We start from the raw sequence: 57671 nt of genomic DNA, 5'->3' as shown, positions 1-57671 counted from the left end.
TCAAATATAATAAAAGAATCCCTAAAAAATATTAATTTCAATGAACAATTGGCTGAAAACAGCCTATCTGTGCCATTAAAAGAGGCTAGAGAAAAATTTGAAAAGGAGTATTTAACTATTCAATTGAAAAAATTTAATGGGAATATTTCAAAAACAGCTAATTTTGTTGGAATGGAAAGAAGTGCCTTGCATAGAAAATTAAAGGGCTTAGGAATTAAAGAATTTAATTAAATGAACATAATCATCTGTGGTGCAGGAAGAGTTGGCTTTACTATTGCCAAACAGCTTAGTGAACAAGGGCATTCTATTACAGTTATAGATCCATCGAGCGAAGATATTCAAAAAATTGATGATGCACTTGATGTTAAAGCTATTGTTGGGAAAGGTAGCTATCCATCAATTCTTGAAAAGGCTAATGCACAAGAGGCCGATATGATTATAGCAGTAACTCGAAATGACGAAATAAATATGGTTATATGCCAAATTGCATTTTCTATTTTTAAAATTCCAAAAAAAATTGCCAGAATAAGATCTCAGGATTATTTAAATCCAAAGTTTACAACGGTTTATAACAAAGAAAACTTACCAATAGATGTTATTATTTCTCCAGAAATTGAAATTGCTAAATCAATCCAAAGAAAGCTCGAAGCTCCTGGCGCCTTAGATAGTGTTCCTTTTGCAGAAAATAAAATTAGGTTACTTGAAATATTGATTAATGAAAATTGTAGTTTGATTAATATTAAATTAAGCGATCTTACAAAAAAATACCCTAATCTTAAAGCAAATGTAATAGGTGTAATAAGAGAGGATAGGTTTTTTATTCCCAAAAAAACTGATGAAATAAAAACCAATGATAAGATTTATGTGATTATAAATTCAACTCAAATGTCCGAAACATTGGAAGCATTTGGACACACTGAAAAAGTTTCTAAAAAAATTCTTATAGTTGGTGGAGGAAATATTGGTTTTAATTTAGCTAAAAATATTGAGGAAAATTTAGATGCTGCAAGAGTAAAAATTATTGAGAAAAACAAAGACAGAGCTGAATTTCTTGCAAGCGAACTGAATAATACAATAGTTATCAATGGAGATGCGTTAGATGAGGAAGTTTTAGCTGAGGCAAATTTAGAAGAAGCTGAGACTGTTCTAGCTCTTACAAACGATGATGAAGATAACTTAATGGTAAGTGTTTTAGTCGAAAAATTTGCAAAAGATGAAAAAGAAATTGATGACAAAAGAACAATGGCCTTAATTAATAAACCAAACTATTCATTATTACAGAATTCACTTAAAATTGATGATTTAATTGATCCCAGAATGAATACTGTATCGAGTATTTTAAAACATATCCATAAAGGAACAATTGAAACAGCTTATACAATTATGAACGGTGAATATGAGGTAATAGAGGCCGAGATAATTGAGACATCTGAATTAATTAACAAAGAATTAAAAAATTCAAATCTTCCTGAGGAAATTCGAATTGGTGCTATTCTTAGAGACGATAAAGTAATTATACCTAGGGCAGACTTTGTATTTCAAAAAGATGATAAAGTTGTTTTTTTAGCCAAAAAAGACTCAATATCAGTTGTTGAAAATATTTTTAGAATTAGCTCAATTTAATTAAATGCCAACACTTCGGGTAAAATATTTAAGTTTTTTCTTTCTATTAATTTCAGTTTTTTCTTTTTTAAATATTATCTACTCTTATTATTTCAACTTATACTTAAACTTAAATACATATTACTTTAGCTTAATAATCTCTGGTTTAATTAGTTTCTTGTTTTACAAAATTGATAACTCGGATAAAAAACCTACAATATTTGAAAAAATACTAACAGTTCTTTTGGGGTATTTTTTTATGCCATTAGTATTATCCATTCCATTTTATTTTAGTATTTACAACTTAACTTTTTTAAATGCTTTATTTGAAGCAGTTTCTGGTTTTACTTCTACTGGTTATACAATCTTTGAAAATATAAAACATATCGATCAAGGATTAATAATATGGAGATCATCAATCCAATGGATAGGTGGGTTATACTTTTTATTCTCTATAATTTTTTTGATTGATATTTATGATGAAAATTTAAAAAAATCTCTTACAAATTTTTTATCATTTAATACAACTGAAATTTTAAAACAAACAATTAAAATATTTATTTTATATTCAAGCTTAACTTTAGCTATTTTTATAATTTTTAATTTATTTGGAATTAGATCATTCAATTCATTAAATCTAGCAATGACAGTTATTTCATCAGGTGGTTTTTTACCTGTAAATGATCTTTCAACAATACTTGTCCAAAATTCACAGATAATAATTTTTTCATTAATTATGCTAGTTTCTTTCTTTAGTATTTTCTTTGTATACAATTTAATATTTTTAAGAAAAAATATTAATTTTTTTCACGAGGATATTCACCTATTTTTATACTTTGTAATAACTGTTGGAATATTTTTTATATTTTTTAGTTACGATAATACTTTTTCTTACAGCTTTTTATCTTTAGTAAGTAGTATTTCTAACATAGGAATTTCATTGAATGTTGAGCAAACTAATCTTCAATTCTTGTATTTACTTTTGGTTATAATTGGAGGTTCATTTATTTCAACAAGTTCTGGTCTAAGATTTTTAAAGATATATTCATTAACAAAATATTCTTTAAATCAGATACTTTCTTTTAGCAGACCAAAAAATGTTTTTATGAACAAACTAGCATTTTCCAAGATTAATTTTGCAACCCAAGATATAAATAAATATTTTCTTACAATTATTATTTTTATAATCTCACTTTTTTCATTAACAATTTTTTTATCTTTGAGTGCAATCAATTTTGAATATTCATTTAAACTTGCGATATTAACATTAATGAATACTGTTAATTCTTCAGCTTATGGAATAGGGGATTTTGATTTCCAAAATTTACATTTTATTACTAAATATATTCTTATTTTCTTTATGATAATCGGTAGAATTGAATTATTATCTTTATTATTGATAGCTAAAAAATTTCTGTTTAAATATTAAATTTGTAATATATATGTATCTCAAATATTGCGCCCTTAGCTCAGCTGGATAGAGCATCGGTTTTCTAAACCGAGGGTCGTAGGTTCGAATCCTTCAGGGCGCGCCATTCCTTACTCTTTTGACCATAATTTCCTCTTGAAGTAGTTTTTCTAAAATGGTTTAATCCTGCGAATTCAAAACTAAGTTTTGAATTATTTGTTAACAAATAAAAATAACTAAAAAGGAAGAATAATGTTTAAATACTTAAAACAATTAACTTCTTTAGTAGCAATGGTTGCGGTGTTGTTTACTTTTACAACAGAAACTATGGCTGCTAAAAAATCTAAAACACTTAAAAACACTCAAAAGAAGGGTTTTGTAAGATGTGGAGTATCTCAAGGTCTTCCAGGATTTTCTAATGCAGATGCAGCTGGAAATTGGACTGGTATCGATGTTGATGTATGTAGAGCGGTAGCTGCTGCAGTACTAGGTGATGCAAACAAAGTTAAGTTTACACCATTAAGTGCTAAAGAAAGATTTACAGCTCTAACTTCTGGTGAGATTGATATCTTATCAAGAAACACAACTTGGACTCTTTCTAGAGATGCTGATATCGGACTAACTTTCGTTGGAGTAAACTTCTACGATGGTCAAGGTTTCATGGTTAGAAAAAGTTCTGGTATTACCTCAACAAGCCAATTCAAAAATGGTATCTCAGCTTGTACAAACATTGGTACAACAACTGAGTTAAACATGAGAGACTTTTTTAACTCTAAAGGAATTTCTTATGAGCCAGTTGCTTTCGAAAAAGCTGACGAAGTCGTAGCTGCTTATGATGCTGGGAGATGTGATACTTACACTACAGACAAATCAGGTCTTGCTGCACAAAGAACTAAAATGACTAACCCAGATGATCACATTGTATTACCTGAAACTGTTTCTAAAGAGCCTTTAGGACCAGTTGTTAGACAAGGTGACTCAGTATGGGAAGATATCGTTAGATGGTCTTTAAATGCTATGATCGAAGCTGAGGAGTATGGAATTACTTCAGCTAATGCAGATATGATGAAATCTTCAGATAATCCAGCTGTAAAAAGATTAGTTGGTGCTGAAGGTGAATTAGGTGCTGCTTTTGGTCTAGACAATGAGTGGAGCTTAAGAATTATCAAGCAAGTTGGTAACTATGGTGAAAGCTACAAAAGAAATATAGCTGACACTGGAATTTTACCAGACAGAGGTCCAAATGAATTATGGACTAAAGGTGGAATTCTTTACGTACCACCTGCAAGATAATTGCATATTTAACTAATTAAAAAGGGCTAGATTTTTCTAGCCCTTTTTTTTATAAGCTCTTAAATGAACTTCAAATTACAAAAAATAGTTCCTCAATTAATTACAGTTTTAGCAGTAGTTTTAGTTTTTGGTTTCTTTAGTTATAACGCACAAGTCAATATGGAAAACAGAGGTATTGATTTTGGATATGGTTTTTTATCTCAAGAATCTTCATTTGATGTTCAATTTTCTTTAATAGAATACGACGGATCACATTCTTATTTTAGAGCTTATCTCGTTGGTTTGTTAAACACTATTTTAGTTTCTGTAATTGGAATTATCATTGCAACTATACTTGGAATAATTGTTGGTGTAGCAAGACTTTCTCCAAATTATTTAATTAATAAATTTGCAGCTTTCTATGTAGAATTTTTCAGAAATATTCCATTACTTTTACAAATATTTTTTTGGTATTTTGCAGCTTTAAGAGCTTTACCTTTACCTCAAGATGCTGATGCAATGTTTGGTGTTTTCTTTTTAACTATAAAAGGTCTGTATGTTCCAGCTTTTGTTTGGGAAAATTTTAATGTTTTCTTTTATTCAATAGTTGCGGCAATAATTGCAATAGTTGTTATCAGAGTTCATGCGAGAAAAGTTCAAGAAACTCAAGGAAAGCAAATGCCAGTTTTATGGATATCTTTAGGATTAATTTTTATATTGCCTTTGTTAAGTTTTTTAATTGGAGGTGTTAATCTTTCTTTTGAAATACCTAAATTAAAACAATTAGCAGCAACTTCTTATAGATATGAAGGTGGATTAAATTTACCACCTGAATTAATTGCATTAACTTTATCTTTAGCATTATATACAGCAACTTTTATTGCTGAGTGTGTAAGAGCTGGAATTCAAGGTGTTGGAAAAGGACAAAAAGAAGCTGCTGCATCTATCGGTTTAAATCCAAATCAAGTCTTAAAATTAGTGGTAATGCCTCAAGCTTTAAGAATTATTATACCACCAACTACTAACCAATATTTAAATTTAACTAAAAATTCATCATTAGCTGCTGCAATTGCTTACCCTGATTTAGTTTTAGTATTTGCAGGTACTGCATTAATGCAAACAGGAAAGGCAATTGAGATCGTTTCTATTACAATGCTTACTTACTTAAGTTTGAGTATATCAATTTCTATATTGATGAATTGGTATAATAAAAAAATTGCTATTAAGGAAAAATAAATGTCAAAAATTAATTTTTTAAGACCTGATAAAGAAAATTTGAATACCTTTTTATATTTAGGTTCTTTATTATTTTTTGTTAGTGTTTTAGATGTATTTTTGAATTCATTTTTTAATGTTAACATTACAGGTTTCCTACCAACGTTGTTAAGTTTTGTGATCCCTTTAGTGATTGGATTTATAGGTCTTCACTTTATTAGAATAGAGCATAGTGGGTATAAATTTTTAGACAGTTTAAACAAAAATATTAATACCAACGGTTTTAATGCTGTACTTTCTTTATTAATTATTTTTGTAATCATTAAAGCAACACCGCCAATTCTAAGTTGGTTTTTTGTTGATGCTAGTTTTGCAGGAGATAGTAAAGATGTTTGTTCTGGAACAGGTGCTTGTTGGACATATATCAAAGTTTGGTTCAACAGATTTATGTATGGAATGTATCCAAATGCTGAACAATGGAGAATAAACTTATCTTTTATTTCTTTGGCGTTACTTGGTTCTGTTGGTTATTTTGCAACTGAAAAATTTAAAAAGTATTCAACTTTATACTATGTAGTTATTTATCCCTTTATTGCGTTTTTGTTTATATTCTTTTTTATATCAGGCGGACCAGTATTTTTTGACTTCTCCTATGGTATAATTGCTGCAGTTATTTCAATTATTCTTGGATTTTTTATTCCAAGTAGATTTAAATTTTATTATTTTTTAATTGTTCCGTTAACCCTTTATATAGTTCTTAAATACTTTGTTTTTTATGAAGAGTTAATTGAACTTGGTAAACTTGATGGGTTAAACTGGGTTGAAACGGGAGCTTGGGGTGGATTGTCTCTAACATTCATTATCTCGTTCTTTTGTTTAATTTTCTGTTTTCCTATAGGTATGGCTTTTGCTTTGGGAAGAAGATCTGAGTTACCTTTAATTAGATATATATCTGTAGGATTTATTGAGTTTTGGAGAGGAGTGCCGCTAATTACAGTCTTATTTATGTCTGCTGTAATGTTTCCAATGTTTTTACCGGAAGATTTTTTCATAGATAAATTAGTTAGAGCAATTATTGCAATTTCATTATTTGAAGCTGCATATGTTGCAGAAGTAATAAGAGGGGGCTTACAAGCTCTACCAAGAGGCCAATACGAGGCAGCAAAATCTCTAGGTATGGGATATTGGAAGATGCATATATTTGTAATCTTACCTCAAGCACTTAAATTAGTAATTCCAGGTATTGCTAATACCTTCTTAGCTTTAGTAAAAGATACACCTTTAATATTTGTCGTTGGATTATTAGAGATAGTTGGAATGTTAAATTTAGCAAAAACTAATCCAGAATGGTTAGGATTTGCAATGGAAGGCTACGTATTTGCAGCAATAATTTTCTGGATTATTTGTTATGCAATGAGTAAGTATAGCTATAATCTAGAACAAAAATATAAAACAGAGCGATAAAATTATGTCTGATAGTATTATTCAAATTAAAAATGTGAATAAATGGTTTGGTGATTTTCAAGTATTAAAAGACATAAATTTAGAAGTTAAACCAAAAGAAAAAATTGTAGTTTGTGGACCGTCTGGTTCTGGTAAATCAACGTTAATTAGATGTATAAACAGATTAGAAGAACATCAACAAGGAGATATCATTGTTGATGGAAATACTCTAACAGAAGATACAAAAAATATTGAACAAATTAGAGCTGAAGTTGGAATGGTGTTTCAACAGTTTAATCTATTTCCTCACTTATCTATTGTAGATAATTGCACACTTGCTCCTATTTGGGTGAAGAAAATGCCTAAAAAAGAAGCTGAAGAATTAGCACTAAAGCATTTAGAAAGAGTTCAAATTCTTGACCAAGCTCAGAAATTTCCAGGTCAATTATCTGGTGGTCAGCAACAAAGGGTCGCAATCGCTAGAGCTCTATGCATGGAACCGAAGATTATGTTGTTTGATGAACCAACATCTGCACTTGACCCTGAAATGATTAAGGAAGTTCTTGATGTAATGGTTGATTTAGCTAATCAAGGTATGACGATGATCGTTGTTACACACGAAATGGGTTTTGCTAAAGAAGTTGCAGATAAAATGATCTTTATGGATGAGGGTATGATAGTAGAAAAAGCTGATACAAAAGAGTTTTTTGCTAATCCAAAGAGTGATCGTACTAAGCTTTTCTTAAGCCAAATCTTGTAAAATATATATACATTTTGATCTTAACAATTGCTTGACAGGTTTTTAGTTTTTAAGGTTTTTTTAAAAAAATAAATAAATTTTTCTATTGCAGTAGTTGAAATAAATTTGTTCAATAGACTTTTAAAATTTAATTAAGAGGGGTCTTAATGGAAGATAATTTCAACAAACACTTAGGGAACAAACTTAAGTTAAGAAGATTGGCTTTAGGTTTAACCCAAACAAAAGTAGCAAAAGCGATAAACGTAACATTTCAACAAATTCAAAAATATGAAAAAGGGACTAATGGAGTAAGTTCAATAAGATTACTTCAGCTTTCAAATTATTTAAAAGTACCAATAAATTATTTCTTTGAAGATTTTTCAGAATATTTAGTTAACTTAGAAAAATCGCAAGAAGGACATATGAATGTTAATTATAATTTTTTAGCGAAAGTTTATTCAGAACTTAATGCTGATCAAAAATTAAAATTTAACAAAACACTACAAATTTCAGGATCTAACATTTCTAAAGCAGTTTAATCATAACCAAAATGGGACCCCTTTGGTTGTTTGTTTATTCTTAAATATTTAAGATTAATTTTTTTTGGCTCCTCGGGCAGGACTCGAACCTGCGACCAATTGATTAACAGTCAACTGCTCTACCAACTGAGCTACCGAGGAATGTAAAAATCACAACTTACTTTTTTTTAAAACTAAAACAAGATTTTTTTTGGAGGCAACGCCCGGAATCGAACCGGGATACAAGGATTTGCAATCCTCTGCGTAACCATTCCGCCACGTTGCCTTCTTGTTTTAGACGAATAGCTTCAGGCCTTTTTATATTAAATTTTTTATATTAGTCTATTAAATAACGATCCAAATTGATTATTGTTAAATAAGATTATTAAATTATAAACTTTAAAATCAATGAGTAACGATAAATATATCCATTCTGAAGTTGAAAATAAGATTTATTCATATTGGGAAAAAAACGAATTATTTAAACCAAAAGAAAATTCTAAAAAATTTTCAATAGTAATTCCCCCACCAAATGTAACTGGTAGTCTTCATATGGGGCACGCATTAAATAATTCTATTCAAGATTTATTAGTTCGTTATCATCGGATGAACAATTATGAAACTTTATGGCAACCAGGAACTGATCACGCTGGTATTGCAACGCAAGCCTTAGTAGAGAAAAAACTCACTTCTGAAAAGATAGATAAGAATGAGATTGGTAGAGATAAGTTTATTGAAAAGGTTTGGGAATGGAAAGAGCAATATGGCGACATAATAATTAATCAATTAAAAAAACTTGGTTGTTCTTGTGACTGGTCAAGAAATGCTTTCACAATGGATGAAAACTTATCTAAATCAGTTATTAAAGTTTTTGTAGAACTTTACAATAAAGGTTTAATTTACAAAGATAAGAAATTAGTAAACTGGGACACGGTACTTAAAACAGCTATTTCAGATTTAGAAGTAGATCAAAGAGAGGTAAATTCAAAAATTTACTATATTAAGTATCCTATAGATGGAACTAGTGAATTTATAACTATAGCAACCACAAGACCTGAAACAATGTTGGGTGATACTGCTATAGCTGTTAATCCAAAAGATGAAAGGTTTAAATCATTCGTTGGTAAAACAGTAACTATTCCAATTGTTGGTAGAAAAATTAAAATTATAGAAGATGATTATGCTGATCCTGAACAGGGCACAGGCGCATTGAAAATAACTCCTGCGCATGATTTTAATGATTATGATGTCTGTCAAAGAAATAATCTTGAAATTATAAATATTTTTACTGAAGAAGGTAAGATAAATGAAAATGCTCCTGAGAGTTATATAGGTCTTGATAGATTTGAAGCTAGAAAAAGAATTTTAAAAGAACTTAAAGAAAAAGAATTTTTTGTAAAAGAAGAAAATATTAAAAATAAAGTTCCATATGGTGATAGATCTAATTCTATAATTGAACCTTTTCTTACAGAACAATGGTTTGCTGATGCTGGTAAATTGTCTGTTAAAGCAAAAGAAGTTGTTAATTCTAAAAAAACAAATTTTTTTCCTGAAAATTGGTCAAAGACATATTTTCAATGGATGAACAATATTGAACCTTGGTGTATTTCAAGGCAATTGTGGTGGGGACATCAAATACCAGCGTGGTACGGACCTGAAAATAAAATTTTTGTAGCTATAAATGAAGAAGAAGCGAAATCACAAGCAAAAGAATTTTATAAAAAAGAAGTAGAACTAACTAGAGATCCTGATGTTTTAGATACTTGGTTTTCATCTGGTTTATGGCCTTTTGCTACTTTAGGGTGGCCAGAAGATGATGATTATTTAAAGAAATTTTATCCAACTTCAGTATTAGTAACTGGTTTTGATATTATCTTTTTCTGGGTTGCTAGAATGATTATGTTTGGAACAGAATTTTTAAATAAAGAACCGTTTAAAGATATATATGTTCATGCACTTGTAAGAGACGAAAAAGGGCAGAAAATGTCTAAATCAAAAGGAAACGTAATTGACCCTTTAGATTTAATAGAAAAATACAGTGCTGATGCATTGAGATTTACTTTACTTTCAATGGCTTCACCTGGAACAGATGTAAAATTATCGGAAGATAGAGTTAAAGGTTATAGAAATTTTTTAAATAAATTGTGGAATGCTAATAACTTTTTAATAACAAATGAATGTGATTTTAAAGACATTGATCAGCTACCAAATTTAAATGTAAATATTAATAAGTGGATATATTCTGAACTAATAGAGGCAAAGAATAAAATCCAAAAAAATCTTGAAGATTATAGATTTGATGAAGCTGCAAAAAACGCTTATCAGTTTGCTTGGCACTCATATTGTGATTGGTATCTGGAGTTATCTAAAACTATTCTGTTTTCAGATGATAATGATGCAAAAGCAGAGGTTAAAAAAGTATCATCTTATGTATTCAAACAAATATTAATCTTACTTCATCCATTTATTCCGTTTGTAACAGAGGAAATATGGCTCAAAGACCAATTTGATAAGAATGGTAGTGATTTTTTAATGCATAAAAATTGGGTAACTGGAGAAGTTAATAAAAATAATAGTACTGAGCAGGTAGAAAATATCATAAATATTATTTCAGAGCTTAGATCTTTTAAAAATGAGCTAAATGTTAGCCCAGGATCATTTATCGATGTTTCAGTTAAAGGTATCAATGACAATCAAAAAGAATTTATTAATAAGAATGAAGTTATCTTAAAAAAGCTTGGAAGAATAAATAACATACTTGATGATGATTTAGAAAAACCTGCTGCAACAATGGTTGTTTCAGGTGACTTATTTAAAATTTACTTTGATAAAGATGTGGATTTAAAATTAATTAAAGAAAACTTAACAAATAAACAAAGTAGATTAGAACAAGAAATGAATAAAATATCTCAAAGATTGGAGAATAAAAGTTTTGTAAACCGCGCTCCAAAAGAGATTGTTGAACAAGAAAAAACTAATTATAATAATTTAAAGAATGATATTGAGAAAATATCAGTAACAATAAAAGGGATATAATGGCAAAATTTAATAAAAAGAAACTTCCAAGTAGACATACATCATTAGGACCAGATAGAGCACCACATAGATCTTTTTACTATGCAATGGGTGAAACTGAAAAAGATGTAGCAAAACCCTTTGTTGGGGTTGTTTCAACTTGGAATGAAGCAGCGCCTTGCAACATTGCTTTAATGAGACAAGCCCAATCTGTTAAAAAAGGTGTCAGAGCAAATGCTGGAACACCAAGAGAATTTTGCACAATCACTGTTACTGATGGAATTGCAATGGGTCATGAAGGTATGAAATCTTCATTAATTTCAAGAGAGGTTATTGCTGACTCTGCCGAACTTACTGTTAGAGGCCATTGTTATGATGCATTAGTTGGTATTGCTGGCTGTGATAAATCTTTACCAGGTTTAATGATGTCAATGGTTAGACTAAATGTACCAAGTGTGTTTATTTATGGAGGGTCCATTCTTCCAGGTACTTATAAAGGAAAAGATGTAACTGTAGTAGATGTATTTGAAGCAGTTGGAAAACATTCATCAGGTCAAATGTCTGCAGCAGAACTTAGAAAGTTAGAATTAGTTGCTTGCCCAAGTGCAGGTGCTTGTGGTGGTCAATTTACTGCAAATACAATGGCATGTGTATCAGAAGCTATTGGTTTAGCATTACCTTATTCTGCAGGAACTCCTGCTCCTTATGAGGAAAGAGATAAGTATGCAAAAGAAAGTGGTAAAATGGTTATGAAACTTTTGCAGAAAAAAATTAAACCAAGAGATATTGTTACAAGAAAAGCTTTAGAAAATGCTGCAACAATTGTTGCTGCAACTGGTGGATCTACAAATGCAGGTCTCCATTTACCAGCTATTGCTAATGAAGCAGGAATTAAATTTGATTTAATGGATGTTGCAAAAATATTTAAAAGAACACCTTATCTTGCAGATTTAAAACCTGGTGGAAAATATGTTGCAAAAGATATGTGGTTAGCAGGTGGTGTTCCAATGTTATTAAAAACTTTATACGAAGGTGGATATATTCATGGAGACTGTATGACTGTTACAGGTAAAACCATGAAAGAAAATTTAAAAAATATTAAATTTAATCCTAAACAAAAAGTAATGAAATCTTACAAAGATCCATTATCTCCAACTGGTGGTGTTGTTGGATTAAAAGGAAACTTAGCTCCAGAAGGAGCAATTGTTAAAGTTGCAGGACTTAAAAAATTACAATTTACTGGAAAAGCAAGATGCTTTGATAATGAAGAAAGCGCTATGAAAGCTGTTCAAAGTAGAAAGTATAATGATGGTGATGTAATTATTATTAGATACGAAGGACCAGTTGGGGGACCTGGTATGAGAGAAATGTTGTCTACAACTGGTGCAATTTACGGTCAGGGAAAAGGGGAGAAAGTAGCCCTTATAACTGATGGAAGGTTCTCTGGTGCCACAAGAGGCTTTTGTGTAGGTCACGTAGGCCCTGAGGCAGCTCTAGGAGGTCCTATAGGTCTATTAAAGAATGGAGATATCATTGATATTGACGCTAAAAAGGGAACAATCAATGTAAGGCTTTCTAAAAAAGAATTAGCATCAAGAAGAAGAAAATGGAAAGCTAAAAAATCTGACTTTGGATCGGGAACTTTATGGAAATATGCCCAAACAGTTGGACCAGCATACTTAGGTGCTCCAACTCATCCAGGTAAGAAAAAGGAAGTTAAAGATTACTCAGAGATTTAATGAAAATAAGACCAGTTATTTTATGTGGTGGTGCTGGCACTCGTCTTTGGCCTAACTCTAAAAATCATCAAGCAAAACAGTTTATTGATTTTGGGGATTGGACATTACTTGGAAAAACTCTAGAGAGAACAAAGGCTTCAATTTATGACGCTCCAATTATTAGCACAAACCAAAAATATCTGAGTAAAGTTAAACATCATTTAAGAAAAAATAAAATCAATAAATATAAAATTGTTGTAGAGCCAGCAAAAAGAAACACAGCTCCAGCTATCTTAAGCACAGCTTTAATAAAAGATATTCCTGATAATCAGCCACTTATGTTTTTTACAGCTGATCATTTGATTGAGAAAATAAGCATTTTTAACAAAGCTATCTATAAAAATAAGTCCAATCTTAATGAAAATAATATTTTTGTATTTGGTATTAAACCAAAATCTCCAACAAGTGATTATGGTTATTTCTTAACCAAAAAAATTAAAGGAAACATAAATAAAGTAACTAGATTTATTGAAAAACCTAAAGAAGCAAAAGCAAAAGAAATCATTCGAAAAAGTGGATATTGGAACTCAGGAATGTTTTATCTTAGAAAAGATTCAATCATCAATAATTTTAAAAAATATAACCCAACTATATACAGAAATTGTGTAACAGCAGTTAATAAAGCAAAATATAAATCAAATATTTATCATTTAAATAAAGCCTCATTTATAAAAGCAACTGCTAAATCTTTTGATTATGCAATCCTTGAAAAAACAAAAGAAATTAATGCAATTAAATTAGACATACCTTGGTCAGATCTTGGAAGTTGGAAAGAGATTTTAAAAATGTATGACAAAAATAAAAACAAATACATTAAGAAGAAAAACGTTTATTACAGACCATGGGGTAGATACACGAACCTATTCGAAGGTAAAGAGTTTTTAATTAAAGAACTTTATGTAAAACCAAAAGGCATTTTAAGTTTGCAAAAACATCATCACCGTGCTGAACATTGGTTGGTTACTCAAGGAAATGCCAAAATAACACTTAATAAAGATATAATTACTAAAAAACCTGGAGAACATATATTTATTCCATTAGAAGCCATTCACAGAGTTCAAAATCCTGGGAAAAAACCAGTTAAAATTATGGAAGCCCAAGTAGGCTCAATATTAAAGGAAACTGATATTGTTAGGTATCAAGATATTTATGGCAGAGTGAAGTAGTGGATTTGTTAACAATAATTTTATTAATCATAATTGGATTATTAACTTTCTTTCTCTTAAAAAAAGAAAGAGTATTTGGAATTAGTGTTGAGGAAAATTCTGAAAAAGAAAAAATTAAAATTGTTGAAAGTAAAGATTATAGAAATAATTTATACGATTTACTAAATTATATTCCAGAAGCAGTAATCATATTAGATAAAAGTAAAAAAATTATTTTTAGCAATAATTCCTCAAATAAACTTTTTCAAATTAAACTAAATGAAAATATAAGTGGCTTTTTACGTAATCCAGATCTTTTAAATTCTATTGATAAAAATTTTCAAGGTTCAAATGTTACAGATTTAGAGATTGAAATTAGAAATCAAGCAACTCAAAGATTAAATATAACTGCTTATTTAGATCATAATAATATTTTCTTTGATGAACAAACATGTGTTTTATTAATTAGAGATTTAACTGAATTCCATAAATTCCAGCAGCTAAAATCAGATTTTGTAGCCAATGTTTCTCATGAACTTAGAACACCATTACAGTCAATTAAAATGGGTCTTGAAACCTTTGACAATAACTCAGAATTAAAAAATAATTCTGAAATGACTAATTTATTACCTGTGATGATATCACAATCAGAAAGAATGGAAAATTTAATTAGAGATTTATTATCATTATCAAAAATTGAGCTTCAAGAGCATATAAGACCAACTCATGAAATAGATTTAATAGAATTGCTAGATTATGTAATTAAAACATACGAAAAAATAATCAGTAAAAATAATATTCAAATTAAATTTAATAAAATTGAAAATTTTAAAATAATTGGTGACAGAGATAAATTAATTGAAATTTTTACAAACCTTATTGATAACTCAATTAAATATAGTGACAAAAATAAAGAAATCACAATTTCTACAAAAAAAGATGGTGAATTTAATATTGTTTCAATAGCAGATCAGGGAATAGGTATACCAAAAGAATCTTTGCATAGAATCACAGAGAGATTTTTTACAGTTGATCCTAGCAAAAGTCGTAGTGTTGGAGGAACTGGTCTTGGTTTAGCTATTGTTAAACATTTAGTTTCGCAACATAGAGCTGAAATGGATATTAATAGTGTAGAAAATCAAGGAACAACAATAGATATCAAATTCAACTCACTATAATACAACTAAAAAGTTAGTGGTTGTAACAAAAGTTTAACCTTCCTTTAATAAAATATTTAAGAATCAAATCTATTTAGTTCGCATATGAATCTAAAAAGGAGAATTATGAAAAAAGTAATAAGTGTAATATTTGGATTTCTTTTAGTGTTAAGTTTTACAACAACTAGTTACTCAAGAGATCAAATCAAAATTGTGGGATCTTCGACTGTATATCCTTACGCAACAGTGGTTGCAGAAAAATTCGGTAAAACTGGGAAGTTTAAAACTCCAGTTATTGAGAGTACAGGTACTGGTGGTGGAATGAAATTGTTCTGTGCTGGTGTAGGTGTTAACCACCCAGATGTAACTAATGCATCAAGAGCTATTAAACCAAAAGAAAAAGCTTTATGTGAAAAAAATGGTGTATCTGAAATTATTGAAATTGTAGTAGGTAATGATGGTATTTCTTTTGCACATGCAGTTAGTGCTCCAGACTCTAACTTTACAAAAGAGCAATTATGGAGAGCTTTAGCAGCTAAAGTTGATGTTGATGGTAAACTTGTTGAAAATCCATATAAAAAATGGAGTGATATTGATGCAAGTCTTCCAAACAAAAAAATTGAAATTTTAATTGCACCCCCAACGTCAGGAACGAGAGATGCTTGGAACTCATTAGTGATGGGTAAAGGTTGCTCTAAAACAGCAAAATCTCTTTATGATGCAGCTGGTAAAAAAGCTAAAAAAGAATGTGCAAAAATGAGAGAAGACGGTTATGCAGTTGAAGCTGGTGAAAACGACACTCTTATTGTACAAAAACTAACGTCAAACCCTGATGCTTATGGTTTCTTTGGTTACAGTTACCTTGTGGCAAATAAAGATAAGGTAAAAGCAGCTTCTATTGAAGGTGTACAACCATCTCTAGAAGGTATTCAAGATTACTCATACCCAATTGCAAGACCATTATTCTTTTACGTTAAAAAAGCACATATTGGTGTTGTCCCTGGTATTGAGGAATACTTAAAAGAGTTTACTTCTAAAAAAGCTATGGGTAACAGAGGATACTTAGGAAAAATTGGATTAGTTCCTTTAGCATCTGACAAGTACAAAGTTACTCGAACTGCCGCTTTAGATTTAAACACAATAAGTATTAATTAATTAAAATCTTATTTTCAAAAAAAGGCCAGTTTATCTGGCCTTTTTTTTATTCAATCTAGAATTTAATTTGTAACAAAACTGTAACATTTAGAAGATAGACATCATTTCGAATGAACTTCGTCTTAATATTCTTAATATCAATATTTTCATTATCTTTATTTTTTTACGGTAAATCAAAAACTAAAAGTATCTCAATAAACAAAAATATTAAATTAAACGCACTTCCAAAATTTTATGGATACTACCTGGTATTATGGTGTTCCATACCTTCTTTAATGTTCCTGGTTATCTGGACATTGTTTGAACCAGTAATTATTAAATCAATAATTATTGAAACTGCTGCAAATAAGGGAGCTATTTTTAATGATAAGAATGAAGCAAATTTAGTTTATGAAAAAATTAAAGCTATTTATGCTGGCACATTTTTTGGAGATATAGATATTATTTTAAAAGAAAGTGCAATTTCATATGCAAAATTTATTAATATTTTTACTAATTCAAAAATAGTATTAATTTTTACTATTGTAATTGCTTCAGTAATTTATTCGTTAAAAAAAATTAAAAATAATAATAAAGCAAGAGATGATGTTGAAAAAATTTTAAAAGGATTATTATTTGCTTCATCTCTAATTGCAATTTTAACCACTTTAGGAATAATTTTTTCACTTTTATTTGAAAGTATAAAGTTTTTCTCAGTTATAAATATTTTCGATTATTTATTTGGGACTAATTGGAGTCCTCAAAGAGCTTTTGTTAGTGATGCATCTGCAATAACAGCAGCCGAATATGAAGAACTTAAAGATGCATTTGGGTTCATTCCATTGATCGCAGGTACTTCATTTATTGCTTTAATTGCTATGTTGGTCGCAGTTCCAATTGGATTATTTTCTGGAATTTATATGGCTGAATACGCTTCACTAAAAATACGAAGAATATCAAAACCAATAATTGAAATCTTAGCTGGTATTCCAACAGTTGTTTATGGATTTTTTGCAGCTCTAACCGTTGGTCCTTTTTTTAGACAAATTGGTGAAAATTTAGGATTAACTGTATCATCGGAAAGTGCTCTAGCAGCAGGATTGATTATGGGTATTATGATCATTCCTTATGTGTCATCATTATCTGATGATGTTATTAATTCAGTACCACAATCTTTAAGAGATGGTTCTTATGCAATAGGTGCAACAAAGTCTGAAACAATAAAAAAAGTTGTTATACCTGCTGCATTACCAGGTATCATAGGATCAGTTTTACTCGCTGTATCAAGAGCAATTGGTGAAACAATGATTGTTGTTATGGCAGCTGGTCTTGCAGCAAATTTAACTATTAACCCATTAGAATCTACAACAACTATAACCACTCAGATTGTAATGATTTTAGTTGGTGACCAAGAGTTTGATAGTCCGAAAACTCAATCTGCTTTTGCTTTGGGATTAACTTTATTTATCGCAACCCTTGTTCTTAACTATATTGCTCAAAGAGCAGTTAAAAAATACCGAGAGAAATATGACTAAAGAACAAAGATTAAAAAAAAGACATAATGCTGAAAAAAGATTTAGATTTTATGGTCTGGCATCAATTTTTGTAGCATTGTTGTTTGTTATTATTTTAGTTCACAATATTTTTTCAAAAGGAAGTTCTGCATTCATGAAAACTGCTATAAATGTTGAAGTTTTTTATGATCAAGAACTTTTAGAAATACAAAATGGAGCTACAGAAAATGAGATTTTAGATGCTGATTTCTATGATGTTACTATTGAAAGTTTGTTAAAAGTTTACCCTGCTAAAGATTTAGATCAAGAAAATCAATTGATTGATTTATTCACTACAGATGCAGAGATTGAAATTAGAAGAGCTTTTTTAGAAAATAACAATTTAATTGGAAAAACATTAAACGTAGAGATAACAGCATCAGATGATATTGATCAATTACATAAAGGAAATTATCCAAGAGATTTACCAGAAGACAGAAGAAGAATATCTGATTTCCAATTAGTTATTTACGATACATTGGTTGAAAATAAAAAAATTATTAAGAATTTTAATTATTATTTTTTTAAAAATGGAGATTCTCGTGATCCTGAACTTGCTGGTATTGGTGGTGCATTAGTTGGATCTTTTTACAGTATAATTATTTGTTTATTATTAGCTTTTCCTGTTGCGGTGTTGGCTTCAATTTATTTAGAGGAATTTGCTCCAAAAAATAAAATTACTGATTTTATAGAAATTAATATCAATAATTTAGCTGCTGTTCCTTCAATAGTTTATGGTTTATTAGCTTTACAAATATTATTAGCCACAATCCAATTACCAAGATCCACACCATTAGTAGCTGGAATAACTCTAGCCTTAATGACACTGCCTAGGATAATTATACCTTGTAGAGCTTCATTGAAGGCAGTACCTCCATCAATACGAGAAGGAGCTTTAGCAGTTGGTGCTTCCAAATTTCAATCTGTATTCCATCATGTTGTTCCTTTAGCGTTGCCCGGAACTTTGTCTGGAACAATTATAGGATTAGCACAAGCTTTAGGAGAAACAGCTCCATTAATATTAATTGGTATGGTTGCATTTGTAGTTGATATTCCTTCAACACCAATAGATCCTTCAGCCTCTCTACCTGTTCAAGTATATTTGTGGTCTGAGTCTGCCGAAAGGGGGTTTGTAGAGAAAACATCTGCTACCATCATGATGTTATTAAGTTTTTTAATTGTAATGAATTTCTTAGCGGTATATTTAAGACAGAAATTTGAGAAAAGATGGAATTAATGAACGAAGTAAAAATTAAATCAACTAACTTAAATGTTTATTACGGTGAGAAGCAAGCATTGTTTGATGTTAATTTAGATTTAAATGAAAAAGAGGTTACAGCTTTAATTGGTCCTTCTGGTTGTGGAAAATCTACTTTTATTCGATGTCTGAATAGAATGAACGATGTAATTGATATCTGTAAAGTTACTGGAAATATTGAAATTGATGGTATTGAAATTAATGACAAAAATTTAGATGTAGTATCTTTGAGGGAGAGAGTAGGAATGGTCTTTCAAAAACCAAATCCATTTCCTAAAAGTATTTATGACAACATTTCATATGGTCCAAAAATTCATGGCAAGGGTGAAACCAAAAGTGAGTTAGATGAAATTGTTGAGAGTAGCTTAAAAAAAGCTGCTTTGTGGGAAGAAGTAAAGGATAGACTTGACGAACCAGGTACAGGACTTTCCGGAGGTCAACAACAACGACTCTGTATTGCAAGAGCAATTTCTGTAAATCCTGAAGTTATATTGATGGACGAGCCCTGTTCAGCATTAGACCCTATAGCAACAGCAAAAATTGAAGAATTAATCGATGAACTTAAAAAAACATATACAATTGTGATTGTAACACACTCAATGGCTCAAGCAGTTAGAGTTTCACAAAAAACAGGTTTTTTCCATCTGGGTAAGTTAATTGAGGTAGGTAAAACAGAGAAAATTTTTAAAAATCCTGACAATAAAATGACACAAGACTATATTACAGGTAGATTTGGATAAATTATGAGTAATGAGCACACAGTAAAATCATACGAAGAAGAATTAAGATACTTAATTGATTCAGTAATTAAAATGGGAAGTTTAACAGAGTCTCAAATGGTTGACTCCATGGATGCTGTAATCAAAGTTGATAAAGACTCTATTGATAAAATTATTAAAAGCGATGAAGAAATAAATAAATTCAGATCCAAAATAGATACACAGATTATGACATTACTAGTCAAAAGAGCACCTATGGCTATTGATTTAAGAGAAACAATCAGTTCTTTAAAAATATCTCAAGATTTAGAAAGAATAGGTGATCTATCAAAAAGTAACGCAAAAAAAGTAAAACCTTTACCATTAGATTTGCCTGAGGAACTATTAGGAAATTTAAAGAGATTAGGAGATTTAGTAATTAAACAATTAAATGATGTTCTAGATAGTTACGTAAATAAAAATTATGACAAAGCTAAAGAGGTATGGGAAAAAGATGAACAAGTTGATGATTTGACCTATATAGCCATGGAAAGTGTTATTGATTTTCTTTCAAAAGATAAAAAGAATTTAGATTTTTCAACACATTTGATTTTTGCAACAAAAAATCTTGAAAGAGCTGGAGATCATATAACTAATATAGCTGAAACAATTTGTTTTTTAATTAAAGGTGAATACTTAAAAGGTAGCAGACCTAAAGGAAAAGTTATTCAACAATAAAAATGAATGGCAAGATATTTATTATTGAAGACGAACCTTCAATAATTCAATTAGTTCAACATAATCTAGAAAAAAACGGTTTTATAGTATCATCATCATTAAATGGCAATGATGGTTTAAAAGAATTAAAAAAATTTCAACCTGATCTACTATTATTAGATTGGATGTTACCTGATCTTTCAGGGATAGAAATTTGTAAAAGTATAAGAAAAGACAATAGTTTTAAAAGTTTACCAGTGATTATGCTAACTGCCAAAGGTGAAGAGGAAGACAAAATAAAAGGTCTAGATAGTGGTGTAGATGACTATTTAACTAAACCATTCAGCTTTAATGAATTAATGGCAAGAATGAAGGCTGTGTTAAGACGATCTAATCCAAATATAGTATCTGACAGTTTAGAGTATGAAGACCTAAGCTTAGATAGAATTGAAAAAAGAGTGTTTAGAGATCAACAAGAAATTAAGCTTGGACCAACAGAATTTAGATTGTTAGAATTTTTTTTAACTAATCCTAAGAGAGTTTATTCAAGAGATCAAATTTTAGAAAATGTTTGGCCAAATAATGTAAATGTTGAAAGCAGAACTATTGATGTCCATATCAGAAGATTAAGACAATCTGTAAATTTAAAAAATAAAAAGGAATTAATTAGAACTGTAAGATCTTCTGGTTATTCACTTATTTAAAAAAACTTTTTTTACCAGATAAACAGCTATTATCATTCCAATCAATTCAGCTATTATATAAAATGGTGTATTTAAATAATTTATACCAGTAAATGATTCTGTAAAAGTTCTAGCTATTGCAACAGCAGGATTTGCAAATGATGTTGATGAAGTAAACCAGTAACCAGCTGTAATATATAAACCAACTGAAGCAGCCACAGTAATTTTACCTGATTTCATTGAACCAAAAATTATCATTATAAGACCTAATGTAGCTACTATTTCTGATACAAATATATAAATGCCATCTCTTGATTTTGTAGATAGTTCAAATATTTGATGTTCAAAAAAGAAGTTAGCTAAAGCTACACCTAACATACAGCCTAAGATTTGAGCAGAAATATAAAATGGAAGTAATCTTTTTTTTAATTTTCCTGTAATTGTCATTGCAATACTAACAAATGGATTGAAATGAGAACCAGATACATCAGCAAATACTGTGATTAATACAAATAAGCCTGCACCTGTTGCTATAGTATTAGCAATTAACATTACAGCTATATCGTTGGTCAAGTTTTCTGCCATTAAACCTGATCCAACTATGATCATTACTAGAAAGCAACTTCCAATAAATTCTGAAAGAAAATATTTACTTTTATTTTTCATTTATCCAATCTTTAATTTTACTACTAATAATATTAAATGTATTTCTAATGATTATTTGTTTTTCTTCATTATTTGCACTTTGAAGTTTGGATACAGGATCTTCAATATCCCAATGTATTATTTGTTCCTTTTGAGGCCAGATAGGGCACACCTCATTATTTGCGTTATTGCATACGGTAAATACATGATCCATTTTAATTTCATTATTTATAAATTCTTCAAAGTTTTTAGAGCTATAATTACTTAGATCATAATTTTTGTTTTTCTCTAAAAAACTTCTAACATCTTGATTGATTGTTCCAGAAGGATTACTTCCAGCACTAAATGCTTTAAATTTATTTGAGTATTCGTTATTTATAATACTTTCAGCTATAATACTTCTTGCAGAATTACCAGTGCATACAAATAAAACATTTTTCATTAAAAAATAATTTTGTAAATACCGATTACAAATAGTGGAATTTGTAATCCAAAATTAGTTAAAATAGCCTTATCCTTTAACAAGAAACCTGAAATTGTCCATCCAACAACACCCAGTCCATGAAAATATATATTCAGTGGATAAACATTAAGATTTGTAAGCAAAATACCAGTTAACACCAAAAATGTGCTGATCCATTTAAGATATTTTTTTATAAATAACATTCAAAATTTATATGAATGTTATGTTAAAGATTTATTACAAAGAATTTAATTTAATTTTTTTGAAGTTCGTAGATAGAAACATAATGTTTCTTCTTAGGTAGTGGGATTATTGTTGGAACTTTAGCTAATCTTGGTTTTATTGATTTATTTCCTACAATAATATTTTTATCATAATTTTCTAAATTGACTTCAGGATGAGGGTTTCCATCATTGATTAATGGCCAAGCATCACAAGCTCTATAACCAAATAAAATTAAGGGTCTTGAGTTATTCATTTGGTTGTGTCCAGACCCATGAACTGATCTACAATGAAAAAAAACAACTGTTCCAGCAGTTCCTGTTATAGAAACACTATCTTTAGTTCCTATTTTATTTTTTTTAGTATCTATTTTTCCAACAAAATAATTTTCTTTGCTGTGGTGGCTGTATAATTTCTTTTTGTGTGAATTTTTTATTATTTTAAGAGGTCCATTTTTCTCATAGCAATCATCTAAATATATACCAACTGTGATTAAATCATCGTTTGTATGAGGGTAAAAAGCCCAATCTTGGTGCCATCCAATTTCACTTCCTTTTTTCTTATTTGGAAGCTTAAAATTTAATTTACCAAGATGAAATCTAACTGTTCCACCTAACAATTTTTTAGCTATTGATATAATCTTTTTATCTCTAGATAATTCATAGAAAACTTTATGCCTGTTCTGAGGATTATTTAGTCTTAAAATTTCTTTATTTTTGGATGAGCCTGAATTGTAAACAAAATGGTAATTATTATAGGATTGAGTTCCATTTACACCATTATAATATTTTTTATTTTTCTCTTTTGAAATAACTTCATTAACAATTTTATTTATTTTGTTTATCTTTGTTTGAGAAATTAAATTGTCTTTAACAAGAAAACCATTTTTTTTAAATAAATTTAAATCGTTCATAAAATCAAATTATAAAGAAAATAAATCCTCTTAGAAAAAATTACAATGCTTATTGTATTATAAAAATATCAGTGAATGTTATATGTTAATCCGAGAATTTAAAAAAATTCCCGGATTAAACCTAATTTTTAATTAACAACCTTTGAAAGATGCAGACATATTTCTAATTAAATTGAAATATAGATCTTTACCTGGATCTAATGTTGCACCTAGAGGATCCAGAACACCAGTTTTAATCTTCATATCTTTTGCTACAGCATTGATAATAGCAGGATTAAACTGAGGCTCTGAGAACACACAAGCTACTTTATCATGCTCAATAATTTCTCTTATTTCAGCAAGTTGTTCTGCACCAGGCATTACATCAGTATTAACAGTAAATGCTCCTAATATTTTAACGTTAAATCTTTCCTCGAAATATTGATAAGCATCATGAAATACAATTGAAGATACGCTGTTACTTAAATCAGTCATAACATCAATTGTAAGTTTATCAATTTCTTGCAAAACCTTAGCTAAATTACTTTTGTATTTAGCTTCATTTTTTGAATCATTTTCAATTAAATGTTCTGCCATTTCATTTAAGATAGCTTTTGCATTAATTGGGTCCAACCAAATGTGTGGATCAAATTCACCATGTGCATGTCCATTATGATCATCATGTCCATGGTCGTCGTGATCATCTTCTTTTTTACCATGATCTTCGTGATCGTGGTCGTGATCATCTTCTTTTTTACCATGATCTTCGTGATCGTGGTCGTGATCATCTTCTTTTTTACCATGATCATCATCATGTCCATGGTCGTCATGATCATGTTTGTCAAAAATATTTCTTTCTCTAAATTTTAATACTTGTAATGCTTTGATTTCTATTAGTTCAATTTTTTCAGCTTTTTTTGCGATAGAACTTAACGATTTTTCTAAAAAATTTTCTAAATTTTCTCCTATCCAAAACACAAGATCAGCATTTTGAAGCATTTTTGCATGAGAAGGCTTCATTGCAAATCCATGAGGTGAGCTATAACCATCCACTATTAGATCTGGTTTACCTACACCATCCATTAAATAACTTGCTAATGAATGTATTGGTTTAATAGAAGCAACTACTTTAATTTCAGCATTTGCTGATGAAAATATAGTTAAAAAGGATATTAATGAAAGGATTATTGGTAATTTTTTTAGATTTATCATAAGTAATTATTTAAAAGTTGTTATATTATAACATTATGTAATAATATAACATTTACAAGTCAAGGAATAAATGAACTCTGAGAATAAAACTTTGGTTCAACTAAATAATGCAGGCTTTCGACAAAATGGAAAGTGGTTGGTAGAAGGTGTTTCGTTAAAAGTTGAAAAAGGAAAAATTGTAACTTTAATTGGTCCTAACGGGTCAGGAAAAAGTACAACTGCAAAAATTGCTTTAGGAATTTATAAAAATATAGAAGGGAATGTTGAGAAATATACTAACAAGATTGGATATGTTCCTCAAAAAATATCTATAGATTGGACATTACCTCTTCGTGTTTATGATTTTATGCTGTTAACAGAAAATATTGATGAGGAAGCGATAGATGAAGCTTTAAATTTAACCGGTGTCGTTCACTTAAAAAATAAAAATTTAGGAAATTTATCTGGGGGTGAGTTTCAAAGAGTTTTAATAGCAAGGGCTATTTCAAAAAAACCAGAATTATTAGTTCTTGATGAACCTGTACAAGGTGTAGATTACACAGGTGAAATTGCTCTTTATGAATTGATTAAAAAAATTTCAGAGACTCTTAATTGTGGAATTTTATTAATTTCACATGATTTACATACGGTAATGACAGCTACCGATCATGTTGTTTGTTTAAACGGCCACGTTTGTTGCTCTGGTACACCAATGGATGTAGCAAAAAACAACGAATATAAAACTTTATTTGGTGAAAAAGCATCTCAAATTCTTTCTGTATATGAACATAAACATGACCATGTTCATTCAGAGGAAGGACAAATAAAGAAAAATTAATATGTTTGATGATTTTTTTATTAGAGCTTTAGTTGCTGGAATAGGTGTGGCTTTAGTTACTGGCCCCTTAGGTTGTTTTGTAATTTGGAGAAGATTATCTTATTTTGGTGATACACTCTCTCACTCAGCTTTATTAGGAGTGACTATGGCTTATTCTTTAGAGTTAAATATAGCCTTATCTGTTTTTGTAATTTCATCTGTAGTTGCTTTAATTCTTATTCAACTTCAAAAAAAAACTAATCTACCAGGTGATGCTTTGCTAGGTTTGTTAGCCCATTCTTCTCTAGCAGTAGGCTTGGTTGTGATAGGTTTTTTAACATTCATTAGATTTGATATAATGGGTCTGTTGTTTGGTGACATATTAGCTGTAACTACAAATGACATACTAATAATTTGGATAGGTGGTGCTATCATTTTGCTGATTTTAAAATTGATATGGAAACCTTTATTTGCATCGACTGTTAATTACGAATTAGCGGAGGCTGAAGGATTAAATCCTGAGCGCGCCAAAGCTGTATTCACAATTTTAATGGCAGCGATCATCGCAATTTCAATAAAAATGGTAGGATTGTTGTTAATAACCGGAATTCTAATCATTCCAGCTGCTATGGCTAGAAATATCTCAGACAGTCCTCAGAAAATGATATTTTTCTCAATAATAGGTGGTTTATTATCTGTAATCCTAGGATTGTTTTCTTCACTTGAGTTTAACACAGCTTCAGGACCCTCAATTATTGCTGCTTCATTGTTTTTATTCATTTTATCTTTGTTTAAAATAAAGCAATCCATTCAATTGAAAAACTAATGACTAATTGATAAGAATTTATAGATGCAAAAAGAACACAATCTTTCTAAAAACCAGAAAATAATTTTTGATCTTATTGATAAATCTGGCGAACCCATGAAGGCTTATTCAATTCTTTTTAATGTTCAAAAAAAAGGGATTAAAGCACCATTACAAGTTTATAGAGCTTTAGATAAGTTAGTTGAAATTGGAAAAATTCATAAGATTGAAAGTAGAAACGCTTTTATTGCATGTCAAAATTCTAGTTGCCAAATTTCTAAAGCAACAGCTTTTTCTATTTGTGAAAGCTGTGAAAAAGTTTCAGAGATAAATAATTCAAAACTTTCAAAATATTTATCAAATTTTGAGGATGTCTCAGGAATGAGATACAACAAATATAACTTAGAATTTTTTGGTTTATGTAAAAAGTGTAAATCGAAATAATGAGCACAGTACCTTTAACCTTAGATGAAATATTTGAATTAGCCAAAAAAACGCTTTTGGCAAATGGTTGTGATGATGAGACAGCTTCAATTTTATCAGATTTAATTAGAAATGCTGAAAGAGATGGATCAGTATCACATGGTTTGTTTAGATTACCAGCATACGTCACCGGTCTTAAAAGTGGAAAGATAAATGGTAAAGGGAAACCAGAAGTAAAAAAAATATCTCCATCAGTAATTAAAGTTGAAGGAAATAATTGTTTAGCACCAGTTGTTTTAAACAAAGGTTTACCTGAATTAGCTAAAGCTGCAAAAGAAAATGGTGTTGCGGTATTAGCAATAAACAATTCACATCATATGGCTGCTATGTGGCCTGAAACAGAAAAGTTAGCAGAAGAAGGTTTAGTTGCATTTGCTTGCACATCATACAAACCTGCCGTTGCACCTGCGGGTGCTATAAAACCATTATTTGGAACGAACCCAATTTCATTTGCTTGGCCAAGACCTGGAAAAACTCCAGTTGTTTATGATATGGCAACTGCATCGATGGCTATGGGTGAAGTTCAAGTTGCTAAAAGAGAAGGGCACAAAGTTCCACTTGGAACTGGTTTGACTAAAGATGGAAAAGAAACAACTGATCCAGGTGAAATTGCTGATGGCGGAGTATTATTACCGTTCGGTGGTTACAAAGGTTCTGCAATTGCAATGATGGTTGAATTATTAGCGGGCGCTTTAGTTGGTGACAATTTTAGTTATGAAACAGCCGCTAAAGATAATAATGATGGTGGTCCTCCAAGTGGCGGTGAATTCATATTAGCAATAAGTCCAGATAAAACTTCAGGAACAAACTGGCAAAAACACGCAGAAGAATTTTTTGAGAAGATGAAATCAATGGGTGAAGTAAGATTACCAGGTGAAAGACGTCATAAAAATAGATTGGACACAGGTCCAAGAAATATAAACGAAGAGTTAGTTAATAAAATTAAATCTTTAAGCTAAAGTAATTTCAATAGGAGTGTGGTCAGAGGGTTTTTCTCTTCCACGAGGGTCTTTATTGATATTTATATCCTTAATTTGATCAATTAATGAATTAGACACTAAAAAATGATCAATTCTCATGCCATTATTTTTTTGCCAGGCACCTCTCATGTAATCCCAAAATGTATATCCTTCTTTCTCTTCATTAAAATATCTATACACATCATTGAAACCTAGATTTATCATCTCTCTAAATTTTTTTCTGATTTCCAATCTATATAAAGCGTCATCCTCAAAACTTTTTACATTATAAACATCTTCTGCTGATGGAATTATATTAAAATCACCAGCTAAAATTAAATTAGGATTTTTTTTAGATAAAGTTTTTAGTTGTTTGATTAATTGATCAAGCCAATTTTTTTTGTAGTCATATTTTTCAGTATCAACAGGATTTCCATTTGGTGTGTATATATTAATTAATTGAATAGTTTTTTTCTTATATTCAAATTCAGCAGAAATTATTCTTGATTGTTTTAATTTATCTTTAATTAAATTAGTTTTAATATTTTTTAATTTATTTTTAGAAATAATTGCTACACCATTATAACTTTTTTGACCAAATACGTGGCTTTCATAATCCATTGAAGAAAAATCATCATAAGGAAAATTGATATCCTCGGTTTTGATTTCCTGCATCATTAAAATATCTGGTTTATATTTTAATAAATAACTTTTGATATTTTCAATTCGTGCTCTTACAGAATTGACATTCCAGGATGAAATCAGCATTAAAGTGAGAAAGAAACACCGCAACCACAAGAGGATTTTGTTTGTGGGTTAGATATTTTAAATTGTTCACCTATTAACTCAGAAACATAATCAACCTCAGATCCTTTAAGTAAATCTGCAGAAGTTTTATCAATTAAAATATTTTGATAATTTAAATCGTCATCTTGTTTTGATTTATCAAAAGTGAATTCGTATTGAAATCCTGAACAACCACCACCTTTAATAGCGATTCTAAAAAATGAACCTCTGTCTTTTTTTGCTAACAAACTTTCTATTTGTTTTAACGCATTATCTGTAAATTTAATTTCTTTAATCATGTCTCAACACTGATATTACTAATATAATACTTAATTATTTTAATTAAAGGATGAAAAAAGACGCTTTGTTAGGGGTATACAAAAGTAAAGGCAGACTAATTAAGGAAGCTAACTCAAAATATCGATCTCCTTTTCAAAGAGATAGAGATCGTATTATTCATAGTGCATCATTTAGAAGGCTAAAACATAAAACCCAAGTATTTGTTAATACCGAGGGAGATCATTTTAGAACAAGGATTACTCACTCAATAGAAGTTGCTCAGATTGCAAGATCAATAGCTAAATATTTAAAATTAAATGAGGATTTAGCTGAAACTTTAAGTTTAGCACATGATTTAGGTCACACTCCGTTCGGTCATGCAGGAGAAGATGCCTTACATGAATGTATGGAGAATTATGGTGGTTTTGATCACAACCTTCAAACCTTAAGAATAGTTATGTTTTTAGAAAATAAGTATTTTAAGTTTAAGGGATTAAACTTAACCATAGAAACGTTAGAAGGTCTTCTTAAACATAACGGACCTGTTGAGGATATTGGTTTAGTTAATAAGCTAATAGGGTTAAAAGCTTTTAAAGGTAAAATTAAATATAATTCATTTCCCTCTCTTGAAGCACAAATTTCAACAATTTCAGATGATATTGCATATAACAATCACGATATTCAAGACGGAATAAAAGCCAACCTTTTTAAAATGGAGGAATTGGTAGAAATAGATTTTTTTAAAAATATTCATAAAAAATATAAAAATAAAATTACTAATAAAAATTATAAAATTGCAATTTATCAAATAATAAGAGATTCAATTGATCTCATGGTTAGAGATTTATTGATCAATACGCAAAAAAATATTCAAAAACTTAAGGTAAAATCCTCAAGAGATGTAGCTAAATCTAATGAGTTAATCGTTTGTTTTTCTAACCAAATTAAGAATGCAGAAAAAGAAATTAAATCTTTCTTAAGAGACAAAATGTATGACAACAAGTCAGTATTGAAAAAAAATCATAAAGGTAAATTAATAATTAAGAAATTGTTTAAAATTATTAAATCAAATCCAAGAAAATTTTTGTCCAAAGATCAATTGACTAAAGACAAATATAGAGCTATTTCAGATTTTATATCCGGTATGACTGATAGATATGCTATTAACCTTTATAACGATAATAAATGAATATTTTTGAATTATATTTAGATAAAATTAAATCTGTTATCGTTGATTTGAATAAAAATAATAAACTAGAAATTCCAGAGAATTTTAATGGTATTAATGCAGAAATACCTCCACCAAAATTTGATTGTGATATTTCAACAAATGTTGCGATGGTTTTATCAAAAATCAATAAAACTTCACCATTACAACTTGCAGAAAAACTTGCACCCGAAATTAAAAATAATGACAGCGAAATTGAAACAATATCTGTAGCCAAACCAGGATTTATTAATATTAAATTTAAACCATCTTATTGGTCAAATTTTATTAAAAATATCACAGATAATGCGGATAGTTTTGGAATAAATGACAAAGAGAAAAAAAATAATTATTTAGTAGAGTTTGTTTCAGCAAACCCGACAGGTCCTTTGCATGTAGGACATTGTAGAGGTGCTATTCTAGGTGATGTTATCTCTAATGTTTTAATTTTTAATAAACACAAAGTTACAAAAGAATATTATGTGAATGATTATGGTAACCAAATTATAAATTTTACTAAATCAGTATATTTTAGAATTAGAGAAGTTCATTTTAAAGAAACATTTCCTGAAGATAATCCTGATTTGTATCCTGGGGATTATCTAATTGATTTTGCAAAAAATATAATTTCAAATAATTCAGATCTTAAATTTGATAATTTTGATGAAATTAGAGATAAATTAACAGTCTTATCAATAGAGCAGGCGCTTCTGCTTATCAAAAACAATCTTAAAAGCTTGGGTATTAAACATGATAATTTTGTTAGTGAAAAAAATATCGTATTAAACAATGAAGTTGAAAGTGTAATAGATTTTTTAGAAAAAAATAACTTTATTTATAAAGGAAAAATCAAAGCCCCAGCTGGTGAAGATAACAAAGATTGGGTTGAAAGAGAGCAATTATTATTTAAATCAACAGAATTTGGTGACGATAAAGATCGTGCACTTCAAAAATCTGATGGCACATGGACTTATTTTGCAAGTGACGTTGCTTATCATAAAAATAAAGTTGATCGAAATTTTGATTACTTAATCAATATTCTTGGAGCAGATCATGCAGGTTATATAAAACGGATTATCTCCTCAGTTGAAGCACTGTCAGGAAAAAAAGATACATTAATTTGTAAAATTAGTCAGTTGGTAAAATTAATTAAAGATAACAAGCCTTTCAAAATGTCTAAAAGAAAAGGAGATTATATTACCGTAGATGACTTGATTGAAGAAGTTGGAAGAGATGCAACAAGATTTATTATGCTTAACAGAAGTAGTGATGTTGAATTAGATTTTGATTTCGATGCAGTCAAAGAAAAATCTAAGGACAATCCATTATATTATGTTCAATATTGTTATGCTAGAATTTCATCTGTATTTAGACATATAGATAAAGACTTAAATTCAAAAATTGAATTAAATGATTTCAATTTTGAATATTCTAATGATGAAATTAAAATTTTAAAAAAATTATCTGAATGGCCAAAATGTATTGATGCAGCTAGTACAAAATTAGAACCACACAGAATACCTGTTTACTTATACGATCTTGCATCGGAATTTCACTCCTATTGGAATTTAGGAAAACAATTTCCAGAAAAAAGGTTCATTAATGATCAAAAAACAGTCTCACCAGATAAATTGATCTTTTTGAAGGCTATTTCTAATGTAATAAAAACAGGTATGGATATTGTTGGTGTTGATACACCAAATCAAATGTAATGCTTAAAGAAATAAAGTACTTAATATTTGTTTTAGTAATACTTTTATTTATTTTTTTTACAGGAAAATATTATTTTTCAGATGAACACAAAAAAAAATCATACAGATCTCATCAAAATATTGATGAGAAAATAAAATTATATTCAAAAAATTTACCAATTTTAGAGAATGATACTCAAAATGTAATTGAGTATGTTAAGCAAACAAACAAAAATAAAAAGAAAAAATTTAATTTTTGGAAATTATTAGATAATGATAAGTAAAAGAAAATCTTTTATAGTTGGTTTAAAATCAACAAAATTATTTAAAAATGAAATTTTATTTTTAAAAAAATATAAACCCTGGGGAATTATCCTATTTACTAGAAATATTAAATCTTTTGATCAAGTTAAAAAATTAACCTCTAGCATTAGAAAAATTTTTAAGGATAAAAAATATCCAATTATGATTGATCAAGAAGGAGGAAGAGTAAACAGATTAAGAAATTTAATTTCCTTTGATAATATGACATCTGAATATTTTGGAGATTTGTTTAATAAAGATAAAAAAAAATTTGAAATCGTTTATAAATTATTTGTAGATAAGACTTCTTATTTATTGAATTTAATTGGTGTGAATATCAATACTGTTCCAGTTTTAGACCTTAGAGTTAATGACGCAAGCAAGGTAATTGGTGATAGATCTTATTCAAAAAATAAAAAAATTGTCTCTAAATTAGGGGATATTTGTATTGAATTATTTCAAAATAACTCAATAGGAACTGTAATGAAGCATATACCTGGTCATGGTTTAGCAAAAGTTGACAGTCATTATTCAACACCGATTATAAACAAAACATATGGATATCTTCTTAAAAACGATTTTTGGACATTTAAAAAGAAGAAATGTTTATTTGCAATGACAGGTCATGTTGTTTATTCAAAAATTGATAAAAATAACACTGCCACTCACTCTAAAAAAATAATTAATATTATTAGGAAAAATATAGGATTTAAGAATATTTTAATTTCAGATGACTTATCAATGAAGAGTTTAAGTGATGATTTAAAACTTAATACTATTAATTTATTCAGCGCAGGTTGTAATATAGCACTTCATTGCAATGGAAATATGAAAGAAATGAAGATAGTCGCAGAAAATTCACCTCAAGTGAATAGTTTTATTCTTAAAAAAACATCTCAATTTTATAAAATTTTAAGTTAATATCTTTCCATGTCCACTAATGATTCTGAATTATTTAATGTTGATATAAATAATTATAATGGACCATTAGATGTACTTTTAGATTTAGCAAAAGCTCAAAAAGTTGATTTAGAAGAAATATCTATAACTAAGTTAGCAGATCAATTTCATGAGTATATTACCAATGAAAAAAACTTAAATTTAGAAATTGCTTCTGAATATCTTTTAATGGCTACTTGGTTAGCTTATTTAAAATCAAAGTTACTTTTACCTGGTACCCCTGAAGAAGAATTTAAAGTTCAAGAAGTTGCAGAAAAGTTAAAATTACAGCTAAAAAAATTAGAATTAATTCGATTATTATCTGAACAAATGCTTAAGAGAAAAAGATTAGGTAGGGAGATAAGAACTAGAGGCATGAAAGGAAGTATTAGATCAATTTATAGCACTGAATATAATTTAAGCTTATTTGAACTAATGAAAGCTTACTCAACAATAATAATGACTAAAGATTTTCAAAAAATGAATATTCCAAAACTTCCTGTGTTCACAACAGAAGATGGCATCAAAACAATTAGAGAATTTTTTGGCAAACTATTTGAATGGAAAAAACTTGATGAGTTAATTCCAAGTAATTTTAAAAGTGGTTCAAAATACAAGAAAACTGGTAAGGCTGGAATTTTTGCCGGATCATTAGAATTAGTTAAAGAAGGAAATTTATCAATCAAACAAGACAAATTGTTTGATGAAATATATGTAAAGGAAATAAATGATTAAAAAAGCAAAATCTTCAAAAGATAATGTTTTAAAGTTTCCATCAAAATTATCTGATTTAGATAAAGAGATAGAAGCAATTATTTTTGCGGCAGCTGAGCCTTTAGATGTAGACACTATAGAAAGTAAAGTTTCTAAAAAAGGTAACGTTCCAGAGTCTTTAGAAAAATTAAAACAAGAATATTCCAACAGGGGAATTAATTTAATTTGTATAAAAGATAAGTGGTCTTTTAGAACGTCACCAAATTTATCAAGTTTGATGTTGAAAGAAAAAACTGTTGAAAAGAAACTATCAAGAGCTGCAGTAGAGACATTGGCTATAATTGTTTATCACCAACCGGTTACGAGAGCTGAAATTGAAGAAATAAGGGGAGTTGCTTTTGGTACTAATACTTTAGAGATATTAATGGAATTAAATTGGGTAAAACCAGGTGGTCGAAAAGATGTTCCAGGTAGACCAATTCAGTACATAACTACTGATGATTTTTTAAGTCATTTTAACATACAAAAATTATCTGATCTTCCAACAATTGATGAATTAGGAGCTGCTGGTTTAATTGATAGTTCAAGTGTTGATAATGCTATTTTTGGGACTGGAAAATTTTACAAAGAAAAGCAAGAAGAGAAAAAAGAAGATATTTATTCTAATATAGATGAAATGCTTAATAGCACTCTAGATCCTGAAGAGAAAGAATAGTAAAAAGTAACTTTCAAAATAACCTTAAAAAGGTTATAAGTTTTTTATGAGTATAGGAATTTGGCAAATAGCTATTGTAGTTATATTGGTTGTTTTATTGTTTGGAAGAGGAAAAATTTCAAGCTTAATGGGTGATGTAGCTAAAGGAATTAAAAGTTTCAAAAAAGGAATGGCGTCAGACGTGACTGACGATACAGAGCCAAAAAATATATCTGACGATAACAAAGACTCGGATAACAAAAATTAATTTAAATGCCTACTATCGGTTGGTTTGAAATTTTAATTGTTGTTGCTATTGCAATAATAGTTCTTGGACCAAAGGATTTTCCAGTGATGTTAAAGAAAGCAGGCTCCTGGATTGGATTAGCAAAAAGATACGTTAACAATATTCAAAATGAAGTTTCAAATCTAGAAATAGATGAAGAAAAAATTGATAACGAAATAAAAAAAGAAATTAAAAAAGATGAGTAATGAAGATCAGGAAGGTGGATTTGTAAGTCACCTAACAGAATTAAGAAAAAGGTTAATAAATAGCTTTATCTTTTTATTTATCTTTTTTGTAATTTGTTACTTATTTGCAGAACATATCTATGGTTTTCTTGTTGATCCATTTGCAAGAGCTGTAAAAGAAGACGGCTCTGATAGAAGATTAATATTTACAGCTTTACAAGAGACCTTTTTAACATATCTTAAAGTATCATTCTTCACTGCTTTTTTTGTTACATGTCCATTTATCTTGATGCAAATTTGGAAATTTATTGCACCTGGATTGTACAAACATGAAAAAATAGCAATTCTGCCTTACCTTATATTAACACCAATATTATTTTTTTTAGGAGGCTTGCTGGTTTATTATTTGATAATGCCTCTTGCGATTAAATTTTTTCTTTCATTTGAAAGCACAGGTCTTTCAACAAATTTACCAATCCAATTAGAGGCTAAAGTTAATGAATATTTATCACTAGTTATGAAATTAATTTTTGCTTTTGGTATCAGTTTTCAGTTACCAGTTGTTTTAAGTCTATTAGCTAGAATCGGAATAGTTGATAGTCAATTTTTAAAAGAGAGAAGAAAATATGTAGTTGTTATAATATTTGCAGCAGCTGCATTGTTAACACCACCAGATCCAATTACTCAAATAGGCTTAGCAATACCTTTATTAATTCTGTATGAATTATCAATATTTTCAGTAAAATTTATAGAAAATAAAAATTTACAAAAAGAAGATGCATAACATTAAAGAAATACGAAAAGATTTTTCCAAATTTCAAAAATCTCTTGAAAAAAGAAATTTAGAAGTAGATTTTGAAAAAATTCAAAAGTTAGATGAACAAAATAGAAATTTAATTCAAAAAAAAGAAAGTTTAGAAAAAGAAAAAAAAGATATTTCTAAATCAAAAGATGAGAGTTTGTTTAAGAAATCTAAAGAAATTAGCAAGGAACTCGAGAAAATTGTAGAAGATCAAAAACAAATTAAGTTTGATTTAGATAGTATACTTTCTAGCATACCCAATATACCACATGAAGATGTTCCAAATGGTAAAGACGAAAATGATAACAAAGAAATATTGAAATCAGGAGAGATACCCAATTTAGAATTTAAACCTAAAACACATTACGAATTAGGTGAAAAACTAAATATGCTTGATTTTGATTTAGCTACAAAAACTACTGGTTCAAGATTTGTATTTGTAAAAGATAAATTGGCTCTTTTAGAAAGGGCAATATCAAATTTTATGCTTGATACGCATATTCATCAAAATGGTTATCAGGAAATATCACCTCCACTAATGGCATCAGAAAGCACTATGTACGGCACTGGACAGTTGCCAAAATTTGAAAATGATCAGTTTGAAATTAAATTTGACGAAGGTTCAGATAGAAAATTTTTGATACCAACAGCAGAAGTGATTTTAACCAATATTGTTAAAGATAAAATGATTGATCTTAATAATTTACCAATGAGATTTGTTGCTTCAACTCCTTGTTTTAGAAAAGAAGCTGGAAGTTATGGAAAGGATACAAGGGGCATGATTAGGCAGCATCAATTTTACAAAGTTGAAATGGTAAGCATTGTTGAGAATGAAAAATGTTTAGAAGAATTAGAGAGAATGACAAATTGTGCCACTGACATACTAGATAAATTAGAGCTACCTTATCGAAAAGTAATTTTATGTTCAGGTGATATGGGTTTTAGCGCAGAGAAGACCTATGATATTGAGGTATGGTTACCATCAGAAAATAAATATAGAGAAATATCTTCATGTTCATCTTGTTCGACGTTTCAAGCACAGCGTATGAAGGCAAGATATAAAAATAATAATAAGGAAAATGTTTTTGCAGGTACGTTAAATGGAAGCGGTTTAGCTGTTGGAAGAACTCTGATTGCAATTATGGAAAACTATCAGCAAAAAGATGGTTCTATTATAATTCCTAAAGTTCTAAGACCTTATATGAACAATATGGAATTGATTTCTAACAATTAAAGTTGTTTTAATTAGTTAGATGGTATAAGAATGCCATAATTTAAAGGAGTTTTATGGAAGGTTCAGGAATAGGTCAATTTATACCGCTAATTTTAATTTTTGTTATTTTTTATTTTTTCTTAATCAGACCACAGCAAAAAAAAGTTAAAGAGCATAAAGCAATGGTCGAAGGTTTAAAGAGAGGTGATAAAGTAGTCACATCAGGTGGTATAACAGGAAGAGTAGAAAGATTAATTGATAACGATAAAGTAGAAGTTGAAATAGCTGAAAATGTCAAAGTAGAAATTGTTAAGGCTACAGGTATTCAAAGTCTCTTAAACAATACTCCAGAAGTTAAAAAATAATCAATTAAGATAAGTGCTTTATTTTTCTAAACTAAGAATCTTATTTGTAACTTTATTTTCTTTATTATTTATTTTAATTGCTTCATCAAATTTATTTAAGTTCGATGATAGTTTTTTTAATAAGAAAATAAATCTTGGTTTAGATTTACAAGGTGGCTCTTATCTTCTACTTGAAATTGATAATGAGCCTGTAATTGAACAAAAATTACAAAATTTAACAACCACTATTAGAAATTATTTTAAAGAGAAAAACATCAAAGTTAATAATATTAAAATTGATAATCAAAATATTTTTTTCAATGTTGCTGATTTAGATAAACAAGCAGTACTAGATGTGTTTCAAGATGAAAATAGTGATCTAAATCCTTATTACCCAAGATTTAAATCACATCAACTTGATATCGAAGATAATGGTATCAATTTAAAAGTAAGTTTTTCAAGACAAGGCATAATCAATCTTAAAACTTCATCGCAAGATCAAGCTATAGAAATTGTAAGAAGAAGGGTAGATGAAGTCGGTACTAATGAACCAAATATTTTAAAGAGAGGTAATGATAGAATTCTAGTTGAACTTCCTGGGTTAGATGATCCTCAAAGAATCAAATCACTATTAGGAAAAACTGCAAATCTTACATTTAGATTTGTAACTAATGATGAAAGCGATAGATTTGGTGTTGAGAAGTTAAAATTTGAAGATGGTTTAGAAGAGGCAACAGTAAGCAAAAGAATAATCATAAGTGGTGAAAATCTATTAGATGCACAACCAAAAATGGACACTCAAAACAATCAAACTATTGTGTCATTTACATTAGATAGAGTAGGAGCCAAAAGGTTTGGTAAAGCAACATCTACTGGTATTGGAAAACAATTAGCCATTGTTTTAGATGGAAAAATAATTAGTGCACCTGTTGTGAGAGATACAATAGCAAGTGGATCTGGACAGATCAGTGGCGGATTTACTTTCCAAAGTGCTACAGATTTAGCTTTATTATTAAGATCTGGAGCTTTACCTGCACCATTAGAAATCATAGAGGAACGAACTGTGGGTCCAGATCTTGGACAAGATTCGATTAATGCAGGAATGATTGCTTTAGCTATAGGCTTTTTATTAGTTATTATTTTTATGTTTGTTAAATACAAAGTTTTTGGACTAATCACTAACGTAACTTTAATAATTAATTTATTTTTATTACTTGGTATTTTAACTTTATTTGAAGCAACACTAACTCTTCCAGGTATAGCAGGGATAATTTTGACCGTTGGTATGGCTGTTGATGCAAATGTATTAATTTTTGAAAGAATTAAAGAAGAACTTAAAGATGAAAGTAATAATATTTTAGCTTTTGATGGAGGTTACACAAAATCAAGAACAGCAATTATTGATGCAAATATTACTACTTTATTAGCAGCTATAATTTTATTTTTTATGGGATCTGGTCCAGTCAAAGGATTTGCTGTTACTCTAGGTGTTGGAATTTTTACAACACTATTTTCAGTTTATTTTATAGCAAGATTGTTCACCAGTCTTTATGTGACAAGAAATAAAAATAAGGAAAAACTAATCTAATGATAGCATTCAATAAATACTATAATCACTTTAACATACTATCTATATTCTTAATTGTAGCATCACTTTTATTACTAATTTTTAAAGGTTTAAATTACGGTATAGACTTTAAAGGTGGAACATTGATTGAATTAAGGTCTACAGATAGCAAAATTAGCGTTAGTTCATTGAGAGATAAATTTAATCAAATGGATTTAGGGGATGTTTCTGTTAAAAAATTTGGAAATGATACTGATTTTCTAATTAAATTTGAAAATAAAGATAATAAAAAAAATATTATAGAAGATATTAAAAAAGATTTAGACAGTTCTTTTGGAAATAACTATGATTTTAGAAGAGTTGAAAATGTAGGTCCTAAAGTTAGTGCTGAATTGCTTAAAGCTGGTATCATTGCTATTTCTTTATCTTTAGCTGTAATGCTTATTTATATTTGGATACGTTTCGAGTGGCAATTTAGTTTGGGCGCAATTTTGGCATTATTTCATGATGTAATTGTTACATTGGGAATTTTTTCATTGTTTAGTCTTGAGATTAATTTATCAATTATTGCAGCTGTTCTAACTATTGTTGGTTATTCTATGAACGATACGGTTGTAATTTTTGATCGTGTTAGAGAAAATTTGAGAAAATATTCAGACATTAAAATTTTTGAATTAACAAACATTTCAATTAATGAAACTTTATCCAGAACAATAATAACCTCAGCTACAACATTGTTAGCTTTATTGGCGATATTCTTTTTTGGTGGTGAAATTTTAAAAGGTTTTTCTTTAGCAATGATACTTGGTGTTGTGTTTGGAACCTATTCTTCGATTTATATAGCTAATACAGTTTTAGTGAGATTAAGAGTATCACAAAAAACAGTCTTAAGAGAAGACGATAATAAAACAGTTTAATATAAGTTTTGAGCAGCTACCATTGAAAGCAACATTGGTAGAGATAAAAGAGTATTTGTTCTTGAAAACAACATTGCAGTTTTAGCTGATTTAGCTTTAGTTTCTGGATCAGCTTCAACTATTCCTAAAGCTCTTTTTTGATTTGGCCAAATTACAAACCAAACATTAAATGCCATAACAATTCCTAACCACATCCCAATTCCTATTGCAGTATGTTTTGGAACACCAGATCCAATGCTAAAAGTCATAGCATCATGTAAATATCCATTTAATAGAGCTAAAATTAATCCTGAAAGAACAGTAAACGCAGCTGCCCATCTAAAATAAAATAATGCAGCTGGTGCAATTACTTTTCCAATAGCAGGTTTTTGTTCATCAGGTATTTTGCCCATGTTTGGAATTTGAACAAAATTGAAATACCATAATAATCCTATCCACATTATTGCAACAACAACATGAATGTATCTAAATAACCAACTCCAGAAAAGAGTATCGAATGCAATACCATCATTTAAATAGGAAAGACCTAAAAACAATATAATTGCTAATGCAAGCGATGCATGAATTGTTTTAGATAGTGATGATAATAAACTGCTCATGATTCTTAATTAATATACACTAAATTTAGATTTTTTATAAGTTTTTATATTTAATACAAAAGAGGTTTTAAAAACTGGCCTGTGTAGCTTTCTTTCACTTTGCAAACTTCCTCGGGTTTACCTTCTGCAACAATTTTACCACCTTTAACACCACCCTCAGGACCCATATCAACTATATGATCAGCTGTTTTTATAACATCTAAGTTATGCTCTATTACAACTACGGTGTTTCCTAATTTCACGAAGGTGTGAAGAATTTCTAGTAATTTTTTAATATCGTGCTGATGTAGTCCAGTTGTTGGTTCGTCTAATATGTACATGGTTCTACCAGTTGATCTTTTTGATAATTCCTTAGCTAGTTTAATCCTTTGTGCTTCACCACCTGATAGTGTAGTGGCCTGTTGTCCAATTTTAATGTAACCAAGTCCAACTTTTTTTAAGGTTAATAATTTAGATTTAATATTTGAAATGTTTTCAAAATATTCACAACCTTCATCAACAGACATATCTAAAACATCGGCTATACTTTTTCCTTTAAACTTAATCTCTAAAGTTTCTCTGTTGTATCTAGTTCCTTTACATTCATCACACTGAATATAAACATCTGGTAAAAAATGCATTTCATATGTAATAACACCATCACCTTCACACACTTCACATCTACCGCCCTTAACATTAAATGAAAACCTTCCTGGTTTATAACCTCTAGTTTTAGACTCGGGTAAGCTAGTAAACCAATCTCTTATAGGACCAAAAGCACCAGTATATGTGGCTGGGTTAGATCTTGGAGTTCTACCAATAGGGGATTGATCTATATCAATAATCTTATCAATTAATTCTACACCTTTGTAACCTTTAAAAGCTTTAGGAGTTTTTCTAGCTTTGTTATTAAGTGTTAAGTTTAATGCATGAAATAATGTTTGTAATACTAATGTAGATTTACCACTTCCTGAAACCCCAGTTACACAAGTAAATGTTCCTGTAGGAATTTTAAGATTAACATTGTTTAAATTATTTCCACTAGCACCATTTATTTCTACAAATCTACCATTCTTTGCTAATCGTCTAGTTTTAGGAATTTCAATTTTTTGTTTATTTGCAAGATACTGTCCAGTTATACTCTTCTTATCCTTTTTAAGTTCTTCGTAAGTTCCTTGAGCTATTATTTGACCACCATTCGTTCCTGCTTCAGGTCCAAGATCAATAATATGATCTGCATTTTCCATTGTTTCAGTATCATGTTCAACAACAATTACCGTATTCCCAAGATCTCTTAATCTTTTTAATGCATTTATTAATTTAACATTATCTTTTTGATGTAAACCAATTGATGGCTCATCTAAAACATACAATACTCCTGTTAAACCAGATCCAATTTGTGATGCCAATCTAATTCTTTGGGCTTCTCCTCCCGATAAAGTTCCAGACTCTCTTGAGAGTGTTAAATAATCTAAACCAACGTTAAGTAAGAAATTTAATCTTTCATTTATTTCTTTTAGGACATGCTCTGCAATTTTAAATTGCCTTTTATCTAAATTATTTTCTAAGCTTTTAAACCATTCGGCGGCATCATGAATTGATTTTTTAGCAACCTCACTAATATTTAAATCATTAATCTTAACACATAATGCCTCTTCTTTAAGTCTATCACCATTACAAGCTTCACATGCAGTATCAGATTGATACTCTGCAATTGCTTCTCTTTTCCACTCACTATCAGATTCCAAGAAACGTCTTTCAAGATTATTAATTACACCTTCGAAAGTTTTTTTATATGAATATTTTTCATATCCATCATCATAATTAAATTTAATTTCGTCCTCATCTGAACCATATAAAATTATATCTTTTATTTTTTTTGGAAGCTTTTTCCATTTTTCATCAAGAGAAAATTCATAATGTTTTGCAAGAGAAGCTAAAGTTTGCGCATAATATAAAGTTGTCGATTTAGCCCATGGTTCAATTGCTCCATCTGCTAAACTTTTACGATCATCTGGAACTACTAAATTTGGGTCTACATTTAATTTCATTCCTATACCTTCACATTCTTCACAAGCACCATAGGGACTATTAAATGAAAACAATCTTGGTTCTATTTCTTCGATAGTAAAACCACTTTCTGGACAGGCAAACTTTGTTGAGTAAATTAATTTTTCAATTTTTCTAAATTTTTGAGGAAGTGTTTCATCTTCGTATTCAACAAAAACTAATCCATTAGCTAAATTTACAGCTGTTTCTACACTTTCAGCCAATCTGTTTCCAAGTTTTGAATTAAGTACAATTCTATCAACTAGAATTGAAATATCGTGTTTTAATTTTTTATCAAGGTTAGGAGATTTTTCTATGTCGTATAATACATTATCAATCTTTATTTTTCTAAATCCGCGTCTCTTATAGCTTAAAATATCTTTTTTATATTCACCCTTCCGACCTCTAACTACTGGAGCATAAATATAAATTGTAGATTTTTTTGGTAATTTTTTAATTAAATCAACAATTTGAGTAATAGTTTGAGAGGTTATTGGCTTACCTGTAAAAGGAGAGTAGGGAATACCTGCTCTTGCATAGAGTACCCTCATATAATCATAAATTTCTGTAACAGTTGCAACAGTTGATCTGGGATTTTTTGAAGTGTTTTTTTGTTCAATTGCTATGGCTGGACTTAAGCCTTCAATTAAATCAACATTTGGCTTTTTCATTTTATCTAAAAATTGGCGAGCGTAAGCAGATAAGCTCTCGACATATCTTCTTTGACCTTCTGCATAGATGGTATCAAAAGCTAATGAGGATTTTCCTGACCCAGATAAACCTGTTATCACTACAAATTTATCTTTTGGAATCTCTACAGTCACATTCTTCAAATTGTGTTCTTTAGCACCCTTAATAACTATCTTTTTCATCATATTTTTAGTTGCTTTGAGTCAATAAAATTAATATTCAGAAGAATTGTGATATAAATCTTATTAATTAATTTAACAAATAGTAAAATATTATGGCTGGAAGTTTAAATAAAGTATTATTAATTGGTCGTTTGGGCGCAGACCCTGAAATTAAACAAATGGTAAATGGCAAGAGTGTAGCTAGACTAAGTCTTGCAACCAGTCAAACATGGAAAGATAAAAATACTGGTGAAAGAAAAGAAAAAACTGAATGGCACCGTATAGTTGTATTCAATGAGGGATTAGTAAATGTTGTTCAACAATATCTAAAAAAAGGTGCTCAAGTTTATGTGGAGGGACAACTCACTACACGTAAATGGAAAGATGAACAATCTGGCCAAGACAAGTATTCAACAGAAATTGTTATACAAGGTTATAATTCTTCACTTACCATGTTAGGTGGAGGAAATACAGGTGGTGGAATTCAGAATGACACAACTCAACAAAATAATATTGAGGATTCTTCTCAAGTGTCAAATGATATGGATGACGAAATACCATTTTAATTTCTATGCAAAAAACTGAAGAACCAAAAGATAAGAACATTAATCTAATCTCTATGCATGACGAGATGAGCTCGTCTTATTTGTCTTATGCAATGAGTGTTATTGTAAGTCGTGCATTACCTGATGTAAGAGATGGATTAAAACCGGTTCACAGAAGAATTCTTTATGCAATGTATAAAGGTGGTTATGATTGGTCTAAACAATTCAGAAAATCAGCAAGAATAGTCGGTGATGTAATTGGTAAATATCATCCTCATGGTGATCAATCCGTATACGATGCATTAGTTAGAATGGTTCAAGATTTTTCAATGAGCTTACCTTTGGTTCAAGGGCAAGGTAATTTTGGATCCATTGATGGTGATCCAGCTGCTGCTATGAGGTATACCGAAACAAGATTGTCAAAAGTCTCACAATTTTTAATTGATGATATCGAAAAAAATACGATTAGTTTTAAAAGTAATTATGATGAAACAGAGAAAGAACCTAGCGTTTTACCTGCACAATTTCCAAATTTATTAGTTAATGGGGCCGGAGGTATAGCTGTTGGGATGGCAACTAGTATTCCTCCTCATAATCTTGGTGAGATAATTGATGGTACTTTAGCCTTAATAGACAATAAAGATATTAAAATAAAAGAACTAATGAAACATATACCAGGACCAGATTTTCCAACTGGAGGAGTAATAATCGGTAAAGATATAATTAAACAAGGTTACAACAATGGAAGAGGATCATTTAAAATTAGAGGTGAGGTATCGGTTGAAAGCTTAAAGAATGGTAGAGATAGATTGGTAATTACTTCAATTCCATACCAAGTAAACAAAGCTGTACTAAATGAAAGAATTGCACAATTAGTTAGAGAAAAAAAAATAGAAGGTATTAAAGATATAAGAGACGAGTCTAATAGAGAAGGTATAAGAGTTGCAATTGATTTAAGAAATGGTGTTGAACCAGAAACAATTAAAAGACAACTTTACAAAAACACTCAAATAGAGAGCTCTTTTGGTTTTAACACTTTAGCAATAGTAGAAGGGAAACCAAAAACATGTACATTAAAAGAATTTCTTTCTAATTTTTTATCTTTTAGAGAAGATGTGGTAATCAAAAAAACAAAATTTGATCTTCAAAAAGCGGAGGAAAGAGCTCATATCTTAATAGGTCTATCTGTTGCAGTAGAAAACTTAGATAAAATTATAAAAATCATTAGATCTTCCAAAACACCTGAGGATGCAAAAAATGCTATTCTTAAAACTAAATGGAAAATTAATAAATCACAAAAGCTAATTTCTTTAGTAGAGGGAAAAAAGGGTAAAAATATTTATTCTTTATCTGAACCACAAGTATTAGCTATCTTAGAATTAAGATTACAGAAATTAACAGCTCTTGGTATCAATGAAATTGAAGTTGAGATTAAAAAATTAGCTGAATTAATTGCAAAATATAAAAAAATTATATCCTCTAAAAAAGAACTTTTGAGAGTAATAAGTGAAGAATTAAAAAATATTAAAGAAAAATTTGCAGTTCCAAGAAGAACTAAAATAATTGATGCAGTTTTAAATTACGACATCGAAGAAACAATACAAAAACAATCTGTAATTATCACAGTAACTTTGCAAGGATACATTAAAAGAGGCTCATTAAATAATGTGAAGCAACAAAAAAGAGGTGGAAAAGGTAAATCTGGAATTACTACCAGAGATCAAGACTCTGTAATACAAACTCTATCGGTAAATACGCATACATCAGTTTTGTTTTTTTCTACAGAAGGACTTGTTTATAAAATTAAAGCTTGGAAAATACCTGAGGGATCATCGGCTTCAAAAGGTAAATCCTTATTTAATATTCTTCCGCTAAAGAGTCATCAATCCATTAGTTCAATTATGCCAATGCCTGATGAAGATACAGACTCAAAAAATTATCAAATTATTTTTGCAACAGCACAAGGTAAAGTTAGAAAAAATAGTTTAGAGGATTTTTCTTCAATTAATGCTTCTGGAAAAATTGCAATGAAGCTTGACAACAACGATAAAATTGTTGGTGTTAAAATTTGTAAAGATGACCAAGATATAATTCTAAGTACTAGATTTGGTAAATGTATCCGTTTTGAAGCTAGAAAACTAAGAGTATTTAAGGGAAGATCTTCAAAAGGAATTAAAGGAATTGAACTCGCATCTGGTGATCAAATTGTTTCATTATCAGTAATTGATAACGATAAATTAAATAAAAATGGAAAAAAATCAAAAGATGAAAAATCAGAATTAAAAGCAAAAGAAAAATTTGTTTTAGCAATAAGTGAAAACGGTTATGGCAAAAAGACTTCTCATATTGACTACAGAGTTACTAATAGAGGTGGAAAGGGTATTATTGGAATTATAAATTCTCCAAGGAATGGAAATATAACATCATCTTTTCCAGTGTTTGAAGGTGATGAAATTTTAATATCTACAAATAAAGGAAGAGTTATTAGAGTTGCTGTGAAAGAAATAAGAACTGCTAGTAGAAATACTCAAGGTGTAAGAATTATAAAATTATCTGGTGATGAAAAAGTTGTTTCTGCAATTAAAATTGATGATAATTTAATTTAATGAGTAAAATTGCTATTTATCCAGGAACTTTTGATCCAATTACTTATGGTCATATAGATGTTATTAAAAAAGCACTAAAACTTTTTGATAAAATAGTAGTTGGAGTTTCAGATGTTAGTAATAAAAATTATTTATTTTCATCAGAGGAAAGAATAGAAATTGTTAATAAAGCTTTATTTAAGGATTTAAAATTAAATAAAAAAAAAATTACAGTTGTATCCTTTGGTTCACTAACCACTGATTTGTGCAAAAAATATAAATCAAACATCATTTTGCGTGGTTTGAGAGCTGTATCTGATTTTGAATACGAATTTCAACTTGCTGGAATGAATAGAAAACTTAACCAAAATATTGAGACAATTTTTTTAATGTCAGATGTTGAAAATCAAATCATTTCCTCAAGGTTTGTTAAAGAAATTGTAAAATTAAATGGAAATATTAAAAAATTTACTACCAAAAGCACAATAAAATCTTTAAAAGAAAAATATGAATAGAATTTTATCGTACATATTTATTTTATTTTTTGTTAGTGCAAATCAATTAATAGCTGAGGAGAATATAATGATTTTAAAACTAAAAGATGGTGATGTAAAAATTGAATTATTTGAAGACGTGGCACCAAATCATGTCAAAAGAATAAAAGAATTAGCTAACAGCGGGAAATATGACAACGTTGTATTTCATAGAGTAATCGATGGTTTCATGGCTCAAACAGGTGATGTTAAATTTGGAAATTCAGAGTCTAAAGAATTTGATTTAAGAAGAGCAGGTATGGGTGGATCTGATATGCCTGATTTAGAACAAGAGTTTAATAGTTTACCTCATGACAGAGGCACATTATCTATGGCTAGAGCTCAAGATCCAAATAGTGCAAATAGCCAGTTTTTTATTTGCTTTCAACCAGCTCCTTTTTTAGACAGACAGTATACTGTTTTTGGTAAAGTTGTTGAAGGAATGGAGTTTGTAGATAAAATTAAAAGAGGTGACCAAAATAATAATGGCGCTGTAACAGATCCTGATAAAATTATAAGTTTTAAATCTTTGTAAAATATTAAATGGCATTAAAAAATTTTGCCTTTAAAGTTTTAAACAAAGATAAATTTGCTAGACTAGGTGTTATAGAAACTCATAGGGGTGAGATTAATACACCGGCATTTATGCCTGTTGGTACACAAGCAACAGTTAAAGCTTGTACAATCGACGATATAAAGAAAACTGGATCAGAAATAATACTATCTAACACATATCATTTAATGATCCGTCCTGGAGTGGAAAGAATTGAGTCAGCAGGTGGTTTACATGAGTTCATGAATTGTGATTTACCAATACTTACAGACTCAGGTGGTTTTCAAGTAATGTCTCTATCAAAGTTAAATAAAATAGATCGCGAAAAAGGGGCCATATTTAATTCACACGTTGATGGAAAAAAATTTTATTTAAGTCCTGAAGAAAGTATTAGGATTCAATTAGGCTTAAACTCAGATATTGTCATGATAATGGATGAGTGTCCAAAAAAAACTGAAGATTATGATTTAATAAAAAAATCTATGGATCTATCTTTGTATTGGGCTGAGAGATCTAAAAAAGCATTTGGTAACAACCCTCAAAAAGGTTTATTTGGAATTATTCAAGGAGGATTATTTAAAGATTTAAGATTAAAATCACTTGAAGGTCTTACAAACATCGGATTTGATGGCTATGCAGTCGGAGGATTAGCTGTAGGTGAAACTCAAGAGGAAATGTTTACTACTTTAGATGGTATTAAAGAGCATTTGCCAGAGGAAAAACCTCATTATTTAATGGGAGTTGGTACACCTACGGATATTTTAGGAGCGGTAAAAAGAGGTATAGATATGTTTGATTGCGTTCTTCCAACTAGATCAGGTAGAACAGGGCTTGCTTTTACTTGGAATGGACGGGTAAATATTAAAAATAACAAATACCAACATGACAACACACCTTTAGATCCGAATTGTGAAAATTTAAATTTAAATAAATATTCAAAAAACTATTTAAATCATTTGTTTAATACCAATGAAATATTAGCATCAATGCTATTAACACTTCATAATATAAATTTTTATCAAGAATTAATGTCCGAAATCAGAAAAAATATTATGAATAATACCTTCGATGAATTTCATAATAAATACATTGATAAGTTGTAGTTTAACTAACTGTGCTATTATGTGTACAACTTTGTAATGAAAACCCCTCATTTATAACGAATTCTTTTTATAAAAATTACATTGAACGAATTGAAATATTAAAATTTATCTATATACAAACCATATTCATTTTCATAAAAAATGAATCTTTGTGGGCCGTTAGCTCAGTTGGTAGAGCAATTCCCTTTTAAGGAATGGGTCGATGGTTCGAGTCCATCACGGCTCACCACTATTTGAATTTAACTTATTTCAATTGGTGGATAATCAAGAATTACCTCATTCATCCAATCGTTTAACTGTTTAATTCTTGTATCAGATGAAGGATGAGTACTCATAAATTGAGGAGGTTCTTTACCTTTATTATATTCTTTCATTCTTTCCCAAATTTTAACCGTCTCCCTAATATCATATCCTGACAAAGATGAAAAAATCATACCAAGATAATCAGCTTCACTTTCTTGTTTTCTGCTGAATGGATTCATAATTCCAAGTTGTGCTAACAAACCAACTGTGTCCATACCTGTAGTTCTGTTTATATCTGATAAAACTCCGCCACTTGCGATATCTATAATCCTTGCACTTGTATTAAGCAAAACTCCTCTGCTTGCTCTTTCAACAGAATGTTTAGCAACAGCATGTGCAACTTCATGTCCCATTACAGCGGCTAATCCATTAGTATTTTTTGTGACATCAAGTATACCTGTATAAACAGCTATTTTTCCACCTGGCATGCACCAGGCATTTCTTACTTTTTTATTGTCAATTAATATATATTCCCAATCAAAATTTTGAGTAGGATCGTTCATTTTAGATCTATAAAAATATTCACTAATTGAATCTTCCATTTTTTTTCCAATTTCTTTAATTTCACTTAAAGTTTTTGTGTCATCGCTCATTTTCTCTTTTTCTTTTACTTGTTCATATATCTGAGCAGCTTGAGCATTTAATTTAGCTTCTGGTATTAATTTTAATTGTTTTCTATCAGTTATTGGAGCACTTGCACATGAATGAAGAAGCAAGCTTCCACAACCGCAACCAACGTATGTTAAAAATTTTCTTCTATTCATTTCATTCTAAAATTGATAATAATTAATTATTATGAATCTTAATAATAAAATTTTAGTTGTATTATTTATCATTGCAATAATTTTTGTTACATATTCTAGTTATAGTTAATAAATGAAAGAAACCAAAAAGAAACCTATAAAAAAAAGAGAAATTATAGGTCTATGGTTTTATATTTTATCTTTAAAAATTAGGAATTATTTTTTTACAGGTGTTGTTGTTTTAATCCCAATAGGACTAACTATTTATTTAAGTAAATTTTTAATAAATACGTCTTCAAAAATTTTACCTTCTCAAATAAATCCTAATCATTATTTGCCATTTAATGTACCTGGTTTGGAAATAATTATTTCAATTATTTTCATAACAATCATTGGATTTATATCTTTATCTTACTTAGGGAAAAAATTTCTTCAGTTAATAGACAGTTTATTTAAAAAAATACCGCTCCTTGGAACTTTTTGGTCTGCAATAAAACAAATGTCACAATCGTTTAAAGAAAGTGGCAGCAAAAGTAAAAGCGTTGTCCTTGTCGAATATCCAAGAAAAGGCGTTTGGGCTGTAGGTTTTGCTACAAAAGAAAATTCTGGTGAAATAGCTGAAAAAACAAATCAAAAATTAATAAATGTATTTGTTCCAACAACTCCAAATCCAACAAGTGGTTTTTTGCTAATGTTCCCAAAAGACGAAGTTATATTTTTAAACATGACTTTTGAAGAAGCTTCTAAATTTATTGTATCAGCTGGAACAACAACAACAGAAAAAAATTAAGCGATATCGTTAATTATATCTGCTCTATCATATAATTTAATTAATGGTTTAAACTTACTTAAATTTTCATTTTCAAGTTCAATTCTTTTTATTTCTTTTTCAGCTAATTCAAATAAGTCACTATTCTGTATTGGGTCTGCTAACTTAAAATTTTTAACACCACTTTGTTTAAAACCTAATATATCACCAAAACCCCTTATCTTCATATCTTCCTCAGAAATAACAAATCCATCATTGGTCTCTTTTAATATGTTTATTCTTTTTTTAGCATTTTCACTCAAATTTGACTTAAACATCAGAATACAAGTTGCTTCTTTCTCTCCACGGCCAACTCTACCTCTTAATTGGTGGAGCTGAGATAGGCCAAACTTATTTGCATTTTCAATTACAATTACATTGGCGTTTGGAAAATCTATTCCAACCTCGATAATGGTCGTAGATACTAATATTTTAAATTCTTTTTTTAAAAATCTTTTTAAAATTTCATCTTTTTCATTTATATCTGTTTTTCCATGAAGAATAGAGACTTGTTTAGGGAATAATTTTTTTAAATATTCAAATTTTTGAATTGCAGAAGTATGATCTAATTTTTTAGACTCCTCAATTAATGAACAAACCCAAAATATTTGATTTCCTGAATTAATTTCTTTTTTTATAAATTTAATTACATCGTCAATTTTACTTTCTAATTTACTGTAAGTTTTTATCATTTTACGGTTTTTAGGTTTTTCTCTAATAATTGATAAATCCATATCACCATAAATTGTCATTGTTAAAGTTCGAGGAATAGGTGTGGCAGTCATCAATAATACATCGCAATCATTCCCCCCTTTATCAGATAATCTTTTTCTTTGATTAACACCAAACTTATGTTGTTCATCAATAATAATTAATCCTAATTTTTTAAATTTAACAGTTTTTTGAAAAATAGCATGAGTACCAAAAATTATATTAATCTTATTATTTATTAGTTCGTTGAGCATTAATTTTTTTTCTTTGTAGCTAGACTTACCAGAAATTAACTCTGTTGATATGTTTGATGGAAAAATTTTTTTTGCTAAATTATAATGTTGTCTTGCTAGTATTTCGGTAGGGGCCATAACAGCTACTTGGAAACCAGAATTGATAGTATTAAATGCAGCTAATAATGAGACAATTGTTTTTCCACTTCCGACATCTCCTTGCAATAATCTAAACATTTTGGTTGAGGATGATAAATCTTCATTAATTTCGTTAATCGATTTAAATTGATCGTCAGTTAATGAAAATTCTAATTTATTAATGAGTTGTTTTTGTTTATTTAAATTAATAATTTTATTTTTTTTTTTTACTTTCTTAATTTTCTTTCTTATTTCTGAATTAACTAAAAATGTTGCAAATATTTCATCAAAGGCAAGTCTTTGATAAAAATGATCTTTGTATTTTCCTATATTCTCATGCTTATGTAATTCTTTAATTGCATCATTCCAATTGATATTATTGAATTTATTTAAAATTTTACTTGAGTGCCATTCTTTTAAGTTAGGTAATTTATCTATTATTTGTTTTATGATTTTATTATAAATTTTCTCAGATATTCCCTCAGTTAATGAATATTTATTATGAACTTGTTTAATTAAACTTGAGTCCTCAGATACATACTTAGGGTTGGTAATTTGATATTTATTTTTAAAGTAGCCAATTTTGCCACTTACCGTTATTTCTTTTCCTAATGGTAGTATTTTTTTAATATATCCCTCATAACTATTAAAAAAGACACAATCTAACTCACCTGTTTCATCTGAACATTTAACTCTATTTGGTAATTTTCTAATTCTTGGAAACAAATATTTATTTGCTACAACAGTAACAGTTTGATTTTCACCGACCTTTAAATCTTTTACTTTTGTTGATAAACTTCTATCTGTATAAGCCTTTGGAAGTTTCCAAAGTAAATCAAAAATATTATTTATATTCTTTTTCTTGAGTAAATTTGTTGTTTTTATACCAACACCATTTAAAGCTGTTAGATCAGATAATAAATATTCAAAATTAGTTTTATTATCCATAATAAATTAATTATATTCTAATAATGAGGCTCAATATAGGTGAATTAAAAAAAAAAATTATTTATCGTTCCAATTATCGAGGTACCAAGGAAATGGATAAGCTCTTAGGTGAATTTGTAAAAAAATACATTGATGATTTGCAAAAAGAGGATTTAATTGATTTAGATAAATTTCTTAATATTGATGACACAAATTTGTATAATTTCTATAATGGTTTTGATACTGAATTTGAAATAGAAAAAAACAATATTAGCTTGTTGTTTAAAAATTTTAAATATTAAGATGATGGCGGAGAGACTGGGATTCGAACCCAGGAAAGAGTTGCCCCTTTGCCGGTTTTCAAGACCGGTGCTTTCAACCGCTCAGCCATCTCTCCGTGAGCAAGGTTTTATAATTATAATTATTTAATTCAACCATAAAATAGTCGAAAAAAACTCATTAACGACTAATATCAAAGCCTCATGAACAAAGAATTTAATAAAGGGCTTTTACTTGCTGGATTTGGATCTTTTTGGTGGGGTTTTTTTGGGGTTTTATATTTTAAATATATTACTTTTATTGGTTATATTGAACTAGTAGTTCACAGATGTTTATGGACAACTTTGACTTTAATATTAACAACTTTCTTTTTTTCAAAGTGGGATATTTTTTTTAAGATAATTAAAAGTAAACAAAATCTTGTTTATCTTTTTACGTCAGGGTTTTTGATTTTTATGAATTGGGGTGTATGGATTTATGCAATCGCCACCAACAGAATAATAGATGCGAGTTTTGGTTATTTTATAATGCCAATATTAAGTGTTCTTCTTGGTTATATTTTTTTTAAAGAAAAATTAAATAATAAAAGAATTTTTTCAATTACTTTAGTTATTTTATCAATTTTATATTTAATTTTTGTAAGTCTAAAATCACTTCCTTGGGTTGGTATACTTGTAGCACTAAGTTGGGGCTTTTACAATTTAGTAAGAAAAAAGGTTAATGTTGATACTGATATTGGACTTTTAATAGAAAGTTTATTTATATTGCCAATTGCAATTGGTGCATTCTATCTAATTGCAGTTAATGGTTACAATGATTTCTCGTTATCCAACCCTCCAATGATGTTAATAATATTGTTGGCAGGTCCAATGACGGTAATACCTTTATTTTTGTATGTAAGAGGAGTTGAATTATGTGGATTAGGTCCGACTGGGATGATTTTCTATATCACACCAACTCTTCAATTTTTACTAGGTTTTTTTTATTACGATGAAGTTTTCTCATTTAATAAACTAGTAAGTTTCATTTTAATCTGGATTGCTGTAATAATATATTTGAGAGATTTATATGAAACTAATTAAACTTATACTTATTTTATCTCTTTTTTTTCATTCAAACACTTTAGCAGATATCAATATAGAATTCGAAAAATGGAAAAATAATTTCAAAAAAATTGCTCTAGAAAATAATATTTCTGAAGCAACATTTGATCTAGTTATGTCTAATACTAAGTTTTTACCCGATGTAATTAAATATGATAGATATCAACCAGAATTTTATGAAGATACAAAAACTTACATATCAAAAAGAACCTCTGACCAAAAAGTAAAAAAAGGAAAAAAACTTTATATAGATAATTTAAATTTAATTACCTCTGTTGAAAATGAATTTAACATAGAAAAAGAACTTCTCTTATCATTAATGGGTATAGAAACAAATTTTGGAACCTATGTTGGTAAAATGGACATTCTTTCTTCACTAGCTACATTAAGTTTTGACAAAAGAAGATCAGAATTTTTTACAAAAGAACTTTTAATTCTTTTAAATTTAATTGAGAAAAATCAAATTGATTATAAAACATTATATGGATCTTGGGCAGGTGCTTTTGGTTACTTCCAATTTATGCCTTCTACTATGAAAAATTATGCAACAGATTATGATGGCAATGGTTCAATAAATTTAAAAAGTAACCCTGATGCGTATGCTTCGGCGAGTAATTATTTAAAGAAAATAGGTTGGAAATCTAATGAACCATGTTTTTATAGAATTGATTTAAATAATGATATTCCAAAAAAATATTTAAATATTTCTGCAAAAAAACTACATGATAAGAAACAATTAAAGTTTTTTAGACAATACATTCAGAACAATTCAATTATTTCAAATAATTATGATGAATTAGAAGTTGCAATAATAACACCAGATAAAGATATAATTCCTGATGCGGAAACATTAAATCCAGCTTATGTGGTCTTTAATAATTATGAAATAATTTTACAATGGAATAGATCTTTAAGATTTGCTTTAGCCGTATGCACATTAAAGGATAAATTCAAAGATGAACTTTAAAATAATATTACAATTATTGTTGTTTATTTTTTTTATTGGATGCAAACAATTAGAAACAACTCAAAAAAAAACTATTAAGACAGAACCAGATACATCGACAGCAGAAACAACTTTAAAATCTTCAGATGAAAATGAGGAAGATAGTTCTAAATATATTTTTGATAGAGAGTATACCAACCAAGGCTTTGCATTAATTTACCACGAAAATCTCTTTAATGAAAAAAGCATTTCAAAAAAATTAGATAACAGAGGCTTGTTTATTTTTCATACCAAAATTAGAAAAAATTCTTTTGTGAAAATTACTAACCCTGAAAATACAAAAACTGTTATTGCACAAGTGATATCTAATAAAGCAATTTTTTCAAATTTTTATAATTCAGTAATCACCAAAAGAATTGTTGATGAATTATTGCTTGATGAAAATGAACCCTATGTTGAATTGTCTCTAATTTCTGATGAATCAACTTTTGTAGCCAAAAAAGCTAAAACGTTTGATGAAGAAAAAAAAGTAGCTCAAAAAGCTCCTGTGGATGGAATAACCATAGATAATTTAGGAACTGTAGAGAAAAAGGAATTGCCTAAGACTTCTCAAAGTAATTTTCTATATTCAATTAAAATTGCAGATTTTTATTATAAAGATTCAGCTGAAAATATGATCCAAAGAATTAAGGATGAAACAAAGATAACAAATCCTGTTATAAAAAAATTATCTCAAACAAAATATAGGGTATTATTAGGTCCATTTAATGATATAAAAAAAATTCAAGAGTCATTTGACGAAATAGAAAAACTAAATTTTGAAAACCTAAAAATTATTAAAGATGTTTAAAAAATTAAATTTAATTATTTTAATATTCATTTTATTTGCATCTAAATCATTTGCTAATTTTGATGTGAAAGCAAAAACTGCAATAATTCAAGATTATCATTCTGGTGAAATTCTTTTTGAAAAAGAAGCGGACTTATCAATTTATCCTGCATCCATGACGAAAATCATGACCTCCATCATTGCCTTTGACTTAATTAAGTCAGGAGATTTAAGTATGGATGAAAAATTTATTATTTCAGAAAAAGCTTGGCGATTATCTACATCTGGTTATTCCTCAATGTTTATAATGGTAGGGGACGAGGTCTCAGTTGAAAATTTACTAAAAGGTATAATCATAGCATCTGGTAATGATGCTTGTATTGCATTAGCAGAAGGCATAGCGGGTACTGAAGAAGAGTTTTCAATCTTAATGACAGCAAAAGCTAAAGAATTAGGAATGGACAATACAAATTTTTCTAATTCATCAGGAATTAATCATCCTGATAACAATTCAACAGTTAGAGACATAATGATCATGTCTAGATACCTAATTAAAGAACATCCAGAATTTTATAAAATGTTTGCAGAAAAAGAATTTACTTGGGATAGAACAGGAGGAGATCCAATAACACAAGGTAATAGAAATCCTTTATTATATAAAAATCTTGGAGCAGATGGTATCAAAACTGGTTATTTGGCTGTAGAAAAATATTCATTAGCTTCATCTATAGAGAGAAATGGAAGAAGATTAATTGCTGTTGGTAGTGGTTTTAATTCAAAAAATGCAAGATCAAAAGAAAGTACTAAAATGTTAACTTATGGACTTACAAATTTTGATTTAGTTAAAATTACTGAAGCAAATAAACCTTTTCAAAAGATAGACGTATGGTTAGGAAAAGAAGATACAGTTGATGTATATACAAATGAAGACATTTACAAAACTATTAAAAAAGCCAAAAAAAAATTATTAAAGGTTTCTGTAAATTATGATGGTCCTGTAGAAGCACCAATAAATAAAGATCAAAAAGTTGCAACATTAAAAGTAATTTATGACCAAGAATTAGTAGGTGAGTATGATTTGCTTGCTTTAAAAGAAATTAAAAAAGTAAATTTCTTTTCTAGATTGCTTAAATCATTAAACTACTTAATTTGGGGCGATGTCTAAGAAGCCAATAATTGTTTTTGAAGGTATAGAAGGCAGTGGCAAAAGTCATCATATTAAAATTGTTTCAAGGTATTTCGACAAAAATAAAGTTAAATATTTAAAAATAAGAGAACCTGGAGGAAGTTTAAATTCTGAAAAAATTAGACAATTAATTTTAAATAAGAAATCCAATTTTAATGTAAAAACTGACTTACTTTTATATCTAGCTGCCAGAAGTGAAAATATTAATCTTATTAAAAAATATTATAAAAAAAGAGTTATCTTAATTGATAGATTCATAGACTCTACAATAGCTTATCAGCATTATGGCATGGGTGTTGATATTAAAATTATAAATATAATTAATAAATATTTATTAAAGAATATTAAGGTTAATTTTACATTTCTTAATGTTGTAAATAAAAAAAATCTTTTCTTAAGATTAAAAATGAGAAAATCTTTGAATAGATATGATCAATTTAATAGCAGTTTCTATAATAAAGTTCAAAATGGATTTCTTAAGTTATCAAAACTAAATAAGAAAAAATATAAGATAATTGATTCAAATTCAGATATTAAGATAAATGAAAAATTAATTATCAATCAAGTTAAAAAGTTAATTAAATGAGTCTAAATTCATCTACACAACAGAATTTGTACAAACATCAAGAGATTTTCAAACATTTATCCAAATTATATTTAAATAATAAATTGCCGAATAAAATACTTTTATCTGGTGAAAAGGGTATTGGCAAAGCAACATTAGGTTATCATCTAATAAACTTTGTATTATCAGAAGATGAAGAACATTCTTATGATGTTGAAAATAATAAAATTAATTTAGAAAATAAATCATTCAAACTTATACAAAATAAATCTAATCCAAATTTTAATCTTATAGACGTAGCTGAAGATAAAAAAAACATTGATATAAATCAAATAAGAGAATTAATTGTTAATCTAAATAAATC

General features: G+C 28.8%; 58 protein-coding genes, 5 tRNA genes and 1 pseudogene (1 of these 64 running past the window's edge). 50 read left to right on the top strand and 14 right to left on the bottom strand.

Annotation, left to right across the window (positions count from 1 at the left end; translation table 11 throughout):
- The 9 genes from ACTTA5_RS05240 to ACTTA5_RS05200 form a co-directional block, all read left to right on the top strand.
- A protein-coding gene (locus ACTTA5_RS05240; protein WP_440648473.1) for a sigma-54-dependent transcriptional regulator crosses the window boundary here: on the top strand, positions 1–231 show its 3' end. It extends 1125 nt beyond the left edge of the window; 231 of the gene's 1356 nt are visible here — the last part of the coding sequence; its start codon lies off the left edge, out of view; its stop codon occupies positions 229–231.
- Positions 232–1623: a Trk system potassium transporter TrkA gene (gene trkA / locus ACTTA5_RS05235; protein ID WP_440648470.1), complete on the top strand. Its 1392-nt coding sequence runs from the start codon at positions 232–234 to the stop codon at positions 1621–1623.
- Positions 1624–1861: 238 nt separating this feature from the next.
- The gene (locus ACTTA5_RS05230) at positions 1862–3031 is read left to right on the top strand and encodes a TrkH family potassium uptake protein (RefSeq protein ID WP_440648468.1); all 1170 of its coding nucleotides are present in this window, start codon (positions 1862–1864) and stop codon (positions 3029–3031) included.
- 29 nt (positions 3032–3060) lie between these two features.
- Positions 3061–3137: transfer RNA gene (locus ACTTA5_RS05225), tRNA-Arg, on the top strand.
- Positions 3138–3262: 125 nt separating this feature from the next.
- The gene (locus ACTTA5_RS05220; RefSeq protein ID WP_440618463.1) at positions 3263–4303 is read left to right on the top strand and encodes an amino acid ABC transporter substrate-binding protein; all 1041 of its coding nucleotides are present in this window, start codon (positions 3263–3265) and stop codon (positions 4301–4303) included.
- 63 nt (positions 4304–4366) lie between these two features.
- A complete protein-coding gene (locus ACTTA5_RS05215; protein WP_440648466.1) occupies positions 4367–5518 on the top strand; it encodes an amino acid ABC transporter permease in 1152 nt (383 codons plus the stop codon).
- Positions 5519–6961 (top strand): amino acid ABC transporter permease, encoded by a 1443-nt coding sequence (locus ACTTA5_RS05210; protein WP_440648464.1) that lies wholly within the window; start codon positions 5519–5521, stop codon positions 6959–6961.
- A gap of 4 nt (positions 6962–6965) precedes the next feature.
- Positions 6966–7700 (top strand): amino acid ABC transporter ATP-binding protein, encoded by a 735-nt coding sequence (locus ACTTA5_RS05205; protein WP_316963573.1) that lies wholly within the window; start codon positions 6966–6968, stop codon positions 7698–7700.
- A gap of 146 nt (positions 7701–7846) precedes the next feature.
- A complete protein-coding gene (locus ACTTA5_RS05200; RefSeq protein WP_262589252.1) occupies positions 7847–8218 on the top strand; it encodes a helix-turn-helix domain-containing protein in 372 nt (123 codons plus the stop codon).
- A gap of 65 nt (positions 8219–8283) precedes the next feature.
- Here the strand turns inward: ACTTA5_RS05200 and ACTTA5_RS05195 are convergent.
- Both ACTTA5_RS05195 and ACTTA5_RS05190 read right to left on the bottom strand, forming a co-directional pair.
- A tRNA-Asn gene (locus ACTTA5_RS05195) sits at positions 8284–8359 on the bottom strand.
- Positions 8360–8409: 50 nt separating this feature from the next.
- A tRNA-Cys gene (locus ACTTA5_RS05190) sits at positions 8410–8483 on the bottom strand.
- A gap of 122 nt (positions 8484–8605) precedes the next feature.
- On the opposite strand from ACTTA5_RS05190, the gene ACTTA5_RS05185 reads away from it, so the two are divergent.
- The 10 genes from ACTTA5_RS05185 to phoB all read left to right on the top strand — a co-directional run bounded on the left by ACTTA5_RS05185 (position 8606) and on the right by phoB (position 21356).
- Complete coding sequence (locus ACTTA5_RS05185; protein ID WP_440648462.1) at positions 8606–11233, top strand: valine--tRNA ligase; 2628 nt, start codon at positions 8606–8608, stop codon at positions 11231–11233.
- The gene (gene ilvD / locus ACTTA5_RS05180; protein WP_440648460.1) at positions 11233–12951 is read left to right on the top strand and encodes a dihydroxy-acid dehydratase; all 1719 of its coding nucleotides are present in this window, start codon (positions 11233–11235) and stop codon (positions 12949–12951) included. Before ACTTA5_RS05185 ends, ilvD begins: the two co-directional genes overlap by 1 nt.
- On the top strand, positions 12951–14156 hold the full coding sequence (locus ACTTA5_RS05175; protein WP_440648458.1) for a sugar phosphate nucleotidyltransferase: 1206 nt from the start codon (positions 12951–12953) through the stop codon (positions 14154–14156). Before ilvD ends, ACTTA5_RS05175 begins: the two co-directional genes overlap by 1 nt.
- Positions 14156–15313 (top strand): ATP-binding protein, encoded by a 1158-nt coding sequence (locus ACTTA5_RS05170; protein WP_440648456.1) that lies wholly within the window; start codon positions 14156–14158, stop codon positions 15311–15313. The genes ACTTA5_RS05175 and ACTTA5_RS05170 overlap by 1 nt, the downstream gene beginning before the upstream one ends.
- A 105-nt stretch (positions 15314–15418) precedes the next feature.
- A complete protein-coding gene (locus ACTTA5_RS05165) occupies positions 15419–16447 on the top strand; it encodes a substrate-binding domain-containing protein (RefSeq protein ID WP_440648454.1) in 1029 nt (342 codons plus the stop codon).
- A 110-nt stretch (positions 16448–16557) separates the two neighbouring features.
- Positions 16558–17961: a phosphate ABC transporter permease subunit PstC gene (gene pstC / locus ACTTA5_RS05160; RefSeq protein WP_440648452.1), complete on the top strand. Its 1404-nt coding sequence runs from the start codon at positions 16558–16560 to the stop codon at positions 17959–17961.
- The gene (pstA, locus tag ACTTA5_RS05155) at positions 17954–19216 is read left to right on the top strand and encodes a phosphate ABC transporter permease PstA (protein WP_440648450.1); all 1263 of its coding nucleotides are present in this window, start codon (positions 17954–17956) and stop codon (positions 19214–19216) included. The genes pstC and pstA overlap by 8 nt, the downstream gene beginning before the upstream one ends.
- Positions 19216–19977 carry a phosphate ABC transporter ATP-binding protein PstB gene (gene pstB / locus ACTTA5_RS05150; protein WP_316963572.1) on the top strand — a complete coding sequence of 254 codons (762 nt, stop codon included), beginning with the start codon at positions 19216–19218 and terminating at the stop codon, positions 19975–19977. Before pstA ends, pstB begins: the two co-directional genes overlap by 1 nt.
- 3 nt (positions 19978–19980) lie before the next feature.
- Positions 19981–20673, top strand: a complete 693-nt coding sequence (phoU, locus tag ACTTA5_RS05145; RefSeq protein ID WP_262589241.1) for a phosphate signaling complex protein PhoU — start codon at positions 19981–19983, stop codon at positions 20671–20673.
- A 2-nt stretch (positions 20674–20675) separates the two neighbouring features.
- On the top strand, positions 20676–21356 hold the full coding sequence (phoB, locus tag ACTTA5_RS05140) for a phosphate regulon transcriptional regulator PhoB (protein ID WP_440614404.1): 681 nt from the start codon (positions 20676–20678) through the stop codon (positions 21354–21356).
- Here phoB and ACTTA5_RS05135 read toward each other — a convergent pair.
- The 5 genes from ACTTA5_RS05135 to ACTTA5_RS05115 form a co-directional block, all read right to left on the bottom strand.
- Entirely contained in the window at positions 21345–22001 is a 657-nt protein-coding gene (locus tag ACTTA5_RS05135) for an MIP/aquaporin family protein (RefSeq protein ID WP_440614403.1), read from the bottom strand. The two genes, phoB and ACTTA5_RS05135, sit on opposite strands and share 12 nt — an antisense overlap.
- The gene (locus ACTTA5_RS05130) at positions 21991–22422 is read right to left on the bottom strand and encodes an arsenate reductase ArsC (protein ID WP_440648448.1); all 432 of its coding nucleotides are present in this window, start codon (positions 22420–22422) and stop codon (positions 21991–21993) included. The genes ACTTA5_RS05135 and ACTTA5_RS05130 overlap by 11 nt, the downstream gene beginning before the upstream one ends.
- Positions 22422–22646 (bottom strand): DUF6552 family protein, encoded by a 225-nt coding sequence (locus ACTTA5_RS05125; protein ID WP_440614401.1) that lies wholly within the window; start codon positions 22644–22646, stop codon positions 22422–22424. The genes ACTTA5_RS05130 and ACTTA5_RS05125 overlap by 1 nt, the downstream gene beginning before the upstream one ends.
- A 50-nt stretch (positions 22647–22696) precedes the next feature.
- A complete protein-coding gene (locus ACTTA5_RS05120; protein WP_440648446.1) occupies positions 22697–23578 on the bottom strand; it encodes a phytanoyl-CoA dioxygenase family protein in 882 nt (293 codons plus the stop codon).
- Positions 23579–23710: 132 nt separating this feature from the next.
- Entirely contained in the window at positions 23711–24769 is a 1059-nt protein-coding gene (locus ACTTA5_RS05115) for a zinc ABC transporter substrate-binding protein (RefSeq protein WP_440648444.1), read from the bottom strand.
- Between the two features lie 70 nt (positions 24770–24839).
- On the opposite strand from ACTTA5_RS05115, the gene ACTTA5_RS05110 reads away from it, so the two are divergent.
- The 4 genes from ACTTA5_RS05110 to ACTTA5_RS05095 are packed head-to-tail and all read left to right on the top strand — an operon-like array spanning position 24840 to position 27812.
- Entirely contained in the window at positions 24840–25586 is a 747-nt protein-coding gene (locus ACTTA5_RS05110; protein ID WP_440648442.1) for an ATP-binding cassette domain-containing protein, read from the top strand.
- 1 nt (position 25587) lies between these two features.
- Positions 25588–26391, top strand: coding sequence for a metal ABC transporter permease (locus ACTTA5_RS05105; RefSeq protein WP_440648440.1), 804 nt, complete (start codon positions 25588–25590; stop codon positions 26389–26391).
- Between the two features lie 24 nt (positions 26392–26415).
- Positions 26416–26814: a Fur family transcriptional regulator gene (locus ACTTA5_RS05100; protein ID WP_440648438.1), complete on the top strand. Its 399-nt coding sequence runs from the start codon at positions 26416–26418 to the stop codon at positions 26812–26814.
- On the top strand, positions 26814–27812 hold the full coding sequence (locus ACTTA5_RS05095) for an Ldh family oxidoreductase (protein WP_440648436.1): 999 nt from the start codon (positions 26814–26816) through the stop codon (positions 27810–27812). Before ACTTA5_RS05100 ends, ACTTA5_RS05095 begins: the two co-directional genes overlap by 1 nt.
- On the opposite strand, the gene xth is transcribed toward ACTTA5_RS05095, so the two are convergent.
- Entirely contained in the window at positions 27804–28580 is a 777-nt protein-coding gene (xth, locus tag ACTTA5_RS05090) for an exodeoxyribonuclease III (RefSeq protein ID WP_440648434.1), read from the bottom strand. The genes ACTTA5_RS05095 and xth overlap by 9 nt on opposite strands.
- Positions 28580–28897 (bottom strand): HesB/IscA family protein, encoded by a 318-nt coding sequence (locus ACTTA5_RS05085; protein WP_440648432.1) that lies wholly within the window; start codon positions 28895–28897, stop codon positions 28580–28582. The genes xth and ACTTA5_RS05085 overlap by 1 nt, the downstream gene beginning before the upstream one ends.
- A 50-nt stretch (positions 28898–28947) precedes the next feature.
- Between ACTTA5_RS05085 and ACTTA5_RS05080 the strand changes: the two genes are divergently transcribed.
- The 13 genes from ACTTA5_RS05080 to secF are packed head-to-tail and all read left to right on the top strand — an operon-like array spanning position 28948 to position 39739.
- Positions 28948–30066: a deoxyguanosinetriphosphate triphosphohydrolase gene (locus ACTTA5_RS05080; protein ID WP_440648430.1), complete on the top strand. Its 1119-nt coding sequence runs from the start codon at positions 28948–28950 to the stop codon at positions 30064–30066.
- Positions 30063–31796 carry an arginine--tRNA ligase gene (gene argS, locus ACTTA5_RS05075; RefSeq protein WP_440648428.1) on the top strand — a complete coding sequence of 578 codons (1734 nt, stop codon included), beginning with the start codon at positions 30063–30065 and terminating at the stop codon, positions 31794–31796. The genes ACTTA5_RS05080 and argS overlap by 4 nt, the downstream gene beginning before the upstream one ends.
- Positions 31796–32059: a hypothetical protein gene (locus ACTTA5_RS05070; protein ID WP_440648426.1), complete on the top strand. Its 264-nt coding sequence runs from the start codon at positions 31796–31798 to the stop codon at positions 32057–32059. The genes argS and ACTTA5_RS05070 overlap by 1 nt, the downstream gene beginning before the upstream one ends.
- Positions 32049–32999 (top strand): glycoside hydrolase family 3 N-terminal domain-containing protein, encoded by a 951-nt coding sequence (locus ACTTA5_RS05065; protein ID WP_440648424.1) that lies wholly within the window; start codon positions 32049–32051, stop codon positions 32997–32999. Before ACTTA5_RS05070 ends, ACTTA5_RS05065 begins: the two co-directional genes overlap by 11 nt.
- A gap of 9 nt (positions 33000–33008) precedes the next feature.
- On the top strand, positions 33009–33752 hold the full coding sequence (locus tag ACTTA5_RS05060; RefSeq protein ID WP_262589225.1) for a segregation and condensation protein A: 744 nt from the start codon (positions 33009–33011) through the stop codon (positions 33750–33752).
- Positions 33745–34446 carry an SMC-Scp complex subunit ScpB gene (gene scpB, locus ACTTA5_RS05055; protein WP_440648420.1) on the top strand — a complete coding sequence of 234 codons (702 nt, stop codon included), beginning with the start codon at positions 33745–33747 and terminating at the stop codon, positions 34444–34446. Before ACTTA5_RS05060 ends, scpB begins: the two co-directional genes overlap by 8 nt.
- 46 nt (positions 34447–34492) lie before the next feature.
- Entirely contained in the window at positions 34493–34693 is a 201-nt protein-coding gene (gene tatA, locus ACTTA5_RS05050; protein ID WP_262589223.1) for a twin-arginine translocase TatA/TatE family subunit, read from the top strand.
- Between the two features lie 5 nt (positions 34694–34698).
- Complete coding sequence (tatB, locus tag ACTTA5_RS05045; RefSeq protein ID WP_440648418.1) at positions 34699–34917, top strand: Sec-independent protein translocase protein TatB; 219 nt, start codon at positions 34699–34701, stop codon at positions 34915–34917.
- Complete coding sequence (tatC, locus tag ACTTA5_RS05040) at positions 34910–35680, top strand: twin-arginine translocase subunit TatC (RefSeq protein ID WP_440648416.1); 771 nt, start codon at positions 34910–34912, stop codon at positions 35678–35680. The genes tatB and tatC overlap by 8 nt, the downstream gene beginning before the upstream one ends.
- Entirely contained in the window at positions 35673–36932 is a 1260-nt protein-coding gene (serS, locus tag ACTTA5_RS05035; RefSeq protein WP_440648414.1) for a serine--tRNA ligase, read from the top strand. Before tatC ends, serS begins: the two co-directional genes overlap by 8 nt.
- 53 nt (positions 36933–36985) lie before the next feature.
- Positions 36986–37276, top strand: a complete 291-nt coding sequence (gene yajC, locus ACTTA5_RS05030; RefSeq protein ID WP_262589219.1) for a preprotein translocase subunit YajC — start codon at positions 36986–36988, stop codon at positions 37274–37276.
- Positions 37277–37289: 13 nt separating this feature from the next.
- Positions 37290–38843 carry a protein translocase subunit SecD gene (gene secD / locus ACTTA5_RS05025; protein WP_440648412.1) on the top strand — a complete coding sequence of 518 codons (1554 nt, stop codon included), beginning with the start codon at positions 37290–37292 and terminating at the stop codon, positions 38841–38843.
- Positions 38843–39739, top strand: a complete 897-nt coding sequence (gene secF, locus ACTTA5_RS05020; protein ID WP_440648410.1) for a protein translocase subunit SecF — start codon at positions 38843–38845, stop codon at positions 39737–39739. The genes secD and secF overlap by 1 nt, the downstream gene beginning before the upstream one ends.
- Here secF and ACTTA5_RS05015 read toward each other — a convergent pair.
- Together ACTTA5_RS05015 and uvrA are read right to left on the bottom strand one after the other, a co-directional pair.
- Positions 39736–40338, bottom strand: coding sequence for a urate hydroxylase PuuD (locus ACTTA5_RS05015; protein ID WP_262589216.1), 603 nt, complete (start codon positions 40336–40338; stop codon positions 39736–39738). The genes secF and ACTTA5_RS05015 overlap by 4 nt on opposite strands.
- A gap of 50 nt (positions 40339–40388) precedes the next feature.
- Positions 40389–43241, bottom strand: coding sequence for an excinuclease ABC subunit UvrA (gene uvrA, locus ACTTA5_RS05010; protein ID WP_440648408.1), 2853 nt, complete (start codon positions 43239–43241; stop codon positions 40389–40391).
- 89 nt (positions 43242–43330) lie between these two features.
- Here uvrA and ssb point away from each other — a divergent pair, with 89 nt between their 5' ends.
- The 6 genes from ssb (at position 43331) to ACTTA5_RS04980 (ending at position 48765) form a co-directional block, all read left to right on the top strand.
- Entirely contained in the window at positions 43331–43783 is a 453-nt protein-coding gene (gene ssb, locus ACTTA5_RS05005; protein ID WP_262589214.1) for a single-stranded DNA-binding protein, read from the top strand.
- Positions 43784–43788: 5 nt separating this feature from the next.
- A complete protein-coding gene (gene gyrA / locus ACTTA5_RS05000; RefSeq protein ID WP_440648406.1) occupies positions 43789–46368 on the top strand; it encodes a DNA gyrase subunit A in 2580 nt (859 codons plus the stop codon).
- A complete protein-coding gene (gene coaD / locus ACTTA5_RS04995) occupies positions 46368–46862 on the top strand; it encodes a pantetheine-phosphate adenylyltransferase (protein ID WP_440648404.1) in 495 nt (164 codons plus the stop codon). Before gyrA ends, coaD begins: the two co-directional genes overlap by 1 nt.
- Positions 46855–47415, top strand: coding sequence for a peptidylprolyl isomerase (locus ACTTA5_RS04990; protein ID WP_440648402.1), 561 nt, complete (start codon positions 46855–46857; stop codon positions 47413–47415). Before coaD ends, ACTTA5_RS04990 begins: the two co-directional genes overlap by 8 nt.
- Positions 47416–47423: 8 nt before the next feature.
- The gene (gene tgt / locus ACTTA5_RS04985) at positions 47424–48536 is read left to right on the top strand and encodes a tRNA guanosine(34) transglycosylase Tgt (RefSeq protein ID WP_440648400.1); all 1113 of its coding nucleotides are present in this window, start codon (positions 47424–47426) and stop codon (positions 48534–48536) included.
- A 153-nt stretch (positions 48537–48689) separates the two neighbouring features.
- Positions 48690–48765: transfer RNA gene (locus tag ACTTA5_RS04980), tRNA-Lys, on the top strand.
- A gap of 10 nt (positions 48766–48775) precedes the next feature.
- On the opposite strand, the gene ACTTA5_RS04975 is transcribed toward ACTTA5_RS04980, so the two are convergent.
- Positions 48776–49603: a M48 family metallopeptidase gene (locus ACTTA5_RS04975; protein WP_440648398.1), complete on the bottom strand. Its 828-nt coding sequence runs from the start codon at positions 49601–49603 to the stop codon at positions 48776–48778.
- A 112-nt stretch (positions 49604–49715) separates the two neighbouring features.
- Here ACTTA5_RS04975 and ACTTA5_RS04970 point away from each other — a divergent pair, with 112 nt between their 5' ends.
- Positions 49716–50372, top strand: a complete 657-nt coding sequence (locus ACTTA5_RS04970; protein WP_440648396.1) for a DUF502 domain-containing protein — start codon at positions 49716–49718, stop codon at positions 50370–50372.
- On the opposite strand, the gene recG is transcribed toward ACTTA5_RS04970, so the two are convergent.
- Positions 50369–52420: an ATP-dependent DNA helicase RecG gene (recG, locus tag ACTTA5_RS04965; protein ID WP_440648394.1), complete on the bottom strand. Its 2052-nt coding sequence runs from the start codon at positions 52418–52420 to the stop codon at positions 50369–50371. The genes ACTTA5_RS04970 and recG overlap by 4 nt on opposite strands.
- Before the next feature lie 23 nt (positions 52421–52443).
- Between recG and ACTTA5_RS04960 the strand changes: the two genes are divergently transcribed.
- Entirely contained in the window at positions 52444–52701 is a 258-nt protein-coding gene (locus tag ACTTA5_RS04960) for a succinate dehydrogenase assembly factor 2 (RefSeq protein WP_440648392.1), read from the top strand.
- 5 nt (positions 52702–52706) lie between these two features.
- Here ACTTA5_RS04960 and ACTTA5_RS04955 read toward each other — a convergent pair.
- Positions 52707–52796: transfer RNA gene (locus ACTTA5_RS04955), tRNA-Ser, on the bottom strand.
- A gap of 85 nt (positions 52797–52881) precedes the next feature.
- Here ACTTA5_RS04955 and rarD point away from each other — a divergent pair.
- The 6 genes and pseudogenes from rarD to ACTTA5_RS04925 form a co-directional block, all read left to right on the top strand.
- A complete protein-coding gene (gene rarD / locus ACTTA5_RS04950; protein ID WP_440648390.1) occupies positions 52882–53760 on the top strand; it encodes an EamA family transporter RarD in 879 nt (292 codons plus the stop codon).
- Entirely contained in the window at positions 53747–54748 is a 1002-nt protein-coding gene (locus tag ACTTA5_RS04945; RefSeq protein WP_440614373.1) for a lytic murein transglycosylase, read from the top strand. The genes rarD and ACTTA5_RS04945 overlap by 14 nt, the downstream gene beginning before the upstream one ends.
- The gene (locus ACTTA5_RS04940) at positions 54738–55577 is read left to right on the top strand and encodes an SPOR domain-containing protein (RefSeq protein ID WP_440648388.1); all 840 of its coding nucleotides are present in this window, start codon (positions 54738–54740) and stop codon (positions 55575–55577) included. The genes ACTTA5_RS04945 and ACTTA5_RS04940 overlap by 11 nt, the downstream gene beginning before the upstream one ends.
- A complete protein-coding gene (locus ACTTA5_RS04935; RefSeq protein WP_440648386.1) occupies positions 55570–56721 on the top strand; it encodes a D-alanyl-D-alanine carboxypeptidase family protein in 1152 nt (383 codons plus the stop codon). The genes ACTTA5_RS04940 and ACTTA5_RS04935 overlap by 8 nt, the downstream gene beginning before the upstream one ends.
- Complete coding sequence (gene tmk / locus ACTTA5_RS04930; protein WP_440648384.1) at positions 56714–57328, top strand: dTMP kinase; 615 nt, start codon at positions 56714–56716, stop codon at positions 57326–57328. The genes ACTTA5_RS04935 and tmk overlap by 8 nt, the downstream gene beginning before the upstream one ends.
- Positions 57325–57671, top strand: a pseudogene (locus ACTTA5_RS04925) (AAA family ATPase); the annotation flags it as partial. The gene tmk and the pseudogene ACTTA5_RS04925, both read left to right, overlap by 4 nt.

The sequence above is a fragment of the Candidatus Pelagibacter sp. HIMB1521 genome (genome assembly GCF_052047875.1).
Taxonomy (GTDB): Bacteria; Pseudomonadota; Alphaproteobacteria; order Pelagibacterales; family Pelagibacteraceae; genus Pelagibacter.
Note: the sequence above shows the minus strand (reverse complement) of the source record. Positions and strands in the feature narration are given on the sequence as shown.

Bases quoted from the DNA above. Each gene is read 5' to 3' on its own strand.
- pstB (WP_316963572.1), top strand. From the start codon at position 19,216: ATGAACGAAGTAAAAATTAAATCAACTAACTTAAATGTTTATTACGGT.
- phoB (WP_440614404.1), top strand. From the start codon at position 20,676: ATGAATGGCAAGATATTTATTATTGAAGACGAACCTTCAATAATTCAA.
- ACTTA5_RS05210 (WP_440648464.1), top strand. From the start codon at position 5,519: ATGTCAAAAATTAATTTTTTAAGACCTGATAAAGAAAATTTGAATACC.
- xth (WP_440648434.1), bottom strand. From the start codon at position 28,580: ATGCTGATTTCATCCTGGAATGTCAATTCTGTAAGAGCACGAATTGAA.
- yajC (WP_262589219.1), top strand. From the start codon at position 36,986: ATGGAAGGTTCAGGAATAGGTCAATTTATACCGCTAATTTTAATTTTT.
- rarD (WP_440648390.1), top strand. From the start codon at position 52,882: ATGAACAAAGAATTTAATAAAGGGCTTTTACTTGCTGGATTTGGATCT.
- ACTTA5_RS05230 (WP_440648468.1), top strand. From the start codon at position 1,862: ATGCCATTAGTATTATCCATTCCATTTTATTTTAGTATTTACAACTTA.
- ACTTA5_RS05135 (WP_440614403.1), bottom strand. From the start codon at position 22,001: ATGAAAAATAAAAGTAAATATTTTCTTTCAGAATTTATTGGAAGTTGC.
- ACTTA5_RS05095 (WP_440648436.1), top strand. From the start codon at position 26,814: ATGAGCACAGTACCTTTAACCTTAGATGAAATATTTGAATTAGCCAAA.
- ACTTA5_RS05015 (WP_262589216.1), bottom strand. From the start codon at position 40,338: ATGAGCAGTTTATTATCATCACTATCTAAAACAATTCATGCATCGCTT.
- secF (WP_440648410.1), top strand. From the start codon at position 38,843: ATGATAGCATTCAATAAATACTATAATCACTTTAACATACTATCTATA.
- tatB (WP_440648418.1), top strand. From the start codon at position 34,699: ATGCCTACTATCGGTTGGTTTGAAATTTTAATTGTTGTTGCTATTGCA.
- ACTTA5_RS05115 (WP_440648444.1), bottom strand. From the start codon at position 24,769: ATGATAAATCTAAAAAAATTACCAATAATCCTTTCATTAATATCCTTT.
- phoU (WP_262589241.1), top strand. From the start codon at position 19,981: ATGAGTAATGAGCACACAGTAAAATCATACGAAGAAGAATTAAGATAC.
- ACTTA5_RS04975 (WP_440648398.1), bottom strand. From the start codon at position 49,603: ATGAATAGAAGAAAATTTTTAACATACGTTGGTTGCGGTTGTGGAAGC.
- ACTTA5_RS04945 (WP_440614373.1), top strand. From the start codon at position 53,747: ATGAAACTAATTAAACTTATACTTATTTTATCTCTTTTTTTTCATTCA.
- pstA (WP_440648450.1), top strand. From the start codon at position 17,954: ATGACTAAAGAACAAAGATTAAAAAAAAGACATAATGCTGAAAAAAGA.
- ACTTA5_RS04960 (WP_440648392.1), top strand. From the start codon at position 52,444: ATGAGGCTCAATATAGGTGAATTAAAAAAAAAAATTATTTATCGTTCC.
- uvrA (WP_440648408.1), bottom strand. From the start codon at position 43,241: ATGATGAAAAAGATAGTTATTAAGGGTGCTAAAGAACACAATTTGAAG.
- ACTTA5_RS05070 (WP_440648426.1), top strand. From the start codon at position 31,796: ATGCTTAAAGAAATAAAGTACTTAATATTTGTTTTAGTAATACTTTTA.
- ACTTA5_RS05125 (WP_440614401.1), bottom strand. From the start codon at position 22,646: ATGTTATTTATAAAAAAATATCTTAAATGGATCAGCACATTTTTGGTG.
- serS (WP_440648414.1), top strand. From the start codon at position 35,673: ATGCATAACATTAAAGAAATACGAAAAGATTTTTCCAAATTTCAAAAA.
- ACTTA5_RS05120 (WP_440648446.1), bottom strand. From the start codon at position 23,578: ATGAACGATTTAAATTTATTTAAAAAAAATGGTTTTCTTGTTAAAGAC.
- ACTTA5_RS05205 (WP_316963573.1), top strand. From the start codon at position 6,966: ATGTCTGATAGTATTATTCAAATTAAAAATGTGAATAAATGGTTTGGT.
- ACTTA5_RS05105 (WP_440648440.1), top strand. From the start codon at position 25,588: ATGTTTGATGATTTTTTTATTAGAGCTTTAGTTGCTGGAATAGGTGTG.
- ACTTA5_RS04990 (WP_440648402.1), top strand. From the start codon at position 46,855: ATGAATAGAATTTTATCGTACATATTTATTTTATTTTTTGTTAGTGCA.
- ACTTA5_RS05130 (WP_440648448.1), bottom strand. From the start codon at position 22,422: ATGAAAAATGTTTTATTTGTATGCACTGGTAATTCTGCAAGAAGTATT.
- tatC (WP_440648416.1), top strand. From the start codon at position 34,910: ATGAGTAATGAAGATCAGGAAGGTGGATTTGTAAGTCACCTAACAGAA.
- recG (WP_440648394.1), bottom strand. From the start codon at position 52,420: ATGGATAATAAAACTAATTTTGAATATTTATTATCTGATCTAACAGCT.
- trkA (WP_440648470.1), top strand. From the start codon at position 232: ATGAACATAATCATCTGTGGTGCAGGAAGAGTTGGCTTTACTATTGCC.
- ACTTA5_RS05065 (WP_440648424.1), top strand. From the start codon at position 32,049: ATGATAAGTAAAAGAAAATCTTTTATAGTTGGTTTAAAATCAACAAAA.
- coaD (WP_440648404.1), top strand. From the start codon at position 46,368: ATGAGTAAAATTGCTATTTATCCAGGAACTTTTGATCCAATTACTTAT.
- gyrA (WP_440648406.1), top strand. From the start codon at position 43,789: ATGCAAAAAACTGAAGAACCAAAAGATAAGAACATTAATCTAATCTCT.
- ssb (WP_262589214.1), top strand. From the start codon at position 43,331: ATGGCTGGAAGTTTAAATAAAGTATTATTAATTGGTCGTTTGGGCGCA.
- scpB (WP_440648420.1), top strand. From the start codon at position 33,745: ATGATTAAAAAAGCAAAATCTTCAAAAGATAATGTTTTAAAGTTTCCA.
- ACTTA5_RS05080 (WP_440648430.1), top strand. From the start codon at position 28,948: ATGAAAAAAGACGCTTTGTTAGGGGTATACAAAAGTAAAGGCAGACTA.
- ACTTA5_RS04970 (WP_440648396.1), top strand. From the start codon at position 49,716: ATGAAAGAAACCAAAAAGAAACCTATAAAAAAAAGAGAAATTATAGGT.
- ACTTA5_RS05185 (WP_440648462.1), top strand. From the start codon at position 8,606: ATGAGTAACGATAAATATATCCATTCTGAAGTTGAAAATAAGATTTAT.
- ACTTA5_RS05165 (WP_440648454.1), top strand. From the start codon at position 15,419: ATGAAAAAAGTAATAAGTGTAATATTTGGATTTCTTTTAGTGTTAAGT.
- pstC (WP_440648452.1), top strand. From the start codon at position 16,558: ATGAACTTCGTCTTAATATTCTTAATATCAATATTTTCATTATCTTTA.
- ACTTA5_RS05100 (WP_440648438.1), top strand. From the start codon at position 26,416: ATGCAAAAAGAACACAATCTTTCTAAAAACCAGAAAATAATTTTTGAT.
- tatA (WP_262589223.1), top strand. From the start codon at position 34,493: ATGAGTATAGGAATTTGGCAAATAGCTATTGTAGTTATATTGGTTGTT.
- ACTTA5_RS05200 (WP_262589252.1), top strand. From the start codon at position 7,847: ATGGAAGATAATTTCAACAAACACTTAGGGAACAAACTTAAGTTAAGA.
- ACTTA5_RS04935 (WP_440648386.1), top strand. From the start codon at position 55,570: ATGTTTAAAAAATTAAATTTAATTATTTTAATATTCATTTTATTTGCA.
- ACTTA5_RS05085 (WP_440648432.1), bottom strand. From the start codon at position 28,897: ATGATTAAAGAAATTAAATTTACAGATAATGCGTTAAAACAAATAGAA.
- ilvD (WP_440648460.1), top strand. From the start codon at position 11,233: ATGGCAAAATTTAATAAAAAGAAACTTCCAAGTAGACATACATCATTA.
- argS (WP_440648428.1), top strand. From the start codon at position 30,063: ATGAATATTTTTGAATTATATTTAGATAAAATTAAATCTGTTATCGTT.
- ACTTA5_RS05220 (WP_440618463.1), top strand. From the start codon at position 3,263: ATGTTTAAATACTTAAAACAATTAACTTCTTTAGTAGCAATGGTTGCG.
- ACTTA5_RS05175 (WP_440648458.1), top strand. From the start codon at position 12,951: ATGAAAATAAGACCAGTTATTTTATGTGGTGGTGCTGGCACTCGTCTT.
- tmk (WP_440648384.1), top strand. From the start codon at position 56,714: ATGTCTAAGAAGCCAATAATTGTTTTTGAAGGTATAGAAGGCAGTGGC.
- ACTTA5_RS04940 (WP_440648388.1), top strand. From the start codon at position 54,738: ATGAACTTTAAAATAATATTACAATTATTGTTGTTTATTTTTTTTATT.
- ACTTA5_RS05215 (WP_440648466.1), top strand. From the start codon at position 4,367: ATGAACTTCAAATTACAAAAAATAGTTCCTCAATTAATTACAGTTTTA.
- ACTTA5_RS05110 (WP_440648442.1), top strand. From the start codon at position 24,840: ATGAACTCTGAGAATAAAACTTTGGTTCAACTAAATAATGCAGGCTTT.
- tgt (WP_440648400.1), top strand. From the start codon at position 47,424: ATGGCATTAAAAAATTTTGCCTTTAAAGTTTTAAACAAAGATAAATTT.
- ACTTA5_RS05060 (WP_262589225.1), top strand. From the start codon at position 33,009: ATGTCCACTAATGATTCTGAATTATTTAATGTTGATATAAATAATTAT.